The sequence below is a fragment of the Pseudomonas sp. B35(2017) genome (genome assembly GCF_002113645.1).
GTDB lineage: Bacteria > Pseudomonadota > Gammaproteobacteria > Pseudomonadales > Pseudomonadaceae > Aquipseudomonas > Aquipseudomonas ekonensis.
The window spans coordinates 1-56768 of the sequence record NZ_NEIZ01000013.1 but is presented as its reverse complement, the minus strand read 5'-3'; the positions used below and the strand labels follow the sequence as shown (position 1 = coordinate 56768).

At 67.2% G+C, this 56768-nt stretch carries 49 protein-coding genes (1 of these 49 running past the window's edge); 24 read left to right on the top strand and 25 right to left on the bottom strand.

Going from position 1 to position 56768, the window contains the following annotated elements; translation table 11 throughout:
• The 6 genes from CAG41_RS19935 to CAG41_RS19910 all read right to left on the bottom strand — a co-directional run.
• Window positions 1–718, bottom strand: partial view of an AraC family transcriptional regulator gene (locus CAG41_RS19935; RefSeq protein WP_371917483.1) — the 5' portion only. Its footprint begins 212 nt before the window's first position; 718 of the gene's 930 nt are visible here — the first part of the coding sequence; the start codon lies at window positions 716–718; its stop codon lies off the left edge, out of view.
• A 184-nt stretch (window positions 719–902) separates the two neighbouring features.
• Window positions 903–2366, bottom strand: a complete 1464-nt coding sequence (locus CAG41_RS19930; RefSeq protein WP_085707372.1) for a GDL motif peptide-associated radical SAM/SPASM maturase — start codon at window positions 2364–2366, stop codon at window positions 903–905.
• A 90-nt stretch (window positions 2367–2456) separates the two neighbouring features.
• The gene (locus CAG41_RS19925; protein WP_085585690.1) at window positions 2457–3038 is read right to left on the bottom strand and encodes a DUF1842 domain-containing protein; all 582 of its coding nucleotides are present in this window, start codon (window positions 3036–3038) and stop codon (window positions 2457–2459) included.
• Between the two features lie 40 nt (window positions 3039–3078).
• Complete coding sequence (locus CAG41_RS19920) at window positions 3079–3711, bottom strand: DUF1842 domain-containing protein (RefSeq protein WP_085585692.1); 633 nt, start codon at window positions 3709–3711, stop codon at window positions 3079–3081.
• A gap of 34 nt (window positions 3712–3745) precedes the next feature.
• The gene (locus CAG41_RS19915; RefSeq protein WP_085707371.1) at window positions 3746–3934 is read right to left on the bottom strand and encodes a DUF1843 domain-containing protein; all 189 of its coding nucleotides are present in this window, start codon (window positions 3932–3934) and stop codon (window positions 3746–3748) included.
• Window positions 3935–4598: 664 nt separating this feature from the next.
• Entirely contained in the window at window positions 4599–5543 is a 945-nt protein-coding gene (locus CAG41_RS19910; RefSeq protein ID WP_085585696.1) for a LysR substrate-binding domain-containing protein, read from the bottom strand.
• Between the two features lie 127 nt (window positions 5544–5670).
• On the opposite strand from CAG41_RS19910, the gene CAG41_RS19905 reads away from it, so the two are divergent.
• The 5 genes from CAG41_RS19905 (at window position 5671) to CAG41_RS19885 (ending at window position 11124) form a co-directional block, all read left to right on the top strand.
• On the top strand, window positions 5671–6600 hold the full coding sequence (locus tag CAG41_RS19905) for a LysR family transcriptional regulator (protein WP_085632962.1): 930 nt from the start codon (window positions 5671–5673) through the stop codon (window positions 6598–6600).
• A gap of 116 nt (window positions 6601–6716) precedes the next feature.
• Window positions 6717–8345, top strand: coding sequence for a GMC family oxidoreductase (locus CAG41_RS19900; RefSeq protein ID WP_085632964.1), 1629 nt, complete (start codon window positions 6717–6719; stop codon window positions 8343–8345).
• A 57-nt stretch (window positions 8346–8402) separates the two neighbouring features.
• Window positions 8403–9860 (top strand): aldehyde dehydrogenase family protein, encoded by a 1458-nt coding sequence (locus tag CAG41_RS19895; RefSeq protein WP_085632966.1) that lies wholly within the window; start codon window positions 8403–8405, stop codon window positions 9858–9860.
• 110 nt (window positions 9861–9970) lie between these two features.
• Window positions 9971–10900: a catalase family peroxidase gene (locus tag CAG41_RS19890; RefSeq protein WP_256575736.1), complete on the top strand. Its 930-nt coding sequence runs from the start codon at window positions 9971–9973 to the stop codon at window positions 10898–10900.
• Window positions 10897–11124 (top strand): hypothetical protein, encoded by a 228-nt coding sequence (locus CAG41_RS19885; protein WP_085632970.1) that lies wholly within the window; start codon window positions 10897–10899, stop codon window positions 11122–11124. Before CAG41_RS19890 ends, CAG41_RS19885 begins: the two co-directional genes overlap by 4 nt.
• Window positions 11125–11169: 45 nt before the next feature.
• Here CAG41_RS19885 and CAG41_RS19880 read toward each other — a convergent pair whose 3' ends face one another.
• The 6 genes from CAG41_RS19880 to CAG41_RS19855 all read right to left on the bottom strand — a co-directional run bounded on the left by CAG41_RS19880 (window position 11170) and on the right by CAG41_RS19855 (window position 17426).
• Window positions 11170–12837 carry an MFS transporter gene (locus CAG41_RS19880; RefSeq protein ID WP_085632972.1) on the bottom strand — a complete coding sequence of 556 codons (1668 nt, stop codon included), beginning with the start codon at window positions 12835–12837 and terminating at the stop codon, window positions 11170–11172.
• 203 nt (window positions 12838–13040) lie between these two features.
• Window positions 13041–13808: a phosphonate ABC transporter, permease protein PhnE gene (gene phnE, locus CAG41_RS19875; RefSeq protein WP_085632974.1), complete on the bottom strand. Its 768-nt coding sequence runs from the start codon at window positions 13806–13808 to the stop codon at window positions 13041–13043.
• Window positions 13805–14632: an ABC transporter permease gene (locus CAG41_RS19870; RefSeq protein ID WP_085632976.1), complete on the bottom strand. Its 828-nt coding sequence runs from the start codon at window positions 14630–14632 to the stop codon at window positions 13805–13807. Before CAG41_RS19870 ends, phnE begins: the two co-directional genes overlap by 4 nt.
• Window positions 14626–15423: a phosphonate ABC transporter ATP-binding protein gene (locus CAG41_RS19865; RefSeq protein WP_085585714.1), complete on the bottom strand. Its 798-nt coding sequence runs from the start codon at window positions 15421–15423 to the stop codon at window positions 14626–14628. Before CAG41_RS19865 ends, CAG41_RS19870 begins: the two co-directional genes overlap by 7 nt.
• Entirely contained in the window at window positions 15420–16280 is an 861-nt protein-coding gene (locus CAG41_RS19860) for a putative selenate ABC transporter substrate-binding protein (RefSeq protein ID WP_085695117.1), read from the bottom strand. The genes CAG41_RS19865 and CAG41_RS19860 overlap by 4 nt, the downstream gene beginning before the upstream one ends.
• 198 nt (window positions 16281–16478) lie before the next feature.
• Complete coding sequence (locus CAG41_RS19855) at window positions 16479–17426, bottom strand: transporter (protein WP_085585718.1); 948 nt, start codon at window positions 17424–17426, stop codon at window positions 16479–16481.
• A 210-nt stretch (window positions 17427–17636) separates the two neighbouring features.
• On the opposite strand from CAG41_RS19855, the gene CAG41_RS19850 reads away from it, so the two are divergent.
• The 8 genes from CAG41_RS19850 (at window position 17637) to CAG41_RS19815 (ending at window position 25095) form a co-directional block, all read left to right on the top strand.
• Complete coding sequence (locus CAG41_RS19850; protein ID WP_085585720.1) at window positions 17637–18677, top strand: AraC family transcriptional regulator; 1041 nt, start codon at window positions 17637–17639, stop codon at window positions 18675–18677.
• A gap of 69 nt (window positions 18678–18746) precedes the next feature.
• Complete coding sequence (locus CAG41_RS19845; protein ID WP_085585722.1) at window positions 18747–19634, top strand: Dyp-type peroxidase; 888 nt, start codon at window positions 18747–18749, stop codon at window positions 19632–19634.
• Window positions 19635–19643: 9 nt separating this feature from the next.
• Complete coding sequence (locus tag CAG41_RS19840) at window positions 19644–20612, top strand: Gfo/Idh/MocA family protein (RefSeq protein WP_085707370.1); 969 nt, start codon at window positions 19644–19646, stop codon at window positions 20610–20612.
• Between the two features lie 257 nt (window positions 20613–20869).
• Window positions 20870–21622: a GntR family transcriptional regulator gene (locus tag CAG41_RS19835; RefSeq protein WP_085707369.1), complete on the top strand. Its 753-nt coding sequence runs from the start codon at window positions 20870–20872 to the stop codon at window positions 21620–21622.
• A complete protein-coding gene (locus tag CAG41_RS19830) occupies window positions 21619–23358 on the top strand; it encodes a fumarate reductase/succinate dehydrogenase flavoprotein subunit (RefSeq protein WP_085585728.1) in 1740 nt (579 codons plus the stop codon). The genes CAG41_RS19835 and CAG41_RS19830 overlap by 4 nt, the downstream gene beginning before the upstream one ends.
• A gap of 25 nt (window positions 23359–23383) precedes the next feature.
• Window positions 23384–23629, top strand: a complete 246-nt coding sequence (locus CAG41_RS19825; protein WP_085585730.1) for a ferredoxin family protein — start codon at window positions 23384–23386, stop codon at window positions 23627–23629.
• Between the two features lie 228 nt (window positions 23630–23857).
• Window positions 23858–24820, top strand: coding sequence for a HEAT repeat domain-containing protein (locus tag CAG41_RS19820; RefSeq protein WP_085632987.1), 963 nt, complete (start codon window positions 23858–23860; stop codon window positions 24818–24820).
• The gene (locus CAG41_RS19815) at window positions 24817–25095 is read left to right on the top strand and encodes a DUF971 domain-containing protein (RefSeq protein WP_085632989.1); all 279 of its coding nucleotides are present in this window, start codon (window positions 24817–24819) and stop codon (window positions 25093–25095) included. The genes CAG41_RS19820 and CAG41_RS19815 overlap by 4 nt, the downstream gene beginning before the upstream one ends.
• A 154-nt stretch (window positions 25096–25249) precedes the next feature.
• On the opposite strand, the gene CAG41_RS19810 is transcribed toward CAG41_RS19815, so the two are convergent.
• A complete protein-coding gene (locus CAG41_RS19810; RefSeq protein WP_085707368.1) occupies window positions 25250–26908 on the bottom strand; it encodes a phosphoethanolamine transferase in 1659 nt (552 codons plus the stop codon).
• Window positions 26909–27677: 769 nt separating this feature from the next.
• Between CAG41_RS19810 and lexA the strand changes: the two genes are divergently transcribed.
• The 4 genes from lexA to CAG41_RS19790 are packed head-to-tail and all read left to right on the top strand — an operon-like array spanning window position 27678 to window position 33409.
• Entirely contained in the window at window positions 27678–28295 is a 618-nt protein-coding gene (gene lexA / locus CAG41_RS19805) for a transcriptional repressor LexA (RefSeq protein ID WP_085632993.1), read from the top strand.
• A complete protein-coding gene (gene imuA / locus CAG41_RS19800) occupies window positions 28295–28912 on the top strand; it encodes a translesion DNA synthesis-associated protein ImuA (protein ID WP_085585740.1) in 618 nt (205 codons plus the stop codon). The genes lexA and imuA overlap by 1 nt, the downstream gene beginning before the upstream one ends.
• A 7-nt stretch (window positions 28913–28919) precedes the next feature.
• Window positions 28920–30335 (top strand): DNA polymerase Y family protein, encoded by a 1416-nt coding sequence (locus CAG41_RS19795; protein WP_085632995.1) that lies wholly within the window; start codon window positions 28920–28922, stop codon window positions 30333–30335.
• Window positions 30332–33409, top strand: a complete 3078-nt coding sequence (locus tag CAG41_RS19790) for an error-prone DNA polymerase (RefSeq protein ID WP_085707367.1) — start codon at window positions 30332–30334, stop codon at window positions 33407–33409. Before CAG41_RS19795 ends, CAG41_RS19790 begins: the two co-directional genes overlap by 4 nt.
• A 752-nt stretch (window positions 33410–34161) precedes the next feature.
• On the opposite strand, the gene CAG41_RS19785 is transcribed toward CAG41_RS19790, so the two are convergent.
• The 7 genes from CAG41_RS19785 to CAG41_RS19755 form a co-directional block, all read right to left on the bottom strand.
• The gene (locus CAG41_RS19785) at window positions 34162–34824 is read right to left on the bottom strand and encodes a flavin reductase family protein (RefSeq protein ID WP_085632997.1); all 663 of its coding nucleotides are present in this window, start codon (window positions 34822–34824) and stop codon (window positions 34162–34164) included.
• Window positions 34825–34835: 11 nt separating this feature from the next.
• A complete protein-coding gene (locus CAG41_RS19780; protein ID WP_085707366.1) occupies window positions 34836–36323 on the bottom strand; it encodes an amidohydrolase family protein in 1488 nt (495 codons plus the stop codon).
• A complete protein-coding gene (locus tag CAG41_RS19775; RefSeq protein WP_085633001.1) occupies window positions 36320–37516 on the bottom strand; it encodes an amidohydrolase family protein in 1197 nt (398 codons plus the stop codon). Before CAG41_RS19775 ends, CAG41_RS19780 begins: the two co-directional genes overlap by 4 nt.
• Window positions 37517–37704: 188 nt before the next feature.
• Window positions 37705–38757: an extracellular solute-binding protein gene (locus tag CAG41_RS19770; protein ID WP_085585752.1), complete on the bottom strand. Its 1053-nt coding sequence runs from the start codon at window positions 38755–38757 to the stop codon at window positions 37705–37707.
• Between the two features lie 20 nt (window positions 38758–38777).
• The gene (locus CAG41_RS19765; protein ID WP_085585754.1) at window positions 38778–39566 is read right to left on the bottom strand and encodes an ABC transporter permease; all 789 of its coding nucleotides are present in this window, start codon (window positions 39564–39566) and stop codon (window positions 38778–38780) included.
• A complete protein-coding gene (locus CAG41_RS19760; RefSeq protein WP_085585756.1) occupies window positions 39563–40480 on the bottom strand; it encodes an ABC transporter permease in 918 nt (305 codons plus the stop codon). Before CAG41_RS19760 ends, CAG41_RS19765 begins: the two co-directional genes overlap by 4 nt.
• Before the next feature lies 1 nt (window position 40481).
• Window positions 40482–41567, bottom strand: a complete 1086-nt coding sequence (locus CAG41_RS19755; protein ID WP_085707365.1) for an ABC transporter ATP-binding protein — start codon at window positions 41565–41567, stop codon at window positions 40482–40484.
• Window positions 41568–41718: 151 nt separating this feature from the next.
• Here CAG41_RS19755 and CAG41_RS19750 point away from each other — a divergent pair, with 151 nt between their 5' ends.
• The gene (locus tag CAG41_RS19750) at window positions 41719–42408 is read left to right on the top strand and encodes a GntR family transcriptional regulator (protein ID WP_085585760.1); all 690 of its coding nucleotides are present in this window, start codon (window positions 41719–41721) and stop codon (window positions 42406–42408) included.
• A 131-nt stretch (window positions 42409–42539) separates the two neighbouring features.
• Window positions 42540–44651, top strand: coding sequence for a PAS domain-containing sensor histidine kinase (locus tag CAG41_RS19745; protein WP_085707364.1), 2112 nt, complete (start codon window positions 42540–42542; stop codon window positions 44649–44651).
• A 15-nt stretch (window positions 44652–44666) separates the two neighbouring features.
• On the opposite strand, the gene CAG41_RS19740 is transcribed toward CAG41_RS19745, so the two are convergent.
• Window positions 44667–45188: a DUF4142 domain-containing protein gene (locus CAG41_RS19740; protein WP_085585764.1), complete on the bottom strand. Its 522-nt coding sequence runs from the start codon at window positions 45186–45188 to the stop codon at window positions 44667–44669.
• A 201-nt stretch (window positions 45189–45389) separates the two neighbouring features.
• Here CAG41_RS19740 and CAG41_RS19735 point away from each other — a divergent pair, with 201 nt between their 5' ends.
• A complete protein-coding gene (locus CAG41_RS19735; RefSeq protein WP_085585766.1) occupies window positions 45390–45632 on the top strand; it encodes a DUF465 domain-containing protein in 243 nt (80 codons plus the stop codon).
• Window positions 45633–45740: 108 nt separating this feature from the next.
• On the top strand, window positions 45741–45914 hold the full coding sequence (locus CAG41_RS28655; RefSeq protein WP_170930010.1) for a hypothetical protein: 174 nt from the start codon (window positions 45741–45743) through the stop codon (window positions 45912–45914).
• A 219-nt stretch (window positions 45915–46133) separates the two neighbouring features.
• Here CAG41_RS28655 and CAG41_RS19725 read toward each other — a convergent pair whose 3' ends face one another.
• The 4 genes from CAG41_RS19725 to CAG41_RS19710 form a co-directional block, all read right to left on the bottom strand.
• On the bottom strand, window positions 46134–47210 hold the full coding sequence (locus CAG41_RS19725; RefSeq protein WP_085633009.1) for an SMP-30/gluconolactonase/LRE family protein: 1077 nt from the start codon (window positions 47208–47210) through the stop codon (window positions 46134–46136).
• Window positions 47207–48352, bottom strand: coding sequence for an SRPBCC family protein (locus CAG41_RS19720; RefSeq protein WP_085639132.1), 1146 nt, complete (start codon window positions 48350–48352; stop codon window positions 47207–47209). Before CAG41_RS19720 ends, CAG41_RS19725 begins: the two co-directional genes overlap by 4 nt.
• A gap of 115 nt (window positions 48353–48467) precedes the next feature.
• Window positions 48468–49331 (bottom strand): LysR family transcriptional regulator, encoded by an 864-nt coding sequence (locus tag CAG41_RS19715; RefSeq protein ID WP_085585775.1) that lies wholly within the window; start codon window positions 49329–49331, stop codon window positions 48468–48470.
• A gap of 747 nt (window positions 49332–50078) precedes the next feature.
• A complete protein-coding gene (locus CAG41_RS19710) occupies window positions 50079–51797 on the bottom strand; it encodes a hydrogenase maturation protein (RefSeq protein WP_085707363.1) in 1719 nt (572 codons plus the stop codon).
• Between the two features lie 298 nt (window positions 51798–52095).
• Here CAG41_RS19710 and CAG41_RS19705 point away from each other — a divergent pair, with 298 nt between their 5' ends.
• The 3 genes from CAG41_RS19705 to CAG41_RS19695 all read left to right on the top strand — a co-directional run bounded on the left by CAG41_RS19705 (window position 52096) and on the right by CAG41_RS19695 (window position 56558).
• Complete coding sequence (locus CAG41_RS19705) at window positions 52096–52605, top strand: sigma-70 family RNA polymerase sigma factor (protein WP_085639126.1); 510 nt, start codon at window positions 52096–52098, stop codon at window positions 52603–52605.
• Entirely contained in the window at window positions 52602–53549 is a 948-nt protein-coding gene (locus tag CAG41_RS19700; RefSeq protein ID WP_085656418.1) for a FecR domain-containing protein, read from the top strand. Before CAG41_RS19705 ends, CAG41_RS19700 begins: the two co-directional genes overlap by 4 nt.
• Before the next feature lie 90 nt (window positions 53550–53639).
• The gene (locus tag CAG41_RS19695) at window positions 53640–56558 is read left to right on the top strand and encodes a TonB-dependent receptor (RefSeq protein WP_085707362.1); all 2919 of its coding nucleotides are present in this window, start codon (window positions 53640–53642) and stop codon (window positions 56556–56558) included.
• The last annotated feature ends 210 nt before the right edge of the window (window positions 56559–56768 follow it).

Genomic DNA, 56768 nt, shown 5'->3' with positions numbered 1-56768 from the left:
CGTCCTGCAGGGCGCGCAGGCTGACGTTGCTCAAGCGCGCCAGGTCCGCGCTGCTGACCGGATCGGCGGGATGGGCCTGAAGGTAGTCGATGGCCAGCTTCACAGGCCGAGGCGCAATCGACGATTCGGGCCGGCGCAGGGCCTGGGTGAAGTTGTGGGGCCAGGCGTCCAGCACCGCGTCCACCAGCATGTCCCGCAGGCGCGACGGCATCAGCGTGCCGGCGTTGAGCAACAGATCGAACTCGGCACCCGTGGCCAGGTCGATCAGCGCCCGGATGCCCTGGAAGGCCGGGCTGTCCAGCGCCACCACCGGCTCGAAGCGCAGCCTTTGCGTCACTGGGCGGCCCAGCAGAGTCGCCAGCCGTTCGGTCAGCGCCGCCCGGCTGACCGACAGGCCATGCTGGGCATGGTTGTCGATGAACCGCATCGAGCGCAGCTCCGCCTTGTCGATGGCCAGCCCGGTGCGGGCGACCCCCACCGATTCGGTGCGGTGGCTGAAGAGGATCTTGCCCGCCGTGGGCAGGACGAACGTGATCTCATCGAACGGCTCGGGAAACGCCACAGAAAAATCGCCCCGGTAATGCATGCGCCGGAAGCTCACGCCGTCATGACGGCCGTAGACGCCGCCGATGATGATGTCCTTGGGCGGCGGCGGGGTGTCGGCATAGCGGTTGCCGAACATTCGGGAGAAGACCGCGCCGAACTCGTCGCAGGTCATGTCGCTGGATCGTAGGATGATGTGCTGTCGCGTCGTGCTTGAGAACACCTGGGGTCGCCTTGGCCGGGGAAGGATGCGTGGATCGCAGAAGCGCACACACGCTAGCAGCCCGGCATGACAGCCCCGTGAACGGCGGCGCCGTCGCGACGGGCCCAATGCCTGCCGCGACGGCGTCGGGCGATCGTCAGCTCAACGTCCCCGGCGCGATCCCCAGCAATCCGGACAAGGTGTTGACGATGGCCTGCTGGCGGGCCCGGTCGGCCTGGTGCTGCGCTTCGGCGGCGGCCACGTCGGCGTCGCAGTGCGGGCACAGGGTCTCGTGGGCGTGGATGTATTGCAGGCAGTGCCTGCACAGCGCCAGTTGCTCGGGGATGCGGCCTTCCTCCGGGGATTTCTGCCCTTGGTTGAGCCAGGCCAGTTTGACCACTTGGCCACTGTCGCTGACGCTGCTGACCCGCTCGCCGGTGTCGATGCGCTCGGTGATCAGGTCGAAGCGCCCGACGGCGAAGGACTGCGGCGCGGCGTCCTGCAGTTTGACGATGCGCTCGCGCAGCCCGCGCTTTTGCAGCTCCAGGGTGCGGTAATGGCAGTAGGGGTTGTTGCCGGGCTTGCCCAGCAGCGAGTGCGACGTCCAGGTGCAGCCGCCCCGGCAGACGTCGTTGTAGTAGCAGGTGCGGCAATGGCCCCACAGGTCGTCGACCGAGCGCAGGCGGCCGAAGTGGATGCCTTCGCTGTAGTGCCAGATGTCGTGCAGGCTCATGTCGCGCACGTTGCCCCCGGAGAAGCCCACCGTCGCCAGGGACGGGCAGCCCTTGACCGTGCCGTCGGCCTCCAGCGCGAGCACGGTCTGGCCGGCGGCGCAGCCGCTCCAGTGCACGCGCTCGTCGCCGAAGCCGCGCCACAGGTGTTCGTAAGGGCCGTAGTAGCCGATGTTGTTGCCGACGTTCATCAAAAGGCCGCGGTCCAGGCCTTCGCGGTAGAGCCGGGCGAGCAGCGGCATCACCTCCAGCAGTTGGTAGGGCTGCAGCAGCAGCTCCGGATGATCGACCGCGTTGCCCATGGCCACGGTCAGCTGGATCTGCCAGTGGGTGGCGCCCAGGCCGATGATGGTGTCCATCAGCTCGGGCAGGTCGGGCAGGGTGGCGGCGCCGATCTGGGTGTTGACGCTCACCGCCAGCCCCGACGCTTTCGCCCGGCGCAGGGTGTCCACGGCCTTGTCGAACGAGCCGGGCACGTTGCGCACCGCGTCGTGCAGCGGCGCGAGGCCGTCGAGGGACACGCCGACGCCGTTGAGGCCGGCGTCCACCGCCGCCTGCATCTTGGCCGGCGTCAGGTTGCGGCCGCCGGTCTGGATGGCGCAGTACATGCCGTGGTCGCGGATGGCCTGGATCAGTTGCGTCCAGTCCTTGCGCAGGTAGGCTTCGCCGCCGATCAGGGTGACCTCGCGGGTGCCGAGGGCGGCCAGGGCGTCGATCACGTCCAGGCATTCGCGGGTGCTCAGCTCGCCGGTGCGCCGGTGGCCGGCGCGGGAGCCGCAATGCAGGCACTTGAGGTCGCAGGCCAGGGTGATTTCCCAGACCACGTGGACCGGCACGTAGCGTTTGAGGTCGGACTCGCTCAGGTAGCGGGCAGGGAGGGTGTCTGTCATGGCAGGTCCTTGCGCACGGTCGCGTGCGCGACACGGAGGGAGGGCGACAGAACCCGGCGGGGCCGTCGTGGCCCCGCCGGGGAGCGACGGTCAGCGCGCTTCCAGTCGGGCGATCTCCGCGTTCAGTTGCTCCAGGGCACTGCGCAGCGAGGCCTCGTGGGCCACTTGCTGTTCACCCTGCTGCACCACGGTCTTGAGTTGCGCCACGTCGCCGCCGGCCTGGGCATGCTGCACGGCCACGGCATACAGCGGGATGTGCGGATGCGGCACCGGCTTGACCTCGACGCTGGGCGCCTGATGCACCGCAACGTGCCTCACCACATTCCACTGGCCCTCGTACTCGTAGCGGTAATCGGCAAAGCCGCTGGCCCAGTCGTCGCCCAACAGGCCCTTGAGGTGGAACGTCTGGGCGATCTGGCTGAGCGGGCCGCTGGGGCTGCCGGCGAGGTCGAGGATGATGTGGTGCTCGGCCGAAGGCGCCAGCTTGAGCTGACTGTAGTTGCCCCAGACCCGGGCGTGGAAGTTGACCGGCGGCCAGGTGCTCTGAAAGACGCTGGCCACGCCGCTGACTTTCTTGGAGACGGTGTTGACGACAAGATCCAGGGTCAGGACCGGTGCGCCCAGCAAATCGTTTCTGACGATGAGGCGGGTATGGAAAAGTCCGATCGACATGATGCTGCTCCCTAAAGTGAATGACGGTTCCGGTGGCCGATCAGCGGCTCAGCAGTTGGCTGAGTTCTTTCTTGGCGGATTCCAGCGCGATGCGCAGTTGCGGCAACTGCTCCAGTTGCTGCTTGCCGAGCTTGGCGAGGTTTTTCATCTGCGCCAGGTCGCCGGCGGCGATGGCGCTTTGGATCGGCGCGGCGTACAGCGGCATGATCGGGCGGTACGGCTCGATCACAGGACCCGGCTCGAACGGCGGCAGCACATGGGACGGCACCGGTTGCAGGTGCGCCGGCACGTTGTTGACCTCAACCCACTGGGTGCCGTTGAGGTATTGGTAGTTGGCGACGCCTTCCTTCCAGTCGGTGCCGACCACCAGGTGCACCCTGAAATTGACGATGCTGTTTGAGCCCGGCCCGCCGTGGTTGCCCTGGGCGGTGATGAGGATTTTGCTGACCCCAGGCTTCATGACGGTCAGGTAGGTGTACTCGCCCCAGACATCGGAGTGCACGTCGAGCGGCGGGTTGGTCGCCTGGGTGACGGCGGCGGTGCCGGTGACTTCCTGCTGCGGCGTGGAGATCAGCAGGTTGAGCGCCAGGCTTTGCGCGCCGGGCTGGCCCGTGCCGATCCGGTAGCACACCGGGAACAGGCCGACGTTGTGTTGCGAAACAGAACCAGACATGGTGATTGCCTCCATTGCAATGCGGGTGATGGCCTTAGGGTCTTTCCAGACGGGACACTTCCTGGGCCAGTTTTTCGTACGCGGTTGTAAGCTCCTTGGCTTCAGGCTTCGTTGAATCGCGCTGCTTCAACAAACTCTTCATTTTCTGCAGGTTGCCGTCCGTGATCGCGCTCTGGATGGCGACCCCGTAAGGGGGAATGATGTGAGGCTTCGAGTCGCTCATGCCGAAGGTTTCCTTATGGGTGTGCACACTGTCCCCTGTCGTGCAGGGGGCCTTTCCTGGCGGTCAGGCCGAACGCCTGCGCAAGAAAGGCTTCAGTGAGCTTTCCTGGCGGCGCGGGCCGGTCCGTCCGGATCCGATCAAAGGGCAGGGCGCGGGCGTGCGGGGCACGGCCGTCGCCTCAGGGGCAGGCGGCGTCAGCCGAAGCCGTCGGGGCTGGCCTGCGGGGCGGTCGCGAGGGGGTGTCGCAGCGACAAGGGGGTGGAACGCGCCTGTGCGTCGGTCATCTTTCTGTCCTTGATAGAAAGCCACGAACCACAGGGATCGCTCGAACGGTCCGCGAGCCTGCGCGTGCTTGCGCAGGCAAAAGAGACATCCCTGTTTTCCTTTCCAGTGCTGCTCCTGGCGTGCGTCCGGAGGACGGTGGCCGACGTGCTGGCATATCGCTGGCAACGCAACCCTAGATCCGATTCGGCGGGCCTGCCAGAAAAAGCGCCGAACGGTAGTGACCGGCGGGTCACGCTGTCTGGCCGACGGAGCCATCAGCGCCTGGGAAGGTGACTCAACCGGTTGATTCCCAAGAAAAAAGCCTCGCTGGCGCTGGCGGCCCGACCCCGTGGAACCAATCGAAATAACGCCGCCCCGATTCAGGCGTTTTGCGTTGCGCTCACACCGGCGGCAGGGCGCGCATCCCCCGCATCGGGTCGTCCAGCAGGCTGAACTGCTCGACCAGGAAATCGATCAGCTTGCGCAGCGACGGCAGCATGCCCTGACGGGTCGCGAACACCGCGTAGATCATTTCGGTGCGCGGCGTCCAGTCTGGCAGCACCACGGCCAGTTGCCCGCGTTCGATGAAGTCGTGCACCAGCGACATCGGCATCTGCGCCACGCCGATGCTGTCGATGGCCGCGCAGCGCAGCATCGGCAGGCCTTTGGTGATCAGTTGCGGGCGGTGCGCAAGGGTGAACTCCGCGCCGTCCTGGTGGAACAGCGTCCAGCTGTAGTCGCGCTGCGGGCTGCCGTGGTGGACGCTGGGGAAACGCGCCAGGTCCTGCGGCGCCTGAGGCTCGCCCAGGCGCGAGAGCAGCGCCGGGCTGGCCACCAGGCACTGCGGGCGCTGCGACAGCACCCGGCTGACCAGGTCCGAATCCTGAAGGGGCGGCGGGCGCACCCGCAGGGCCAGGTCGACGCCCTCGGCGACCACGTCCACCTGACGGTCGCAGGCGTCCAGGTGCACCTCCACCCGCGGGTGCTCGGCCATGAAACGGGTGATGAGGGCGCCGACGCATTCTTCCAGCAGCGTGGTCGGGCAGGTGACGCGCAGCACACCGCCGGGTTCGGCGTGGGTCAGGGCCACGGCGGCCTCGGCGGCTTCGGCTTCCTTGAGCATGGCGCGGCAACGGGCGTAGTAGGTCTGGCCCAGTTCCGTCACGGTGAAGTGGCGGCTGTTGCGGGTGATCAGGCGCACGCCCAGGCGTTCTTCCAGCAGCGCGATGCGCCGGCTCAGGTTGGACTTGGGAATGCCCAGGGCCCGCGCCGTCGGGGCGAAGCCGCCGTGGTCCACCACCATTACGAAATACTGCAGGTCATTGAGGTCCAGCACGGGGGGCATTCGCTTGGCCGAGGGACGCCCACTATACAAGCGCAAAGGTTCGCCGTGTGGGACGCAGCGGACCGTTTTTCGCCTCTGGCGGGCGTGCCGGCCGAACCGCAGGATGGGCGGCTTTTGGAGGCCGGCCTTGAACAAACTCAACGAGATGCAAGCGTTCGTCACCGTGGTGGACACCGGCAGCATGTCCGAAGCCGCCCGGCAACTGGGGGCCGCCAAGTCCATGGTCAGCCAACGCATGGCGCAGTTGGAGAAGCGCCTGGGCAGCACGCTGCTTGAACGCGGGCGCCAGGCCCGGCTGACCGAGTCCGGCGAGGTGTTCTACCGCTATTGCCAACGGATCCTGGCCGAAGTCGATGAGGCCGAAGAGGCGGTGCAGGCGTTCGGCGCCAGCGTCAGCGGCACCTTGCGGCTGGCGGCGCCGATGGCCTTCAGCGTGCGCTACCTGGCCCCGGTGCTGGCGGACTTCGCGGCGCGCTATCCGCAGTTGCGGCTGGACGTCGAGGTCGACGACCGTCGGGTCAACCTGCACGAAGAACGCTACGACGCGGCGATCCGCATCGGCGAACTGCCGGACTCCTCGCTGGTGGCCAAGACCATCACCGCCAACCGCCACATCATCTGCGCCAGCCCCGCGTACCTGGCCGCCCATGGCACACCGCAGACCCCGCAGGAATTGCCCCGGCATTTCGCGATCCACTACGTGAACCGCGAGCCCCACGGCATGTGGACGCTGCCGGTGAACGCTGGGCTGGAGTCGTTCCGGGTGCGCGGCCGGATGCGCACCAACAGCGGCCATCAACTGATGGCGGCGGCCAGGGCGGGGCTGGGCCTGACCATCCTGCCGACCTTTCTCGCCGCGCCCGACATCGTCTCCGGCGAACTGGTGGAAGTGCTGGCGCCCCACGCGCCGCGCGGGGGCAGCATCTCGATGGTGTACCGAAGGTCTCAACGGGCGTCGCCCAAGCTGCAAGCCCTGGCCGACTTCCTCGGCGAGCGGCTCGGCAACCCGCCGCCGTGGGAACGGATGCTGGCGGACCACGCCGCCGCCCGCCGCTGAACCGTTCGGAAAAAGCGAAACCGCGATTCGTTTTTCTGCGGCTTATGGGCCTGTCGGGCCTTCCCTAAGCTGGCGGGCGACAGGCGCGCTTCGACGCCTGACAGGGAAGAAACGCAATGAACGATACCCTTGATAATCCTGCCCGCCGCACCGTGCTGGCCGGTGGCGTCGTGGCGGCGGCCACGCTGGCGGCGGGCGGTCTGGCCCAGGCGCTGGAGTCCGCCGACAACCCCAAGGCCGGTGCGCGGGCGCCGGTCGATGTGATCATCGTCGGCGCCGGTTCGGCCGGCGCGGTGCTGGCCCGGCGCCTGAGCGAAAACGGCCAGCGGCGGGTGCTGTTGCTGGAGGCGGGGCACAGCTATGCGCCGGACCGTTATCCCGCGACCGTGGCCAGCAGCGACATCGTCGGCGCCAACGGCAACCGTGAGTTCGAGTGGGGCTATACGGCCCGGCCGGGTTATGTCGGGCACCCCATCGGCGCCCTGCGCGGCAAGGTGCTGGGCGGCAGCTCGGCGATCAACGGCGCGGTGGCGATCCGCGCCCGCCGCGAGGATTTCCGGCGCTGGAACCTGCCGGGCTGGAGCTTTGAAGAGCTGCTGCCGGCGTTCAAGAAACTGGAACGCCACAGCGGCGGCGCCAGCGCGATCCACGGCCATGACGGGCCGTTGCCGGTGCGCCAACTGTCCACCGCAGACGTCACGCCGATGCAGAAGGCGTTCATCTACGCAACGGTCGCCAACGGCTACCGGATGGTCGACGACTTCGACGGCGCCCAGGCCAACGGCGTCGGCCCGTACCCGATGAACATTGTCGACGGCGTTCGGGTCAACACCGGCATGGCTTACCTCACCGACGAGGTGCGGGCCCGCAAGAACCTGCAGATCCGCGCCGACAGCCTGGTGGACAAAGTGCTGTTCGAGGGGACGCGGGCGACCGGCGTGCAACTGGCCAACGGTGAGCGCCTGCCGGCGGGTGAAGTGATCCTGTCGGCGGGCACCTACGGCAGCGCGGCGATCCTGCTGCGTTCCGGCATCGGCCCCGGCGACGACCTGCGCGCCCTTCAGATCCCCCAGGTGGCCGAGCTGCCGGTGGGGCAGCGGCTGGTGGACCATCCGTTCTACTACAACGCCTACGCCGCCAAACCGGACCTGATCGGCCGCCAGTCGCCGGCCATCGGCGCCAAGCTGTGGACCCACAGCCGCAGCGCCGCACCCGGCGAGCTGGATCTGCACATCACCGCCACCCACCTGTTTCCCCATGAGCAGAGCCCGACCCAGGTCGGCTTCGTGCTCGCGGTGGCCCTGACCCGGCCGCTGTCGCGGGGCCGGCTGAAGCTGGCCAGCCGCGATCCGTTCGCCGCGCCGGACATCGATCTGAACTTCCTCGCCGAGCCCGCCGACCGCCGGCGCCTGCTGGACGGCATCCGCCTGGCGCGGCGGATCGGCGCCACCGCGCCGCTGGCCGTGATGATCCATGCCGAGCTGAACCCGGGACCGGGCAACGATTCCGACGAGGCCCTGCTGACCAGCGCCCGCGCCACCCTCGACACCTATCACCACCCGACCTCCACCGCGCCCATGGGACGGCCGGGGGACGCCCATGCCGTGGTCGACCTGCAAGCGCGGGTGATCGGCACGCAAGGGCTGCGGGTGGTCGATGCGTCGATCTTCCCTGACGTGCCTTCGGTCGCCACCAACGTGACCGTGATCGCCACCGCCGAACACATCGCGGGCCTCTACGCCTGACCCCAAGAAGCTATCCCAAGAAGCTATCCCAAGAAGCTATCCCAAGGAACTTTACCCATGAACAACACCCCGGTCTTGAACTGGATCGACGGCCTTTGGCTGGACTCCGGCGTTCACCACGACTCCTTCGACCCGGCCACCGGCGAACGTATCGGCCGCTATGCCGAAGGCGGCCTGGCCGAAGCGCAATTGGGCATCGCGGCGGCTCGCCGGACGTTCCGTGACACCCCGTGGAAGGACGACCGCGCCTGGCGCGCCCGTGCCTTGCTGGAACTGGCGGACGCCTTCGAGCGCCACGCCGAAGCGCTCATCGACACGTTGGCGCTGGAGAACGGCAAGATCCGTCCCGAGGCCGGCTTCGAGGTCGCCATGGTGCCGTCCAAGCTGCGCTACTACGCGGGCCTGGCCCGCACCGAATACGGCCGCGCCGCCGAGCCGAAGCCAGGGCGGATCTCGCTGGTGCTGCGCCAGGCGGTGGGCGTGGCGGGGATCATCGTGCCGTGGAACTCGCCGGTGGTGCTGATGATCCGCTCGCTTGCCCCGGCGCTGGCCGCCGGCTGCACCGCCGTGGTCAAGATGCCGGGGCAGACCGCGCAGACCAACGCGCTGGTGGCGAAGATCCTCAGCGAAGCGCCGTCGTTGCCCCGTGGCGCGGTGAACCTGTTCAGCGAGCAGGGCGCGGCCGGTTCGATCCACCTGGTGGAGTCGCCCGACGTGCCGGTGATCAGCTTCACCGGCAGCACCGGTACCGGCCGGGCCATCTCCGCCGCCGGGGCGCAGCACCTCAAGCGCTTCGGCCTGGAACTGGGCGGCAAGACGCCGATGCTGGTGTTCGACGATGCCGACCTTGAGACCGTCGTGCCAGTGCTGGTCAAGGCCCTGACCGTGTTCGCCGGGCAGTTCTGCATGACCGGCTCGCGCCTGCTGGTGCAGCGGGACATCGCCACGGCGCTGACCGAGCGCCTGGCCGAACGCCTGAGCGCGGTGCGGGTCGGACCGTCGGCGGATCCGGCCAGCGACATGGGGCCGTTGATCGACAAGGCCAACGTGCAGCGGGTCGACCGGGCGGTGGAGGAAGCCATCGCCGCCGGGGCGCAGGTGATCGTGCGCGGTGGCCCGGTCACCGACGGACCGCTGGCCCGGGGCGCGTTCTATCGCCCGACGCTGCTGCGGGTCAGCGACCCGGATCTGGCCATCGTCCGGCAGGAGACCTTCGGCCCGGTGCTGACCTTGCAGGTGTTCGACAGCGAGGCCGAGGCCGTCGAACTGGCCAACCGCAGCGAGTTCGGCCTGGCGGCCAGTGTCTGGACGCGGGATGGCGACCGTTCCCTGCGGGTGGCCCGTGAACTGGAGGCCGGCACCGTGTGGGTCAACGACTGGGCGGTGGTCTACGACGAGTTCGAGGAGGGCGGCTTCAAGCAGTCGGGGCAGGGGCGGCTGAACGGTGTGGCGGCGCTGGACGATTTCGTCGAGTACAAGCACATCGCCCTCAACCCTGGCCAGCGTGAGGCGTGAGCCCGATGCGAGCGACCCGACCCGTTGTTGTCGCGCTGCTGGCGGGGGCGCTGGCCGCGTCCCCGGCCTTCGCCGCCGACCTGTCCCCGTCCACCACAAGGAGCGCTTCCGTGCCTGAGGACACACTCTATGACGCCTTGCTCGATGCGCTGCAGGCGACCTTCGGCCACCATCCCGGCTTTCGCGCGACCCACGCCAAAGGTGTGCTGGTGACCGGCACTTTCGTCGCCTCGGCGGCTGCGGCGGGCCTGAGCCGCGCTGAACATTGGCAGGGCCAGGCAGTGCCGGTGGTGCTGCGGTTCTCCAACTTCAGCGGCGTGCCGGCGACGGCGGACGGCGATCCGCTGGCCAGCCCGCGCGGGTTGGCGGTGCGCTTCAGCCTTTCAGACGGGACGTTCACGGACATCGTGACCCACTCGTTCGACGGCTTCCCGGTGGCCACGCCCGAAGACTTCCTGGGGTTCTTGCAGGGCATCGCCGCCAACGTCGCCGCCCCGGCGGATCCGGCACCGCTGCAAGCCTTTCTGGCGGGCCGCCCGAGGGCCCGGCAGTTTCTGGAGGCGCCTAAGCCTGCACCGTCCAGTTTCGTCGGCATCGACTACTTCGGCGTCAACGCGCTGGTGTTCAGCGACCGTCAGGGCAAGGAGCAGGCCGTTCGTTACCGCATCGAACCGCTGGCGCCGGAACCGACCTTGAGCGAGGCCGAAGCCGCCGCAAGACCGGCGGACTACTTGCAGGAGGAACTGGCGGCGCGGCTGGCCAAGGGGCCGGTGACGCTGCGCCTGATCGCGCAATTGGCGGCGCCGGGGGATGCCGTGGCCGACGGTTCGCTGCCCTGGCCCAGGAACCGCCGTGAGGTCGAGCTGGGCCGTTTCACCCTCGATGCGCTGCTGCCCGCCGGCGAGCAGCAAGCGGCCCAGCAGCGTCTGGACTTCAGCCCCGGGCGCTTGACGGACGGCATTGCGGCCAGCGCCGATCCGATGATCGTGGCGCGCGACCGGATCTACCGGCGCGCCGTGCTGCGCCGGCAGCAGCCATGAGCGTGGAGGCGGCGCGCTGGAAGCAATGGCTGCTGTCGTGGCTGATCGTGTGGCCGCTGTCGGTGTCCATGCCCTGGGCGCTGGCGGCGGTCTTGGAGATGGGGGATCTGCGGGTGCCGGAGTGGCTGTTCAAGGCCCTCGTCGCCGGGCTGATTTCCTTCAACATGGTCTATTGGCTGGTGCCCCGCAGCCACCGGTTGATGGCCCGCTGGCTACTGCGCTAGGCGCGGCGCCTGCCCGTTCCCGGCGGGAGCGGGCAGTCGTCGGGCTCAGCTGTGATGGATCTCGCGGTCCTTGGTTTCCGGCATGAAGAAGATGCCGAGGACGGCGGTCATCACCGCGATCACGATCGGGTACCACAGGCCGTAGTAGATGTCGCCCGTGGCCGCGACCATGGCGAACGCCACCGTCGGCAGGAAACCGCCGAACCAGCCGTTGCCGATGTGGTAGGGCAGCGACATCGAGGTGTAGCGGATCCGCGCCGGGAACAGCTCCACCAGCCACGCGGCGATGGGGCCGTAGACCATGGTCACGTAGATCACCAGGACCGTCAGCAGGAGCAGCACCATCGGGTAGTTGGTCTTGGCCGGGTCGGCTTTCTCCGGGTAGCCGGCGTCCTTGAGCGCGGCGCCGAGGCTGGCGGTGAAGGCGTCGTTCTGGGTCTTGAAGTCGGCGGCGGGCAGGTTGCCGCCTTCGAAGCTCTGGATGACCTTGTCGCCGATCTTCACCTGGGCCACGGTGCCCGGTTCGGCCTTCTCGTTGTTGTACGGAATCGCCCGTTTGGCCAGCACGGTCTTGGCCAGGTCGCAGGAGCTGGTGAAGCGCGCCTTGCCCACCGGGTCGAACTGGAACGAGCACTGGCCGGGGGCGGCGACCACCGTCACCGGGTTCTTCGCCTGGGCTGCGAAGACGTCCGGGTTACCGTACTGGGTCAGCGCGTGGAAGATCGGGAAATAGGTCAGCGCCGCCAGGATGCAGCCGGCCATGATGATGCCCTTGCGGCCGATGCGGTCGGACAGGCTGCCGAAGATCACGAAGAACGGCGTGCCGATCAGCAGCGAACCGGCGATCAGCAGGTTGGCGGTCTGCGGGTCGATCTTGAGCGTCTGCAACAGGAAGAACAGCGCGTAGAACTGCCCGGTGTACCAGACCACCGCTTGCCCGGCGGTGCCGCCGAGCAGGGACATGATCACCACCTTGAGGTTTTCCCAGCGGGCGAAGGATTCGGTCAGCGGCGCCTTCGACGCCTTGCCTTCGGCCTTCATCTTCTGGAACACCGGCGACTCGCTCAGTTGCAGGCGGATGTACACCGAGATGATCAGCAGCAGGATCGACAGCAGGAACGGGATCCGCCAGCCCCACGCCTCGAAGGCTTCGGTGCCCAAGGCGGTGCGGCAGGCGAGGATCACCAGCAGCGAGAGGAACAGGCCCAGGGTCGCGGTGGTCTGGATCCACGAGGTGAAGAAGCCGCGCTTGCCTTTCGGCGCATGTTCGGCCACGTAGGTGGCCGCGCCGCCGTACTCGCCGCCCAGCGCCAGGCCTTGCAGCAGGCGTAGGCTGATCAGGATGATCGGTGCCGCGACCCCGATGGAGGCGTAGCCCGGCAGCAGGCCCACCACCGCCGTGGAGACGCCCATGATCACGATGGTGATCAGGAACGTGTGCTTGCGGCCGATCATGTCGCCCAGCCGGCCGAACACGATGGCGCCGAAGGGACGCACGGCGAAGCCGGCGGCGAACGCGAGGAGGGCAAAGATGAACGCGGTGGTCTCGTTGACGCCGGCGAAGAAGTGCTTGGCGATGATCGCGGCCAATGAGCCGTAGAGGTAAAAGTCGTACCACTCGAACACCGTGCCCAGGGACGAGGCGAAGATGACCTTGCGCTCCTCCTTGGTGATGCCCTGCCGCGTTGTGCTGCTGTCGTCGATTGCCGCCATGGGTCTTCTCCGTCGTGCTTTTTGTTGTCAGGCCGGAGCACCTCTTCAACGTTTTCGTACCCGGGCCCTGGGGCTTGAATCGGATAAGCGCTTGCATGCTGCGTGGACAGGTGGAAAGCCTCGCGTCGCGGCGAGGTTTCCTTGAGCATAATCAGCTTCGCGCAGATATCCACTCGCCATCACGGGAAGGCGCGGCCCGGGCGCTACGCCTTGACCCAGCGCTGGCGGCTCCAGGCGCTCAGCGAGTCCACGGCGAACACCAGCGCCAGCATCGCCAGGATCACCGTGCTGGCCTGGGCTTCCTGGAACAGGCTGAGGCTCACGTACAGCATCTGCCCCAGGCCGCCGGCGCCGACGAAGCCCAGCACGCTGGCCATGCGGATGTTGTTTTCCCAGCGGTACAGGCAGTAGGCGATCAGCTGCGGCGCCAGGTTCGGCAAGGTGCCGTAGCAGAAGGCGAGCACCGGGTTGGCGCCTTGCCGGCGCAGGGCTTCGGCCGGTTCCGGCGGGGTGTTCTCCAGCGCTTCGGCGAACAGCCGGCCGAGCACGCCGGTGGTGTGCAGGGCGAGGGCGAGGGTGCCGGCGTTGGGGCCGAGGCCGGCGGCCAGCACCATCAGCGCCGCCCAGACCAGCTCGGGAATCGCCCGCAGGGCATTGAGCAGCAGGCGCGCGGCGCTTTGCCCCGGCCAGCCGAAACGTCCGGCGGCGGGCAGCGCCAGCACCAGCCCCAGGCCGGTGGCGAGCAGGGTGCCCAGGGCCGACATGGCCAGGGTCTCCAGCGCGCCGTGGAGGATCGCGGACAGGTAACCGGCGCTCAGGTCGGGGCTGAGGAAACGCTGCACATAGGCGCCCATCTGCTTCAGGCTGGCGGCGCTGCCCAGTTCCGCCAGGTCCAGTTCCAGATAGGCGAACGAGGCGACCACCGCCCAGCCGATGGCAAGGATCAGCAATGCGTTGACCAGGCGCCTCATGCCAGCCTCCCGCGCAGCAGGCGGCTCAGATGGTCGGCGCCCAGCACCAGCAGCAGGAAGGTCAGCAGCATGCTGGCGACTTCGCCGCCGGCGAACATGCGGATCGACAGGTCGATCTGCTGGCCGAGCCCGCCGGCGCCGACGAAGCCCATCACCACCGAGGCGCGGATCGCGCATTCCCAGCGGTAGACCGTGTACGACAGCAGCTCCGACGCCACGTTGGGCAGGATGCCGTAGGCGAACGCGCCCAGGCGACCGCTGCCGGCCTGCATGAGGGCGTGGGCCGGGCGCTGGTCGGTGGACTCGAAGATTTCCGCGTAGACCTTGCCGAGCATCCCGGCGTAGGTGATCGCGATGGCCAGTACGCCCGCCGCCGGCCCGAGCCCGACGGCCCGCACGAACAGCAAGGCCCAGACGATCTCCGGCACGCTGCGCAGGAAGATCAGCAGGCCGCGCACCGGCCAGCGCAACAGGCGCCCGCAACGCCCGGGACGCCCGCCGCGCGAAGCGGCGGACAGCGACAGGGCACGGCTGGCCAGCAGGCTGGCGGGCGCCGCCAACAGCAGCGCGAGCGTCATGCCGGCGGTGGCGATGGCCAGGGTCTGCAGGGTGGCCTTGAGCAGCAGTTGCATGAACGCGTCGTCGTGGGCCGGCGGCCAGAAGCCGGCCACGAAACGGCCCATCTCGCTTTGGCTGTCGGCGCGCAGCAGCACACCGGGATCCAGTTCGCTGAGCTGCACGCCCGGCCACAGCAGGGCGACGGCCAGCAGCGTCAGCAGCAGGCGCGGCCAGGCGGCGGGGTCGCGGGAATCGGCGCTCAGCATCGGGGGATCTGCACGGTCAGGGGCGGCACGACCGTCGGCGGGGATTGCAGCTGTTCATTGGCGTAGAGCGCGTCGAGCCGCTCGCGGTCCACCTCGGCGGCGGGGCAGTCGAACAGGATCCGGCCTTCGCGCAGGCCAATGATCCGCGGGAAGTGCGCCAGCGCCAGCTCCACCGCGTGCAGGCTCGCCACCAGCGTGACCCGGTGCTCGCGGGCATGGCGCGAGAGCACCGACAGGGTATGCCCGGCCAGCACCGGATCCATCGCCGACACCGGCTCGTCGGCCAGCAGCACTTCCGGCGCCTGGTACAGCACCCGGGCGATGCCGACCCGTTGCAGTTGGCCGCCGGACAGTTGCTGGCACTGGCTGAACAGTTTGTCGCTCAGATCCAGTTTCGCCAGCGCCGCCCGGGCGCCGGCCACGTCCAGCGGATGCAGCAGGCTGACCAGGCTGCGTAACAGGCTCCACTGGCCGAGCTTGCCGGCCAGCACCGCCGTCACCACCCGTTGCCGGGGCGGCAGGGGCGGCGCCTGGTGCACCAGGCCGATGCGGGCGCGCAGGCGCTGGCGCTGACCGGCGGACAGCTGCCAGGCGCGCTGGCCGAGCACGTCGAGTTCGCCGCCGCTGGGCTGCACGGCGGTGGCCAGCACGTTGAGCAGGCTCGACTTGCCGGCCCCGGACGGGCCGATGATCGCCACCTGCTCGCCGGCGCCGATGTGCAGGTCCACGCCTTGCAGGGCGTGGACGCCGTTGTCGTGGTGCAGGCGTCCCTGGGTCAGGCGCAGGGTCATTTCAGCAGTTCGGCGGCGCGGGCGGCTTCTTCGATGCCTTTGTAGTTGTCCGGGCTGGTCTCGATGAAACGGCTGGCGGCCTGCAGGTCGAGGATCTTCTTCTGCTCGGGGTTGGCCGGGTCGAGGGCGAGGAAGGCCTTCTTGATCTTCGCCGCCAGGGCCGGGTCGAGGGTGCCGCGCACGGTCCAGTTGTAGTCGTAGTAGGCCGGGGTGGTGGCGAAGACCTTCACCTTGGCGGTGTCGACCTTGCCGGCGTCCACCAGCTTCTGCCAGACGCTGGCGTTCAGCACGCCGGCATCGACCTTGCCGGCCTGCACCCAGGCGACGGTGGCGTCATGGGCGCCGGAGTAGCCGACGCGGCTGAAGTAGGTTTCAGGCTTGATGCCGTCCTTGAGCATGAAATAGCGCGGCATCAGGCTGCCGGAGGTGGACGACACCGAACCGAAGGCGAAAGTCTTGCCCTTGAGGTCAGTCAGGCTCTTGACGTTGGGGTCGGCGGTGATGAACTTGCTGGTGAACTGCGCATCCTGCTCGCGCTGCACCAGCGGGATCACCGGGGTGGTGGCGTCGGTCTTCAGGCGGGCCTGGACGAAGGTGAAACCGCCGAGCCAGGCCATGTCGAGGCGGTCGGTGGCCAGCGCTTCGACCACCGCCGGGTAGTCCGCCACGGGGACGAATTTCACTTCCATGCCCAGTTGCTGTTCCAGGTACTTGCCCAGCGGCTCGAACTTGCGCAGCAGTTCGGTGGGGGCTTCATCGGGGATCGCGCTGACCCGCAGCACCTCGGCGGCGTTCGCCAGCAGCGAGGAAAAGGTCAGGGCCAGGCCAGCGGTCAGTGCCAGGGTACGTTTGAGCATGGAATTCTCCGTTTCATGAGCGTCGCAATCGAAGCGCCCGCGAAGAAGCCAGGCGCAACGTCAGGTTAGACGAAACGGGCGGTGTTATACGCACTCATGCCGGCGTTGGCGAGTCTGCCGAAGGTGTCGGTGGCCGGCATGTGTGGCGATTTGTTGCGCCTGCTGCCGACACCTTGTCCGCAAGCCGGGCCGCGTGCCTCAGAACGCGTAGGGAATGCTGATCTTGGCCCAGAGCATTTCGCCCTCGGGGCGGTTTTCCACGTCGAACTCCTTGGCCCATCGGATCTCCGCGCTGGCGTACTTGAGAAAGGTGAAATACAGGGCAGGACCTATGGCGAACACCTTGCCGCGCACGCCGTCGTTCACGTCTTCGCCGGCGAACTGCACGGTGTGGCCGAACTGCTTGTCGTCGGTGGTCTGCTTGAGGAAGTAGCCGTTGACGCCCAGGCGCAGGTTGTCGGTGACGCGGTAGCTGGCCGAATAATCGAAATGGAAGATCTGCCCGGACTTGTAGTCGGTGTCCTTGTTCTTTTCGTTGAAGCTGTAGGTGGTCTTCATCGACAGCTCGGTGCGCTCGGTCGGCAGCCAGGTGAACGAGAACAGTGGCTTGTACGTCCAGAAGTTGTTGCTGGTGTTGGCCAGGCGTTCGGCGTCGTACTCGCCGGTGGGCGCGGTGATCTCCACGGCGGCGCCGAGGGTGAGGTTCTTGCCCATGTCCCACAGGATGATCGGGGCGAACGTGGTGTCGCCCATGCTCTCGCGGGTGTCGCTGAGGCCGAACGCCGCCACTTCCTGCTTCATCCACGGCTGGGCGACGTAACCGGCGAGCCGCCCGCCGAGCACCCGCACCGGGCTCAGGTAATCGAGGCGCGGCACCACGGCGGTGGACTCGATCTCGACGTTCGGCACCTTGCCGCCCAGGGAACTGATGTTGAGCTTGGTCGCCTTGTAGTGGTTGTAGTAGAGGTTGAACGCGACCATGTTTTCCGGAAGGTTGTCGACGTCCAGCGGCAGGACGAAGAAACCGTCGGTGCCGGGGCCGATGTTGTCGACGCCGGATTCGGTGGCCAAGGCGGGCAAGGGGAGTGCGCCGACCGTCAGCATCAGGGCCAACGGGAAGGGACGTGTCGCGCGGTTCGGGCTCATGGTTGTCCTCGTTATTATTGTGATGGGGACGCGGCGCGGCCGCACGGGGCGCCGGCAGCCTAGGATCAAGCCTTTGGCGCACGCCGGGGCAGGGTATTGGCGGACACGCAGGGGGGCATCTGCGGACAGGCCGCCGGCCCTGTGCTAACTTCTTGTGACATAACCGGTTACAAAAATAACAACTCAGCACGATCCGGAATGTCCAGCCCCATGAACGTCAAAGTCCAAGACCCCACCTACGAACTGGCGCTGGTGTCGCCGTTCCTGCTGCAGACCCTGGCCGAAGTCGCGCAACTCAAGGGCATCCAGCCGCAAACCCTGTGCCGTGGCCTGGGTTTCACCCTCGACGACCTGCAGGACCCGGCGCAGCGCATCTCCTACCGCCAGGCCGTGGCCATGATCCAGCGCGCGCTCAAGGCCTTGCCCAACCAGGGGCTGGGCCTGTGGGTCGGGGCGCAGAACGTGCTGGGCACGCTGGGCCTGCTGGGCCACGTGCTGTCGCTGTGCAAGACCCTGCGCGACGCCTTCGCCCTGGGCATCCGCCATCAGCACACCTCCGGCGGGATCGTGGTGTCCAGCGTGGACGTGGTGGGGGAGCAGGTGTTCGTCAACGCCGAATGCCGCCTACCGTTCGCCGAAGTGCAGATGTTCGCGGTGGAGGAGTTCTTCGCCAGCCTGCTGGTCTACGGGCGGGCTTTGGTGGGGGAGGACTTCAAGGCCATCGCGGTGGAGTTCGTCCACGCCGCGCCGGACTACCTCGACGAATACCGGCGCCTGCTGGGGCCGGACGTGCGCTTCGGCTGCCTGCACAACCGCATGCTGCTCGACGTGCGCTGGCTGGACGTGAACCTGCCCAACCACCATTCGCTGGCCTTGCGTCAGGCGGTCAAGCTGCTGGAACTGGAGGCGGCGCAGGTGCACCAGAAACTGGACCTGATCCAGGCCGTGGAGCGGGCGATCGCGCGGGACCTGAGCCGGGGCAGCCACATCGAGAAGATCGCCGGCGACCTGAACATGAGCAGCCGCACCCTGCGCCGACGCCTGACCGAGCACGCGCTGACCTTCGAAGCATTGCTGGAGCAAGTGCGCCAGGCCCGCACCATGAGCCTGTTGGCCAACCCGCAGATGCCCATCGAACGCATCACCGAGGAAGTCGGCTACAGCGACGTGCGCAGCTTCCGCCGGGCGTTCAAGCGCTGGACGGGGATGAGCCCCAGCGCGTGGCGCCATGACGGCGGCGCTCACGAATAACCTCTGTTCTGAACCCACACAAACCCTCCGGCTACAGTTAAACTCCGCGCTCTTTCCCAAGGAGTTCACATGAGTCACTACCAGCCGGGCATCCTCGCCACCCCCGTTCCGCCGCAGGCACGTCACCTGTTTTTCGCCCTTGAATCGCTTGAGGCGCTGCCGCAGGCGATCGACAACCTGCTGAACCTGGTGGACGGCAAATCGGCGGTGGTCGGTTTCGGCGAGTCCCTGGCCAAGGCGCTCAAGGTGGACATCGACGGCCTGCGCAGCTTCCCGGCGCTGACCGGCGTGGGCGTGGAGAACCCGTCGACCCAGCATGCGCTGTGGGTCTGGCTGCACGGCACCGACCGTGGCGAACTGCTCAACCGCAGCCACGCGTTCGAGGCGGCGCTGGCCCCGGCCCTGCGCCTGGTGCAGAAGCAGGAAGCCTTCCGCCACATGGGCGGCCACGACCTCACCGGTTACGAGGACGGCACCGAAAACCCCCACGACGAAGCCGCCGTGGCCGCCGCGCTGGTGAGCGAGGGCGCGCAGGGCCTGGTCGGCGGCAGCTTCGCCGCGATCCAGCAATGGCAGCATGACCTCAAGGGGTTCCACGCGCTGTCCGCCGAAGACAAGGACAACATCATGGGCCGTCGCCTGAGCGACAACGAAGAGATCGACGACGCGCCGGTCTCCGCCCACGTCAAACGCACCGCCCAGGAAAGCTTCGCGCCCGAAGCGTTCGTGGTGCGCCGTTCGATGCCGTGGATCGAAGGCGACCGCGCCGGCCTGATGTTCCTCGCGTTCGGCTTCTCCCTCGACGCCTTCGAAGCGCAGCTGCGGCGCATGAGCGGCCTGGAGGACGGCATCACCGACGGCCTGTACCGCATCAGCCGGCCGATCACCGGCGGCTATTACTGGTGCCCGCCGCTCCAGGACGGTCGCCTCGACCTGCGCGCCTTGCGCATCGGCTGAGGGCTCGGCATGGACGTGGTGCGGTGGGGCATGATCGGCTGCGGCAGCGTCACTGAACGCAAGAGCGGCCCGGCGCTGCGCAAGGCGCCAGGTTCGGCGTTGGTGGCGGTGATGGGGCGACGGCTCGACGCCGTCAGCGACTACGCCGCCCGCCACGGCGTCGGGCGGTTCTACACCGACGCCGACGCCCTGATCAACGACCCCGACGTGGACGCGGTGTACATCGCCACGCCTCCCGACAGCCATCACGCCTACAGCCTCAAGGTCGCCGCCGCCGGCAAGCATTGCTGCGTGGAAAAGCCCATGGCGCTCAACGCCGGGCAAAGCCGCGAGATGCACCAGGCGTTCGCCGATGCCGGCCTGCACCTGTTCGTGTCCTATTACCGCCGTTCCCTGCCGCGCTTCCGGCAGGTGCGGCAATGGCTGGACGAAGGGCGGATCGGCGAGGTCCGGCTGCTGAGCTGGACGCTGACCAAGGCGCCGTCGACGACCGACCTTGAGGGCGGCGACAACTGGCGCACCGACCCGGCGGTGGCCGGCGGCGGCTATTTCGCCGACCTGGCCAGCCATGGCCTGGACCTGTTCCAGTACCTGCTCGGCGATATCGTCGACGTGGCCGGCTTCACCGCACGCCAGGCCGGGCTGTACGCGGCCGAAGATGCCGTCGGCGCCAGTTGGCGGTTCGCCGGCGGCGCCCTGGGCATGGGTTGCTGGAGTTTTGCCGCGGATCGGCGCGAGGACCGGGTCGAGATCGTCGGCAGCCGCGGGCGGATCGGTTTTTCCGTGTTCGACGAACAACCCGTCGAACTGCACGCCGATGAACACGTCAGCCTGCACATCCCCCATCACGAACACATCCAGTGGCATCACGTCCTGGGCATGAACGCCCACATCCGCGGCCAGGCGCAGCACCCGGCGGTGGCCGCCGAGGCCCTGAAGACCGATTGGGTGATGGACCGGATCCTCAAGCGCGGGTGACGCCCTGCGGCTTCCGGACTGACGCCATCGCCAGCAGGCTGGCTCCCACAAGGGATCTCGGTCGGCTGCAAGGTTGGCGATCACTGCAGAACAATGTGGGAGCCAGCCTGCTGGCGATGACGCCAGTGAGCGCACCGCAGGGCAAGACAGCCGCTCCCGCAGCCACCGCATCTAAGGTTATGCCCAAACAATATTTCTCAAGCCTGACACCGCTTCCCTAAGATCACGTCATAACTCGTTATGACAAGTGATCGCCGATGACCGACAACCTCCTTTCCCTGGGCAGCGTCCCGTTGCACACCCAACTGCGCGATGTGCTGCGCACGCGCATCCTCGACGGCCAATACCCGCAAGACAGCCAGATGCCCTCCGAAAGCGAGTTGGGCGCGATGTTCAAGGTCAGCCGCATCACCGTGCGCCAGGCGCTGGGCGATCTGCAGAAGGAAGGGCTGATCTTCAAGATCCACGGCAAGGGCACGTTCGTCGCCAAGCCCAAGACTTTCCAGAACGTCAGCACCCTGCAAGGCCTGGCCGAATCCCTGGCCGGCCGCGGCTACGAGGTGATCAACCGCCTGCGCAGCTTCAGGTTCATCGCCGCCGACGCGCGCATCGCCGAACGCCTGCAAGTGGCCGAAGGCGACACCGTGGCGCAGATCAAACGCGTGCGGCTGATCAACCGCGAGCCGGTCTCGCTGGAGATCACCTACCTGCCCAAGCACCTGGGCGAGCGCCTGGAGAAGGCCGACCTGGTGACCCGCGACATCTTCCTGATCCTGGAGAACGACTGCGGCCTGGCGCTGGGGCATGCGGACTTGGCCATCGACGCGGTGCTGGCCGACGACGACCTGACCCAGGCGCTGGGCGTCGAGGCCGGTTCGCCGATCATGCACATCGAGCGCCTGACCCACGATGCCGACGGCCAGCCCCTGGATTTCGAACACCTTTACTACCGCGGCGATGCGTTCCAGTACCGCCTGCGGATCGACCGGCAAAAAGGGGAGCGCACATGACGCAGGATTCGACGGCAGGCACCACCATCGAACAGGAATACGACATCGTCGTGATCGGCGGCGGCACCGCCGGCCCCATGGCGGCGATCAAGGCCAAGGAGCACAACCGCGACCTGCGCGTGCTGCTGGTGGACAAGGCCAACGTCAAGCGCAGCGGCGCGATCAGCATGGGCATGGACGGCCTGAACAACGCGGTCATTCCCGGCCATTCGACGCCTGAGCAGTACACCAAGGAAATCACCGTCGCCAACGACGGCATCGTCAACCAGGCGGCGGTGTACGCCTACGCCACCCACAGCTTCCAGACCATCGAGCAACTCGACCGCTGGGGCGTGAAGTTCGAGAAGGACGAAACCGGCGACTACGCCGTGAAGAAAGTCCACCACATGGGCGCCTACGTGCTGCCGATGCCGGAAGGGCACGACATCAAGAAAGTCCTCTACCGCCAATTGAAGCGGGCGCGGGTGAGCATCACCAACCGTCTGGTCTGCACCCGCCTGCTGACGGACGAAGAGGGCACGGTCAACGGCGTCATGGGTTTCGACTGCCGCACCGCCGACTTCCATGTGATCAAGGCCAAGGCGGTGATCCTGGCCTGCGGCGCCGCCGGGCGCCTGGGCCTGCCGTCCTCCGGCTACCTGATGGGCACCTACGAGAACCCGACCAACGCCGGCGACGGCTATGCCATGGCCTACCACGCCGGGGCCGAACTGGCGAACCTGGAATGCTTCCAGATCAACCCGCTGATCAAGGACTACAACGGCCCGGCCTGCGCCTACGTCACCGGCCCCCTGGGCGGCTACACCGCCAACAACAAGGGCGAGCGCTTCATCGAATGCGACTACTGGAGCGGGCAGATGATGCGCGAGTTCCACCAGGAACTGGAAAGCGGCAACGGGCCGGTGTTCCTCAAGCTCGATCACCTGGCCGAAGAAACCATCCAGGACATCGAACAGATCCTGCACAGCAACGAACGCCCGAGCCGCGGCCAGTTCCACGCCAACCGCGGCACCGACTACCGCACGCAGATGGTCGAGATGCACATCTCGGAGATCGGCTTCTGCAGCGGCCATTCGGCGTCCGGGGTGTGGGTCAACGAGCGGGCCGAGACCTCGGTCAAGGGCCTGTATTCGGCCGGTGACATGGCGGCGGTGCCGCACAACTACATGCTCGGCGCGTTCACCTATGGCGGGTTCGCCGGGCAGAACGCGGCGCAGTTCGTGGAAGGGCGCGGGTTCACCGCACTGGATGCCGAACAGATCGAGCGGGAGCGGGCGCGGGTGTTCGCGCCGCTTGCGCGCGAGCACGGCCTGCCGCCGGCCCAGGTCGAGTACAAGCTGCGGCGCTTCGTCAACGACTACCTGCAACCGCCGAAGGTGACCAAGAAGATGGAGATCGGCCTGCAACGCTTCAGCGACATCGAACGCGACCTCGAACAGCTCAAGGCCCACAACGCCCATGAACTGATGCGCGCCATGGAAGTCAGCGTGATCCGCGACTGCGCCGAAATGGCCGCCCGCGCCTCGCTGTTCCGCACCGAAAGCCGCTGGGGCCTGTACCACTACCGGGTCGACCACCCCGAGCGCAACGACCGCGAATGGTTCTGCCATTGCCACCTGAAGAAAGGCGAGGACGGGCGCATGACCAGCTTCAAGAAGCCCGTCGAGCCTTACATCATTCCCCTGGACGCCGTTGAAATGCAGGCCTACGACCGCCTGCGGGTCGGCGCCGCCTGAACCGCACCCAGAGAGAGCCCCGACCATGGCCCATCAAGCCCAGGATATCTTTTTCCGCTCCAACGCCCCCGTCACCGTGGACGAGGACAAATGCATCGCCGACAAGGGCTGCACCGTATGCGTCGACGTCTGCCCGATGGATCTGCTGGCGATCAACCCGGCCACGCAGAAGGCCTACATGGCCTTCGACGAGTGCTGGTACTGCATGCCCTGCGAAAAGGACTGCCCGACCGGGGCGGTGAAAGTGGAGATCCCGTACCTGCTGCGCTGATCCGTGGCGCGCTCACTGACGCCATCGCCAGCAGGGCTGGCTCCCACCGTTTTCTATCTGCCCCACAAGCCAACGTGCGGGAGCCAGCCTGCTGGCGATGAGGCCGCCACCGACAACGCAAGACGCCATCCGGCCACCCCGGACGCCAAGACAAGAACATCCCGCGTTTCCCACCGCCCACCGACAGCGGCGCAAACGCACCGTCCGAACCTAAGCCGTGGTGAGCCCATGACCTCTTTTTTTGCTGTGACCGACAACGCCGACATCCTCGCCCTGCAACCGCGCCTGACCGCCGAGGATCCGGGCGTGCGCCGCATCGCCCTGATCGACCTGGCCGACCTCGAAGAGCCCGACGGCCTGCTGTGGCTGGTGGACCGGCTGACGGACGATCCCGCCGAAGACGTGCGCGCCGAAGCGGCGCGCCTGCTGGAGGCCTGGGAAGACGCGCCGGTGGTCGAGGCCTTGTGCCGGGCCCTGATCGATCCGTCGCCGGCGGTGCAGGTCGCTGCGGCGCAAAGCCTGAGCCTGCTCAAGAGCGAAGCCGCAGGCCGGGTGATCCTGCCGTGGACGGCGCACGCCGCAACCTGTGTGCGCACGGCGGCCTGGCGGGCCCTGCGAGAACTGCGCCTGGCCGAAGCGGCACCGGCAGCGGTGGCGGCGCTCGACGACGCCGAGGCGGGCGTGCGCCGCGAAGCGGTGGGGGTGCTCGGCTGGCTCAAACGGCTCGATGCGCTACCGGCGCTGGCACGGCTGGCCAGCACCGACCCGGACAGCGAAGTGCGCCGCGCCGCCACCGGCGCCCTTGGGCTGGCGTCCGGCGCCGATGTGCTGCCCGCCCTGCAACGGGCGTTGCAGGACGCGGCCTGGCCCGTGCGCGAAGAAGCCGCCACGACCCTGGGCAAGGTCGGCCACCCCGACGCCGGCCCGGCCCTGATCCAGGCCCTGAGCGACGACTACTGGCAAGTGCGCCTGCGCGCCGCCCGCAGCCTCGGTCGCCTGCGCCATGTCGCCGCGTTGGATGCGTTGATCGAGACCCTGGGCCACCGCATCAGCAACCTGCGCAAGGAGGCGGCGTTGGCCCTGGGCGAACTCAACGACCGCGGCGCGGTGGCCGCGTTGCAGGCCGCCCAGGACGACGGCGACCCGGAAGTGCGCAAGGCCGTGCGCATTGCTTTGAGTCAGTTGCAATGAGCCCGTTGGCCATCGGCAATGCCTCGGCCGGGCAGACATTGCGCTTGAACTGGCCGGACGGGCGCGAACAGCGCCTGGGGTACGCGGAGTTGCGCCGCCGCTGCCCGTGCTCGCAGTGCCGGGCCTTGCGCCTGCGAGGCATGACACCGCAGGTCGATGAGCGAGTCCGGATCATCGAACTCAACCCCCAGGGCTATGGCCTGCAACTGGTGTTCAGCGACGGCCATCAGCGCGGGATCTACCCGTGGCAGTACCTGGCGCAACTCACCTGCTGACCTGCCGCAATTCCAACTGTGGGAGCCAGCCTGCTGGCGATGGCGGTGGATCAGCCTCGACAGGTGCAGGATGTGCCGGCGTCATCGCTTGCAGGCAAGCGCCTACAGGTTTTGCGGGGGCAGCAAATCCTGCATTCATCCGCCCCCGCATGGCTCACTGCGCAGCCGTCATCGCCGGCCGGCAGCCCCGGAAGATGTCCAGCCCCGGCTGGTACAGCGAGGTCTTGACTTCGAACAGCCCCAGCACCGAGTGGAACAGGTTGTCGTGGCTCAGGTCCGGCTGGCCGCTTTTGCCTTGCAGGCAGCCACGGTCGATGCCCATTTGCGCCAAGGTATTGTTGCCGAACCACATCACCATCGGCACATGGGTCTGCGCCTCGGGAGCCAAGGCGTAAGGCGCGGCGTGCAGGTACAGGCCGTTCTCGCCCAGGGATTCGCCGTGGTCGGAAACGTACAGCATCGACGTGTCGAGGGTGTCCTGGTTGCGCTTGAGCAGCTCGATCACCTTGGCCAGGAAGTGGTCGGTGTACAGGATCGTGTTGTCGTACACGTTCACCAGTTCCTCGCGGCTGCAACTGCCCAACTGGTTGGTGTGGCAGATCGGCTTGAAGCGTTCCTGCTCCTTCGGGTAGCGCTCGTAGTATTCCGGGCCGTGGCTGCCGTCGGCGTGCAGGACGATGATCGCGTGGCCCTTGAGGCTGTCGATGTAGCCCTGCAGGTCCGCCAGCAGCGCCTCGTCCAGGCAGTTGTTGCCGTCGCAGAACGGCCCCGGCTGGTTCTTGGCGATATCGCGGTGCGGCACCCGCAGGCAGGTGCCCTTGCAGTCGCTGTTGTTGTCCAGCCACAGCACCTGCACGCCGGCGCGCTGGAGGATGTCGAGCAGGCCTTCGTAGGTCTTGCCTTTCTTGTCGCTGTAGTCCTCGCGGGGGAACATCGAGAACATGCACGGCACCGACACCGCCGTGGACGTGCCGCAGGAGTGCACCTGGGTGAAGTTGAGGATGTCCAGCTTGCTCAGCTCGGGGTTGGTCTCGCGCTCATAGCCGTTGAGCGAGAAGTGGTCGGCCCGGGCGGTTTCGCCGACCACGAACACCATCAGCGACTTCTTCCCGCGGGCGGCGGCCTTGGCGCTCATCACCGCGTCTTCGCCGACGGCCTGCACCACGAAGTGCTTTTTGATCCCCAGCCGCTGCTTGGCGTACTTGCTGATCGCGTAGATGTAGTTGGTCGGGTTGATGAAGTGGGTGAGCTTGTCTTCCTCGCGGAAGATCGGCGCGTAGGTCGAGTAGAACGCACCCACCGACGCGCCGATCACCAGCACGCAGGCCACCATCACCAGCACCTTGTTCAGCAGCCCGCGAAAGAACGGCCGGTACGCCACCGGCCAGCGCCAGATCAGCGCCGCCGGCACCACGCCGAGCACCAGCACATAGGCCAGCAGCTTGCCGCTGAACAGCGCGGAGGCTTCTTCCGGGTTGGTTTCGAACACGTTCTGGATCATCACCGTGTCGATGGTGATGCCGTACTCGTTCATGAAATAGGCGGCGCAGGCCGAGAGCAGGGCGACCAGGGTCAGCGCCGGCTTCAGCGTCCAGCGGAACGACACCAGGGTCAGCAGCAGGGTGATGGCGGCCCACAGGAACAGGCCGAATGAGGCGAAGAACGCCAGCTTGTGTGCGCCCTGCAAGGTGATCAGCGTGCCCAGCGCCTTCCATGTCGCCAGGTTGTACAGCGCCACCAGCGCCAGGGAAAACAGCAGTACCAGACGGGTGGGGGTGATGGACGGTAAACGCAGTCCTTTGCCTGCAGCCATTGGGTTTTTTCCTCTACTCGAATAGAAAACACACGCGGTTCGCGTGCAACTGTAGAAGATCGTTGGTCAAAATTTCGTAAACATCCTGTAACAAACCTTCGGTGATGGTCAGGGTTCATGCGCCAGGACGATGGGTGACCAAGTTCCCTGCGGGCACAGAACTGCGGCCGCTGCTGAATTCTGTGGGAGCCAGCCTGCTGGCGATGGCGGTGTGCATGGATCCTGCGGACACCGGTGATACCTGTGGGAGCCGGCTTGCCGGCGATGGCGGGGGGCCAGTCACCGCAGATGTCGGCAGTGCCGGCCTCATCGCTGGCAAGCCAGCTCCCACAGGTTTTTGCGGTGGGCACAGAACTGCGGCCGCTGCTGAATTCTGTGGGAGCCAGCCTGCTGGCGATGGCGGTGTGCATGGATCCTGCGGACACCGGTGATACCTGTGGGAGCCGGCTTGCCGGCGATGGCGGGGGGCCAGTCACCGCAGATGTCGGCAGTGCCGGCCTCATCGCTGGCAAGCCAGCTCCCACAGGTTTTTGCGGTGGGCACAGAACTGCGGCCGCTGCTGAATTCTGTGGGAGCCAGCCTGCTGGCGATGGCGGTGTGCATGGATCCTGCGGACACCGGTGATACCTGTGGGAGCCGGCTTGCCGGCGATGGCGGTGGGCCAGGCAACAGAGATGTCGGCTGTGCCGGCCTCATCGCTTGCAGGCAAGCTCCTACAGGTTTTGGCCTGACTGACGGTCGTTGCCAGAAAAACCCCGGTGGAGTACAAATGTACTCCATGACGACCCTGACTCCCCGCCGTACCGCCATCCTGACCTTCATCCGCGAACGCATCGCCGAACACGGTCAGCCCCCGAGCCTCGCTGAAATCAGCGAGGCTTTTGGTTTCGCCTCCCGCAGCGTGGCGCGCAAGCATGTGCTGGCGCTCACCGAAGCCGGGTTCATCGAGGTCAATCCGCATCAGGCCCGGGGCATCCGCCTGCTCAACCAGCCGCCGCGTCCGGAGCTGCTGGACGTGCCGGTGCTGGGCCGGGTGGCGGCGGGTGCGCCTATCGGCGCCGACGCCGAGGTCCACAACCGCCTGATGCTCGACCCGGCGCTGTTCGCCCGCGCACCGGACTACCTGCTGCGGGTGCAGGGCGACTCGATGATCGAGGACGGCATCCTCGACGGCGACCTGGTGGGCGTGCGGCGCAACCCCGAGGCGCTCAACGGCCAGATCGTGGTGGCGCGCCTCGACGGCGAGGTCACCATCAAGCGTTTCGAGCGGGTCGGCGATGAGATCCGCCTGCTGCCGCGCAACCCCGCGTACCGGCCCATCGTGGTGCGGGCCGACCAGGACCTGGCCATCGAAGGGGTGTTCTGCGGCCTGGTGAGGCAAGGCTGATGGGCGCCGTCGTTGCGTTGGACACGCTGTTCAATGGCGGCCAGGTCTGGAAGGGCCGGCCTGCAGTCCCGGCCGCCAGCCCGCAGCCCACCGGCCACCCTGCGCTGGACGCGGCGTTGCCCGGCGGCGGCTGGCCGGAGTCGGCGTTGAGCGAAATCCTGTTCGCAGGCCCCGGCGTCGGCGAGCTGCACCTGGTGTGGCCGACCCTGGCGCGGCTGTCGACGGCGGGCGAGCGCATCGTGCTGGTGGCGCCGCCGTTCGTGCCGTACCCCCAGGCCTGGGCCAATGCCGGCGTCGATCTGCGCCAGTTGTCGGTGATCCGGGCCGGCGAGCGCGAGGCCCTGTGGGCGGCGGAGCAATGCCTGCGCTCGGGCAGTTGCGGCGCGGTGCTGTGCTGGCCGCACAAGGCCGATGACCGGGCGCTGCGGCGCTTGCAGGTGGCGGCGGAAACCGGCCAGACCCTGGCGTTCGCCTGGCGCCCGTTGAGCGAAGCGGCCAACCCGTCGCCGGCGGCGCTGCGGATCGCCGTCGACGCCCGGCCGGCGCAGCTGCGGGTGCTCAAGTGCCGTGGCGGGCTGGCCCGCACGGCGCCGATCGCCTTTGCCGTGGGGCATTGAGGCCGCCATGCGCTGGGTCTGCATCCTGTTTCCGCAATTGGCGCTCGATGCGGTGCTGCGTCAACGCCCCGATCCCGACCAACCGTTGGCGCTGCTCAGCGGCCCGGCCCAGCGCCGGGTGCTGCAGGCCGTGAACGACGCGGCCAGGGCCCAGGGCCTGCGCCCCGGCCAGTCGATGACCGCCGCCCAGGCCCTGACCCGGGATTTCGCCAGCGCCGAGTACGACATGGCCGAGGTCGAACACTGGCAATGCTTTCTCGCCGCCTGGGCCTACCGCTTCAGCGCGCAGGTCAGCGTGCATTACCCGCGCACCGTGGTGTTCGAGATCGAGTCCAGCCTCGGCCTGTTCGGTTCCTGGGCACAGTTCGAGGCGCTGCTGCGCTCGGAGCTGACGGCGCTGGGCTTTCGCCACCGCATCGTCGCCGCGCCCAACCCGGCGGCGGCGCGGGTGCTGGCCAACGTCGGCGACGGTCTGGTGGTGCCCGACGGCGAAGCCTTGCGCCATCATCTGGGACGGCTGCCCGTCGACCGGGTCGGGCTGGCGCCGAACGTGGCCACGGCGCTGGAGCGCATGGGCCTGCGCCACCTCGGCCAGGTGCAGGCCTTGCCGCGTCAGGCCCTGGCAAGGCGTTTCGAGGCGCAGATGCTCAAGCACCTGGACACCCTGTTCGGCGCACGGCCGCTGGCGCTGGCGTTCTACCAGCCGCCGGACCGCTTCGACGTGCGCATCGAGCTCAATTTCGACGTGCAGTCCCATCAGGCGCTGCTGTTCCCGTTGCGCCGCCTGACCGCCGACCTGGCGGCGTTCCTCTGCGGCCGCGACAGCGGTGTGCAGCGGTTCGACCTGCACCTTGAGCATGCCGGCCTGCCGGACACGTTGATCAAGGTCGGCCTGCTCAGCGCCGAGCGCGATCCGGCGATGCTGTTCGAACTGGCCCGCGGGCGCCTGGAACAGGTGCAGGTCGAGGCGCCGGTTCGCGGGTTTCGCCTGTGCGCCGAGGACCTGCCCGACTTCGTGCCCCAGCATCAGGAGCTGTTCGACGAGCGTCCCCAGCAGACCTTGCCCTGGGAACAGCTGCGCGAACGCCTGCGCGCCCGGCTGGGGGACGACGCGGTGCAGGGCCTGCGTTTCCAGGCCGATCACCGCCCCGAATGCGCATGGCAAACCGGTGTCGACAAACTGCCTTGCGCGCCGCTGCCGGGCGTGCACCGTCCGGGCTGGTTGCTGGACGAGCCGCAGGCGGTGCCCGAGGGGGCGGCGCGGATCCTCATGGGCCCGGAGCGCATCGAATCCGGCTGGTGGGACGGTGACGACGTGCGCCGCGACTACTACCTGATCCAGAACCGCGCCGGGCAGCAGGGCTGGGCCTACCGGACGGTGGGCGAGGGCGGTCCGCTGTGGCTGCAGGGCTGGTTCGCATGAGCGACGGCTACGCCGAACTGCACTGCCTGTCGAACTTCAGTTTCCAGCGCGGTGCCTCCAGTGCGCTGGAGCTGTTCCAGCGGGCGAAGCAGCAGGGCTACCAGGCCCTGGCGATCACTGACGAATGCACCTTGGCCGGGATCGTCCGGGCTTGGCAGGCGGCGAAATCCGTTGAACTGCCGCTGGTCATCGGCAGCGAGGTGCGCATCGACCAGGGCCCGAAACTGGTGCTGCTGGTGGAGACCCTCGAAGGCTATCAGGCCCTGTGCGGCCTGATCACCCGTGCCCGGCGGCGCACGCAGAAAGGCTGCTATCAGGTGCTGCGCGAGGACTTCAGCGAGCCGCTGCCGGGGTTGCAGGCGCTGTGGGTACCGGACGCCACCGATGACATCGAAGAAGGCCGCTGGCTGCGGCAGGCCTTCGGCGAGCGCCTGTGGCTGGCGGTGCAGCTGCATTGCGGGCAGGACGACCGCCAACGGCTGGCGGCGTTGCTGGAACTGGCCGACGGGCTGGGCATCCCGGCGCTGGCCAGCGGCGACGTGCACATGCACGCCCGTGGCCGCCGGGCGTTGCAGGACACCATGACCGCGATCCGCCACCACGTCCCGGTGGCCGAGGCCGGGCTGCGCTTGCACCCCAACGGCGAGCGGCACCTGCGCAGCCTCGACGCGCTGCGCGGGCTCTATCCGCCGGCCCTGCTGCAAGCCTCGGTGGATCTGGCTCGGCGCTGCACCTTCGACCTGGGGCAGTTGCAGTACCGATACCCGCAAGAGCTGGTGCCCGACGGGCACACCGGCCGTTCCTGGCTGCGGCGACTGACCAAGGACGGCATCGCCTGGCGCTGGCAAAAAGGGGCGCCCTACAAGGTGCTGAGGCAGATCAACAAGGAACTGAAACTGATCGCCGAGCTGGGTTACGAAAGCTACTTCCTCACCGTCCACGACGTCGTGAGGTTCGCCCGTGATCAGCGCATCCTCTGCCAGGGACGCGGCTCGGCGGCCAACTCGGCGGTGTGCTTTGCCCTGGGCATCACCGAGATCGACCCGAACCGCACCACGCTGCTGTTCGAGCGTTTCATGTCCAAGGAGCGCAACGAGCCGCCGGACATCGACGTGGATTTCGAACACGAACGCCGCGAAGAGGTCCTGCAGTATGTGTTCCGCCGTTACGGCCGCAGCCGTGCCGCGTTGACGGCGGTGGTCAGCACCTACCACGCCGCCGGCGCCGTACGCGACGTGGCCAAGGCCCTGGGCCTGCCGCCGGATCAGGTCAACGCGCTGGCCGACTGCTGCGGCCACTGGAGCGACGACGTGCCGCCGCTCGAGCGTTTGCGCGAAGGCGGATTCGACCCGGACAGCCCGATCCTGCGCCGGGTGCTGAGCCTGACCGGGCAACTGATCGGCTTCCCCCGGCACTTGTCGCAGCACCCCGGCGGGTTCGTGATTTCCCAAGAGCCGCTGGACACCCTGGTGCCGGTGGAGAACGCCGCCATGGCCGACCGCACGGTCATCCAGTGGGACAAGGACGACCTCGACGCGGTCGGGCTGCTCAAGGTCGACATCCTCGCCCTCGGCATGCTCAGCGCGATCCGCCGTTGCTTCGACCTGCTGCGCCGCCACCGCAACAGGGACCTGAGCCTGGCGACGATTCCGGCCGATGACCGGCCGACCTACGACATGATCAGCCGCGCCGACACCATCGGCGTGTTCCAGATCGAGTCGCGGGCGCAGATGTCGATGCTGCCCCGGTTGCGGCCGCAGAACTTCTACGACCTGGTGATCGAGGTGGCCATCGTCCGCCCGGGGCCGATCCAGGGCGGGATGGTGCATCCGTACCTGCGCCGCCGGAACAAGGAGGAAAAGGAAACCTATCCGTCACCGGAACTGGAGACGGTGCTCAAGCGCACCCTCGGCGTGCCGCTGTTCCAGGAGCAGGTGATGCAGATCGCCATCGTCGCGGCCGACTACAGCCCCGGCGAGGCCGACCAGCTGCGCCGCTCCATGGCCGCGTGGAAGCGTCATGGCGGGCTGGAGCCGCACAAGGAACGGCTGGCCGCCGGCATGAAGAAGAACGGCTACTCGCCGGAGTTCGCCGCGCAGATCTTCGAACAGATCAAGGGTTTCGGCAGCTACGGGTTTCCCGAGTCCCATGCCGCCAGCTTCGCCTTGCTCACCTATGCCAGTTGCTGGCTCAAGTGCCACGAGCCGGCGGCGTTCGCCTGTGCGCTGATCAACAGTTGGCCGATGGGGTTCTACAGCCCGGACCAGATCCTCCAGGACGCCCGACGGCATCATTTGCAGATCCGCCCGGTGGACGTGCGCGCCAGCGACTGGGATTGCGGCCTGGAACCCATGGCCGGCGGGCAGCCGGCGATCCGCATGGGGTTGCGCCTGGTCAAGGGCTTTCGCGAAGAGGACGCCCGGCGCATCGAGGCGGCGCGGGAGCGGGGCGCCTTCGCCGACCTCACCGACCTGGGCGGACGGGCAGGGCTCGACAGCCGGGCCCTGGCGTTGCTGGCGGACTGCGGGGCGTTGCGCGGGCTGGCGGGCCACCGCCACCGGGCGCGCTGGGAAGTGGCCGGGGTGCAGGCGCAGCTTGGGCTGTTCGCCGGGTTGCCGGGGCAGGATGAACCGGAAGTCGTGCTGCCCAAGCCCAGCGTCGGCGAAGACCTGCACGCCGATTACGCCACCCTCGGCACCACCTTGGGGCCGCATCCGCTGGCGTTGCTGCGCGATGAACTGAGGGCGCGGCGGTGCCGCAGTTCGCGGGAGTTGCAGGAGGTCGAGCACGGCCGGCCGGTCAGCATCGCCGGGCTGGTGACCGGACGCCAACGGCCGGGCACCGCCAGCGGCGTGACCTTCGTCACCCTCGAGGACGAGTTCGGCAACGTCAACGTGGTGGTCTGGCGCGACCTGGCCGACCGCCAGCGCCGGGTGCTGGTGGGCTCGCAACTGCTCAAGGTCGATGGCCGCTGGGAGCGCGAAGGTGAAGTGCGGCACCTGATCGCCGGACGGCTGAGCGACCTGAGCCCGCTGCTCAACGGTATCCGCGTGCAGAGCCGCGACTTCCACTGACCCCCACCCCAAAAACTGTGGGAGCTGCGGTGCCCGCAACATTCAGGTTCACCCCAAAACCTGTAGGAGCTTGCCTGCAAGCGATGGGGCCGGCCCTGCCGACATCTCTGTTGCCTGACCCACCGCCATCGCCGGCAAGCCGGCTCCCACAGGTATCACCGGTGTCCGCAGGATTCATGTTCACCCCAAAACCTGTAGGAGCTTGCCTGCAAGCGATGGGGCCGGCACTCCTAGCATCTCTGTTGCCTGACTCACCGCCATCGCCGGCAAGCCGGCTCCCACAGGTATCACCGGTGTCCGCAGGATTCATGTTCACCCCAAAACCTGTAGGAGCTTGCCTGCAAGCGATGAGGCCGGCACTGCCGACATCCCTGTTACCTGACCCACCGCCATCGCCAGCAGGCTGGCTCCCACAAGGGATCTCGGGTGTCCGCAGGATTCATGTTCACCCCAAAACCTGTAGGAGCTTGCCTGCAAGCGATGAGGCCGGCACTGCCGACATCCCTGTTGCCTGACCCACCGCCATCGCCAGCAGGCTGGCTCCCACAAGGGATCTCGGGTGTCTGCAAGATCCAGGCACACCACAAAACCTGTGGGAGCTGGCTTGCCAGCGATGAGGCCGGCACAGCCGACATCTCTGTTGCCTGACCCATCGCTATCGCCAGCAGGCTGGCTCCCACAAAGGATCAGTCCATGTACACCACCAACCTTGTGGGAGCTGACAAGCCCGTTCCCACAAGGCACGGCGGCGGTCATTCGGCCGAAGGCCAAAGCCTTTCGCCGCCGCCCGGCGCTTCGGTCCAGGCCTGCAGCGAGCGGGTCGGCAGGTCGAAGTAGTCGCGGGTGCGGGCGTAGCCATGGCCGCCCATGCGGCCGATGGCGTCCAGGCCCAGTTGGTCGATGTACAGGGTCTTGGGGTCGATCAGTTCGTCGCGCACGTGGGCCATCAACACTTCGCCCAGGATGATTTCCCGGGACTGGCCGATGGACAGCGCCATCATCCGTCGGCATTCCAGCGCCACCGGCGCCTCGCCGATGCGCGGGCATTTGACCGTGGTGCCGGCGATGGCGGTCAGGCCGGCGGCGGTCAGTTCGTCGAAGCCCGGCGCGAAGGGCACGGCGCAGACGTTCATGGCCTCCACCAGGGCATCGCTGACGATGTTCACGGTGAACTCCTGATTCAGCTGGATGTTGCGGGTGGTGTCCTTGGGGCTCTGATCCTGATAGTTCTCCACGCCCAGGGCCAGGATCGGCGGGTCCGCCGACAGCGCATTGAAGAAGCTGAACGGCGCGGCGTTGACCCGGCCTTCGCCGTCCACGGTGGTGACCAGCGCAATCGGCCGGGGCACCACGCTGCCGATGAGGATCTTGTACTTTTCCCGCGGGCTGAGTCGGCTGAAATCGAAGCTGTGCATGGCAGAAATCTCTAAGGAAGGGGATCGATGGCGCTCAAGGGCGCGTCGGCGCTGTAGTCGTCGGCGAATGGGATGGCCGGGCGGAACAGGGTTTTCCAGTCCGGTCGACCGAAGGCCCGGTCGCTGTGGCTGCGCATCAGTTTTTCGTATTGGCGTTGGGCCTGGCGCTGCAGGGACGGGTAGTCCACGCCAATGACCTGGCCGTCGCGCATCACGCAGCGGCCGTCGATGTAGCTGGCGATGCAGTCGTCGCCGCGACCGGCCAGCAGCAGGTTCTTCAGCGGGTCGAACAGCGGCCCCAGGTGCATCCCGCGCAGGCTGAACACGGTGATGTCGGCCTTGGCGCCCGGCGCGAGCCGGCCGAGGTCGTCGCGGCCCAGCGCCTGGGCGCCGCCGAGGGTGGCGGCGTTGTACAGGTCCAGGCCGCAGGTCAGCGAGGGGCCGCCCTCCATCAGCCGGGCGATGTTCAGGCCGTGGCGCATGTTCGACAGCAAGTCCGCCGGCCAGGTGTCGGTGCCGAGGGCGAAGTTGACGCCTCGGGCCCGGTGGCGCCCGAACGAGTCCAGCGCTTCGCCGTCCCGGACGAACACCAGCGGGCAATGCACCAGGCTCGCGCCGCCGTCGATCAGCCGTTGCAGGTCGTCGTCGCCACGGGTGTAGATGCCGTGGGGCAGCAGGCTGCGCGGGGTCAGCAGGCCGAGCCGTTGCAGCCAGCCCAGCGGCGAGGTGCCGTGCAAGCGCTCGACCATCGCCACTTCCCCGGGCGCCTGACAGCAGTGCAGGCGCACCGGCGCGTTCAGTTCGTGGCTCAGTGCGGCGGTGCGTTGCAGCAGCGCCGGGGTGCAGGTCTGGATGCGATCGGGCAGCAGGGCGCCGCGGATCAGCCCGTCATGGGCGCCGTCGAAATCCTTGAAGAACCGCTCGGCGTCATCGAGCCCAGCCAGGCCCCGGCCTTCGTCCCAGTGATGGGCGAGGGTGCCGTCGGCGCGCCAGTAACTCATGCCGCTCATGTAGCAGGGGCCCAGGTAGGTGCGCAGGCCCAGCTCGGCGGCGACATCGGCGACCGCCGCAAACTCGTCGTAGCGCTCCGCCCATTCGCGATAGTACATCGAGGTGATCGGCATCGCCGTGGTGATGCCGTTGCGGATCAGTTGGGTGAAGGCGTAGCGGTACTTGAAGACCTCTTCGTCGGCGCTGAACGACTCCCGCGGACCGGCCGCCAGATAGTCCGCCGACCACATGCGGCCCATGGCGCGCTCGTCGCCGTTGTCGAGAGTCAGCACCGTGGAGTCGAGGTCGCCGAGGGCGTCGAGGTCGATGAAGCCGGGACCGATCAGGGCATTGCCGTAATCGGTCCAGCTGTCCACCGGCCCCGGATAACCGCGCCCGACGAACACGATGCGAGAGCCTTCGAACACCACCTCGCCGTCGCGCCACAGCACATGCCGCGTGCCGTCGAAGCCGACCACGCAAGCGGCCTTCAGGCCCGAGCGCTTCACAAGCGGCTGCCCAGCAGGCGGCCGCCGTCGGCGATCAGTTCGCCGCCCCGATAGACTTGCCGCACCGGCCGCGCCACCACCGCCTCGCCGAGGGTCTCCACCGGCATCAGCAGAAAGTCGGCCGCCCGGCCGATGCCGAAGCCATGCCCCTCGACGCCCAAGGCGCGGGCCCCGTTGACCGTGGCTGCGTCGAACGCCGCGGCCAGTTCCTCGTCCTTGTTCAGGTCGAACCGGAACGCCAGCAGCATCGCCCGTTCCAGCATGTCGCCGTTGCCCATCGGCGACCACGCGTCGCGGATGCCGTCCGAGCCCAGGCACACGTTGACCCCGACCTCACGCAGGGCCAGGAACGGCGGCACCGGGCAATCGGCCGGCGCCGAGCTCATCAGCGAAATCCCCAGCGCCGCCAGCCGTTCGGCCATCGGCCGGACCTGGCTCCACGGCAGCATGCCCAGGCAATAGGCGTGGCTGATCATCACACCGCCCTGCAGGCCGAAGCGTTCGGTGAAGTCGGCGATCCGGGCGATCTGCCACAGGCCCAGCTCGCCCTTGTCGTGCAGGTGAATGTCGACGCCGCGCCCGAATTCGGCGGCCAACGAAAACACGAAGTCCAGTTGCGCGATGGGGTCGTTGTCGATGCCGCAGGGGTCGAGTCCGCCGACGTTCTCCACGCCCAGGGCCATGGCTTCGCGCATCAGGTCGGCGGTGCCGGGGCGGCTGATCAGGCCGGTCTGCGGGAACACCACCAGTTGCAGGTCGATCAGGTCGTTGTAGCGTTCGCGCAGTTGCAGCATGGCTTCGACATGGCGCAGGCCGAATTCCGGGTCGATGTCGACGTGGCAGCGCATCGTCAGCGAACCGCGGGCGATGCAGTTCTCCAGCAGGGCCCCGGCGCGTACGGCGATCGGCGCGCGGACCTCGCGCAGCACCCGGCGTTCGTTGGCGATGTAGTCCTTGAGGGTCGGGCCTGCGCTGTTCGGGCGCCAGGGCTGGCCGTAGAGGGTCTTGTCCAGGTGGACGTGGCTTTCCACCAGGCTGGCGGTCAGCAGGCGGTGCTTGCCGTCGATGTCGGTGGCGGCCAGGGGCGCCGGGGACGCGGCGCGGCGCTGGGTGAAGCGGCCGTCCTCGATCAGCAGGTCTTCGGCGGGGGCGCCGTAGGGGCGTACGTTTCTGAGCCAGCGGGGGTGGGACATTTCATACCTCTATTTCGATGTTGTCGGGGCGGGCCTCATCGCTCGCAAGTCGAGTCGTCGCACCGCAGCTCCAGGCCTGTGGTGCCTGGACTGGCGCCATCGCCAGCAAGCCGGCTCCCACAGGGGAATGTGCGCAAACCCAGGCTCCTGTGGGAGCGAGCCTGCCCGCGATGGCCGCGATGCGGTCTTCAGCCCTTGAGCTTGGACCAGATGCGGTCCTGCAGCTCCCGCGCCTTGTTGCTGCATTCCTTTTCCGGGCGCAGGCGCGAGGCGTATTCGTCGGGCATGTTGATGGCGTCCATGACCTTCCATTTCGCGTCGAGCAACTGATCGCTCTGGATGCCGTTGGCGTAGGCGATGGCGTTGGACACGGCGGCGGCGTTTTCCGGTTTCATCATCCAGTCGATGAAGATCTTCGCGTTGCCCGGGTGCGGCGCGCTCCTGGGGACGGCGAAGTTGTCCTGGAACATCGCCAGGCCTTCGCGGGGGTACACGTAGCGGATGGTGCTCTTCTGCAAGGTGGCGCGGGCGGTGGAGCCGTTCCAGTTCTGCATCATGATCACTTCGCCGGAGGCCATGCGGTCGACGGTGTTGTCGGAGCTGTACATCTTCAGGAACGGCTTCTGCTTCTGCAGCAGCTCCAGGATGCGTTTGGCGTCCTGCGGGTTTTCCGTGCACTCGTCGACGTTCAGGTAATGGCTGGCGGCGTTGATCACGCTGCTGGAGGTGTCGAGGGCGGCGAGCTGGCCTTGCAGTTCCTTGCGCGGTTCGAAGAACTCCTTCCACGAGTCGTCCAGCTTGCCGCCCGGCACCCGCGCGCTGTCGTAGGAGAACCCGGTGGTGCCCCACAGGTACGGCGCCGAGTATTTGCGGCCGGGGTCGAAGCTCGGGTCACGGAACGGCCCTTTGACGTACTGGAAGTTGCTCAGGCCCGGCGCGTCGATCTCCAGCAGCAGGTTCTGCTGGATCAGCGTCTGCATGATCGACTGCGACGGCACGATCACGTCGTACGCTGCGCCGCCGGCCTGCAGTTTGGCCAGCAGGGTCTCGTTGCTGTCGTAGCCGTCCATGGTGACCTTGATGCCGGTCTCTTTCTCGAACTTGGCCAGCAGATCCACCGGGTAGTAGTCGGTCCAGTTGTAGAAGAACAGCTCCTTGGGCTCGGCGGCGTGGGCGCCGAACGCGGTGAGACAACTCAGGGCCAGACCGGATACCGCCAGACGCATGCCTTTGGTTTTCATGAGAGCGCTCCAGGTTTTCTTCATTGTTGTTTGCCGCGCTGGCCCAGCCAGAAGGCCAGCACCACGAGCACGATGGAAATCACCAGCATCAGGGTCGAGATCGCGTTGATCTCCGGGGTCACGCCGGCCTTGATCGCCGAGAAGATGTACACCGGCAGCGTGGTGGAACCGGGGCCTGCGACGAAGAAGGTCATGATGAAATCGTCGAGGCTGACCACGAACGCCAGCACGGCGCCGGACAGCACCGCCGGCCACAGCAGCGGCAGGGTCACGCGGCGGAACACCTGCCACGGGTTGGCGTACAGGTCATTGGCCGCCTCCAGCAGGCTCCGGTCCAGATCGTTGAGGCGCGCGCGGATCGGCAGGTAGGCGAACGGGATGCAGAAGCCGATGTGCGCCACGATCACCGTCAGCAGGCCGAGCTTGATCCCCAGCGACATGAACAGCAGCAAGGTCGCCACGGCGGTGACGATCTCCGGCAGGATCAGCGGCAGGTTGATCCCGCCCTCGACCATCTTCTGCCCGTAGAACGGCCGGCAGGTGGCCAGCGCCGCCAGCAGCGCGATGGCCGTGGCGCATACCGTGGCGATGGCCGCGACGATCACCGAGTTCAGCGCCGCCGTCTGGATCGACGGGTTGGCCAGGATCCGCCCGTACCAGGCGAACGAGAACTCGGTCCACACGGTCGCCGAACGGTTGGCGTTGAAGCTGTAGACGATCAGCACCAGGATCGGCAGATACAGGTAGGCCAGGATCAGCAGGCTGATCTCCCGGGTGGCGGGCAGTTTCTTCAGGTGCAGGGCGATCATGGGCGGGCTCCCCGGTGGAGGTTCTTGGCCGCGTTGCGGCTGTAGAGGGCGTACAGCACCAGCGACAGCAACAGGATCCCCAGCAGCAGGAACGACAGCGAACTGCCCAGGGGCCAGTTGCGTGCGGTGCCGAACTGCTGCTGGATCAGGTTGCCGATCATCAGCGTCTTGCCGCCGCCCAGGATCGCCGGGGTGATGAACGCCCCCAGGCTCGGCACGAACACCAGCAGTGCGCCGGCGATCACGCCGGGCATCGACAGCGGCAGGATGATCCGGCGCAGCGCGTGCCAGCGGTTGGCGCCCAGGTCGTAGGCGGCCTCCACCAGGCGCCAATCGAGTTTCTCCAGGGTCGAGTAGATCGGCAGGATCATGAACGGCAGGAAGCTGTAGACCAGCCCGACGCTGACCGCGAAGTCGTTGTAGAGCAGGGTGATGCCGCCGGCCTGGGGCAACAGCGCGTTGAGGCTCTGGGCGACCCAGCCCTGCTCGCGCAGGATGATCAGCCAGGCGTAGTTGCGGATCAGCAGGTTGGTCCAGAACGGAATGGTGATGAGCAACACCATCAGGTTGCGCCGGCGCGGGGTCAGGCTCGACATCCACAGCGCCACCGGAAAGCCGAACAGGAAGCACAGCACCGTGGTGCCGCCGGCCTGGAACACTGAGCGCAGCAGGGCCTGGGCGTACACCCAGTTCAGTTCGAGACCGCCGTCGAAGCCTTCCTGGAAAAACAGCTGCACGTAGCTTTGCAGTTGCCAGTCGGCCTGCCAGTCGACGCCGCCGTAGAGGTTGCGCGGCAACAGGCTGATGTAGCCCATGATCCCCAGCGGAATGGCGATCAGGGCAAGCAGGGTCAACACCACCGGGCTGAGCAGCAGCGCGCGGTTGAGGGTCGGGGACGTGCCGGTGACGCTCATCTCAGGCCTCCATCAGCAGGCAGGCCTGGGGCGGCAGGTGCACCGCCACGCGCTCGCCGACGCCGCGGCCCTGGTGCAGGCCTTCGTTGTTCTCGCGCAGCATGACCTTGATGTCGTTGTTCAGCCGGCACTGGTACAGCGTGGCGGTGCCGACGTACAGCACCGCCTCGATCACCCCGCCCAGGTGATGGGGCTCGTGGGGTGCGACCAGCCGCGAGCGCTCCGGGCGGAACGCCAACTGCACGCTGGCGCCGTCGACGCCCTGGGGCGGGCAGGGAATCTCCACCGGCATGCCGTCGGGCACGAACAGGTTCTCGTTGCGCTCGCCACGCTTGAGCCGGCCGGGGAGGAAGTTGATGTCGCCGATGAACTGCGCGACGAAACGGTGCTGCGGACGTTCGTAGATCTCGGTGGGCGTGCCGATCTGCAGGATCTTGCCGGCGGACATCACCGCGATGCGGTCGGACAGGGTCAGGGCCTCTTCCTGGTCGTGGGTGACGAAGATGAAGGTGATGCCGGCTTCTTGCTGCACGCGCTTGAGCTCGACCTGCATTTCCTTGCGCAGCTTCAGGTCCAGCGCCGACAGCGGCTCGTCCAGCAACAGGACTTTCGGCTTGGGCGCCAGGGCCCGGGCCAGGGCCACGCGCTGCTGCTGGCCGCCGGACAACTGCGCCGGCTTGCGCCCGGCCAGGTGCTGCATCTGCACCAGCGCGAGCATCTCTTCGACGCGGCCGGGGATCAGCTTGCGCTCAAGGCCCTGCATCTCGAGGCCGAAGGCGATATTCTGCGCAACACTCATGTGCGGAAACAGCGCGTAGCTCTGGAACACCGTGTTGACCCGGCGCTTGAACGGCGGCAAGTCGTTGACCGGCTCGCCGGCCAGGCGGATCTGGCCTTCGCTGACGTGCTCGAACCCGGCGATGGTGCGCAGCAGGGTGGTCTTGCCGCAGCCGGACGGGCCCAGGAGGGTGAAGAATTCGTTGTCGGCGATGTTCACCGACACATTGTCGAGGGCCGGCGCCAGGCCGGGGTCTTCGGAGTACCGCTTGGAGACGTTGCGCACTTCAATTGCTATTGGTTGACCCATAATGGTGCAATCCTCTAATTATTGTATGCAATATCTGAATGCAATTTAGAAATACCCGGATTAATCTGGCTGTGCAACCCTCTTTTTCCGCGGCTGCGCTTTTTGGCAAGCAGCGCCGACGGACCGTTGCCGGCACTGAAGGAGCTTTGCAATGACCGAGAAAAAACCGGAAACCTTGGTCGACCGCGTCTACCAAGGGGTTTACGAGGCGATCAGCAAGCGCTCGCTGCGCCCCGGCATGAAGCTGGGCGAGGCGTCGCTGGCGGAACTGTTCAATGTCAGCCGCACGTCGGTTCGTGCGGCGCTCAAGCAACTGGAGGCCGACGGCCTGGTCACCACCGAGCCCAATAAAGGTGCGTCGGTGTCGCTGCCCAGCGACGAAGAGATCCGTTCCCTGTTCGAAACCCGGCGGCTGGTGGAGATCGGCATCGTCACCGAGCTGTGCCGGCGCAAGGACACGGCGGCGATGCAGGACCTGCGCGACCACCTGCTGCTGGAGGACGAGGCCCACCAGGCCGGCGACCACGAGCGGCTGATCCACCTGCTCGGCGAGTTCCACATCAAGTTGGCCCGCAGCCTGAACAACCCGGTGCTGCTGGACTGGTTCCAGAAACTGATCTCCCGCGCCTCGCTGTACGCGGCCGCCCTGGACGACGACAGCCACGAAGCCTGCCGCGACGACGAGCACCTGCGGTTGATCGAGTACATCGAGGCCGGCAACCAGAGCGCCGCCGTCGAACTGACCTGCATGCACCTCAACGGCATCCAGAAGGCCATCCTCGACGTGGCGGCCCGGATCAAGACCGGCTATCACCCGCTCAAGCACTTGATCGAAGTCTGAAGGCCGGGGCGGGGGAAATCGGCTATACCTCTTATGCAACCATTTGCGGCGCGGGAGGTTCGAAACACAGGGGCGTGGCGTCACCGGGCGTTGCGATTGATCGGACTCACCACAGAGTGTTGAATCGGGCGATGCAGTTTCTATCCGACAACCATGGATGCGATGGCTGGAAAGGTGAAATGGCCGGGCGCATCCGTGCCTTTGACTGGGGCCGAACCGGTCTGGGCTCCCTCGAGACCTGGCCGGCCAGCCTGTGCAGCACGGTGCGGCTGATGCTCGCCTCGCCGTTGCCGATGGTCATGCTCTGGGGCCGTGACGGCTACATGATCTACAACGATGCCTATTCGCGGTTCGCCGGCGGACGCCACCCGTATCTGCTGGGTACGCCCGTGGAACTGGGCTGGCCGGAAGTCGCCGACTTCAACCGCCACGTGGTCGACACCTGTCTGGCCGGCGGCACCCTGGAATACCGCAACAAGGATCTGGTGCTGTTGCGCGACGGCGTGCCCGAAGACGTCTGGCTCGACCTCTACTACAGCCCGGTGGCCGACGACCGGGGCGCGCCGGCGGGGGTGATGGCGATGGTGGTCGAGACCACCGAGCTGGTGCTGTCCGAGCGCCTGCGCCAGGCCGCCGAGGACGCCTACCGCGCCGACAACGAACGGGTGCGCCTGGCGCTCAACGCCGGGGCGCTGCTCGGCTCCTTCGTGTGGGACGTGAAGAACGACGTGCTGTCGGCCGACGAGCGTTTCGCCCGCACCTTCTCCTATCCGTCGGGCCAGGACCTGACCAACCTGCCGCAGCACATCGCCGAAGCCCACATCCATCCCGACGACCGCGTCTGGGTCGCCGAGTGCGTCGAGCAGGCAGTGCTCACCGGCGAACCCTACAACGCCGAGTACCGGGTGCTGCGCGCCGACGGCAGCTTCCTGTGGGTGCTGGCCAGCGGCGCCTGCGAATTCAACGAACGGGGCGAGGCGTTCCGCTTCCCCGGCGTGCTGATCGATATCCATGAGCGCAAGACCGCCGAAGAGTCCTTGCTCAAGTTCACCCGCAACCTCGAGCAGCGGGTGGCCGCCGAAGTCGAGGCGCGGCTGGCGGCCGAGGAGCAGTTGCGCCAGTCGCAGAAGCTGGAGGCCATCGGCGGGCTGACCGGCGGCGTGGCCCACGACTTCAACAACCTGCTGCAAGTGATCGCCGGCAACCTCAACCTGCTGGCCCGGCACGAGCGCGACAACCCCAACGTACAGCGTCGGGTCAACGCCTCGCTGGCGGCGGTGGAGCGCGGCGCCAAGCTGTCGTCGCAATTGCTGGCCTTCGCCCGGCGCCAGCCGCTGACGCCGGCGGTGTGCAACCTGGCGGACATCTTCGACGGCCTCGGCGAACTGCTGCAGCGGGCATTGGGCGAGACCATCCGGATCGACGTGCGCTTGCCGCACAAGCCCTGGCGGATCAACGTCGACCGCAACCAACTGGAAAACGCTGTGCTCAACCTGGCGATCAACGCCCGGGACGCCATGAAGGGCGAGGGCACGATCACCCTCAGTGCGGACAACCTCACCCTGGATCAGTCGTTCTGCGCCGGCAAGGGCATCCTGCCGGGGGATTTCGTGCGGATGTCGGTGGGCGACAGCGGCGTCGGGATCGCTGCGAACCTGCTGGAGCAGGTGTTCGAGCCTTTCTTCACCACCAAGGCCGACGGCCAGGGCACCGGGCTCGGGCTGAGCATGGTGTTCGGGTTCGTCAAGCAGAGCGGCGGCCATGTGGAGATCGACAGCCGAGTGGGCGAGGGCACGCGGGTGCAATTGTTTTTCCCGCGCAGCCTGCAGCCGCTGCGGGACGAATCGCCGGGCGCCGGCCGCCAGCAGCAGGGCGGCCACGAGACCCTGTTGGTGGTCGAGGACAATGACGCGGTGCGCGGCTCCACCGTGGAGCTGCTGCGCGAGGAAGGCTACCGGGTGCTGACCGCCGGCAACGGCGACGCGGCGATGCAGTTGCTGCTCGACGGCGCCTCGGTGCAGCTGATCTTCACCGACGTGGTCATGCCGGGCCTGATCAAGAGCGCCGAGCTGGCCGCCTGGGCCAAGGTGCAGTCGCCGCCGGTGGCGGTGCTGTTCACCTCCGGCTACACCCGCGACATCATCTCGCGCAACCACCAGCTCAGCCCCGACACCCACCTGCTCGGCAAGCCCTACAGCCCCCAGGCACTGCTGCGGATGATCCGCACGGTGCTCAGCGCCTGAGGCCCGGGGCGTACGTCACTTGCTCGGGTGTTTGGCCTGCAGCTCCTTGGCGTGTTTCAAGTGCTGCTCCAACGCTGGCAACATTTTCTGGGCAAAGGCCTTGAGCTCGGGGCCGCCCTTGACCTTGTCGTCGGTCACGGTATTGGCTTCTTTCTTGAACAGCTCGATGGCTTCTTCGTGGGCCTTCACCTGATTGTTGGCGTAGGCCGCATCGAAGGATTCGTCGCGCAGTTCGAGGATCTTTTCCTTGGCCTGCTTGACCAGGGTGGTGTCGTCGGGCACTTCGATGCCGTTGGCCTTGGCGATGGTGGCCAGTTCGTCGTTGGCGTTGCCGTGGTCGGTGATCATCATCGTCGCGAAGGCCTTGATGTCGGCCGAGGCGCTTTTCTCCAGGGCCAGGCGGCTCGCTTCGATCTCAGCGATGCCGCCGGCGGCGGCGTTGTCGACGAAGGTGTTGGAGGTGGCGGCGAAGGCGCTGCCCATGCCGGTGCACAGGGCGACGGCCAGGGTCAGGTGACGCAGGTTGAATCCGTCCATTGGTCATTCTCCACGCATTGGTTGTGAGCGTTATCCAGTGGAGGGAGATGGGCCGGCAAAGGTTTGGTCCGGTTGGCGCCAGGGCGACGAACGGTCGTTTGCCGCCTGGCCGGCAGTCGACAGAACCCGCAACCGAGGCCATCCTGATAGCTGGCGAACGCATAGGGCGCGTTGGCCGCGATCAATTGACGGAGGTGTTCCATGCCGGTTAAGCATGACCTGCTTGAGGATTTGAAGATTACGAAGGATGCGTTCCAGAAATTGCGCACCCAAAGGCCGCATCTGGATTCATTGGCCAACCAGTATCAGGACATGGACGACGTCGTGGTCAAGGCTGAGAACGCCACCTCGGATGCCCCCAGCGATGACGCCTTGAAGAAGCTCAAGGAAAAGCGCTTGCAGATCAAGGACAAGATTGTCCAGGAACTGCAGCGACAGGCCTGAGCCGGGCCGATCCGCCGACCATCGGCGGCGGATCGGCCGGAACGTTGAACCCGCCCGGCACCTCGAATGTTCAGAGCCCGCATGCAGCGGCTCCCGGCGAGGTGCCCCATGAACCGTCCCACCCCCTCCCAAGACAAGTTCCCCAGCGAAGAGCAGGGAACCTACGACCCCGTGCCGACCCACCCTGAACCCAACAGCCCGGCGCACACCTACCGGCATCCGAAACGGGAGCCGGCGGCGGATGAGACCGAGCCGGACAAGCCTCAGACGCCCGGCGCCTGACCGGCCGCCATCGCCAGCAGGCTGGCTCCCACAGGGGATTTCGGGTGTTTGCAGGATCCAGGTACACCACAAAACCTGTGGTAGCAGACCCAACGCCATCGCTGGCAAGCCAGCTCCCACAGTTTTTGTGGTGTGCTTAGATTCTGCAAACACCCGGGATCCCTGTGGGAGCTGGCTTGCCAGCGATGAGGCCGGTGAACCCGGCACGCCTCTGGAGGCTTACTTGAGGGCCGCCCCCAACGGCATCCGCGTCATGTGCGAGGCCTTCAGCGAACCGAAATACAGCCAATCCCCGTACTCCCGCGCCGTGGTGATCGGCGAGTAGTTGCCGGCGCTGGCGTCCTGCAGATTGGCGATGACCTTGCCGTCCAGGTCCAGCCCCAGCACGAACGCGCGTTTTTCCAGGGGCTTGGGCAGCACGGTGAGCGCCCGGACAATCACCTTGCGCACGAACGGATGTTCGGCGGTGCGGTCCAGCAGCGGATTGCGCGGCGCGTACAGCGCCACCCAGAAGCGGTCGCGGCCGTTGAAGGCGAGGTTGTCCGGCAACCCCGGCAGGTTGTCGATGAACAGGTCGTGGGTGCCGGCGTTGGGGCCGGTCAGCCAATAGCGGCTGATGCGGTAGGCGCCGGTTTCGTTGACCAGCACATAGGCGTCGTCCGGCCCCAGGGTGACGCCGTTGGCGAATTCCAGCCGATCCAGCAGGACGCTAGTCTTGCCGGTCTGGAAGTCGTAGCGCAGCAGACGCCCGTCGCCGCCGTGCTCGATGATCGCCTCGCCGTCGTGGCCGTAGCCCCAGCGGCTGGAGGCATCGCTGAAGTAGGCGTAGTGCCCGGATTTGTCGATGGCCACGTCGTCGGTGAAGCCGAAGGGCAAGCCGTTGGCTTCGGTGGTCAACGCCACCAGCCGGCCCTGGGCGTCGAGGGACAGCAGGCCCTTGTCCGCATCGGCAATCACCAGCAGGCCGTTGGGATGCCGCGCCAGCCCCAAGGGACGGCCGCCGGTGTCGGTGAGCACCTTGCGCTGGTGGCCGTCGAGGCTGGTGCGGATCACGCGGCCGTCGTGCAGGCCGGTGATCAGCTTGTCGTCCTCAAGCAGCAGCGCCTCCGGCCCTTCGATGCCGCTCGGGCCGACCTGGCGCAAGCCGCGCAGGCGCTGGTTGTCGGCGTAGGGCCCTTCGGTCATGGACGGTGCCGGCGGCGGTGTCCAGGCCACCGGTTCGACGCGGGTCGGCATCAGCAGCAGAAACGCCAGCACGATGACGATCAGCAGCAGGATCAGGTGGCGCAGTTTCACGCGTCGGCTCCTGCGCGGGACACGTGCTGAGCGGCCCGGTCGCGCAGGGCCAGCATCGAGGCGGCGGACTCGCGCTCGATGCGCCGCTTGAGCAGCAGAAGGTTGGCCAGGCGCATGCCCAGTCCGTCGAAGCGATAGTCCAGGGTACGCACGAACCGCGTGCGCCCTCCGACCTCCGCACACTCATAAACCAGCGACAACGACAGGCCGTGGTCGCCCCGCGCCCGTGCGCACCAGCGCCGCCCCGGCAGGTACTCGTCCACTTCCCAGATCAGGTGACCGTCGCGCCCGCCGGCGCGGATGTCCTCCTCGAACCGTGCGCCGGCATGCAAGGGGCCGGCGGGGCCGTGAATCTTCAGCGACGAGGGGTGCCACTGCGGCCAAAGGCTGACGTCTGCGGCGTAGGCGAGCACGGCGTAGGGCTCGCCGTCGATGTCGATCCCGTGCTGCTGGCGGGTCATGGGCGTCCTCGGTTCGTTCGTGTGGGCGGGTTCCGGCTCCCAGTACAGGGTGCCGAACAGGTAATCCATCAGCGGCAGGACGATGTTGAAGTTGCGCTCCTGCATGCGTTCGCGGCGGTGATGCAGTTCATGCAGGCGGTGCATCTGGCGGATCCACGGCAGGCGGGCCAACGGGTGGCGCGGCGGCAGGTGCTCGCAGGCGTGGAACACCTCGTAGGTCAGGTAGCCCAGCACCATGCAGCCGCCGAACAGCCCGGCCACGTTGGCGTTGAGCTGCGCGAACAGCCACCACAGCGGCAGGGCCACGAGCAGCGTGTGCACCACGATCAGCCAGGCCGGAAACAGGATCACCCGCCAGTCGCGGGCGCTGTCCCAGGTCATGTGGCCGGGGGTGAAGAAACTGTGGTGGTCGCCGGCGTGGCGGGCGTAGAACATTTTCGCGAAGCTTTTCTTGTGGTGCCCCAGGTGCCGGTGCACCACGTACACGCCGAAGTTGAAGAACAGCAGGGTCAGCGGCACCGTCAGCCACTCCAGGGGCTGCACCTGCCGCACGCCGCTCCAGAACGCGCCGATGGCCAGCACGCCGAACAGCAGCACGAAGGCGCCGTGCAGCCACGGGTTATACAGCGGATGGATCGCCGCCCGGTAGCGGCTGCGGAATGCTTCGGTGGTTTGCCTCACTGCGGTCACCTGCGGATATTGTTGTTGTATCCGGCAGATTAGCTGATCCCTCGGCCTGCGCAGGCTCGGGGGCGAGGTCACAAGTGACAGGTTCCGGTACGCAGCGCCGTGGGCTTCAGCTCAACGGGTTCCAGCGCTGCGACCAGTCGTCGTCGGCCTTGATCACGGCGCGCAGCAGGTCGAAGGCGTGCTGCAAGGTGGCCGAGTCGCGGTCGCGGGAGTAGACGAGGTAGGTCGGATAGCCGAATTCCGGGGCCTTGGTCACAGCCTCCAGGGCGCCGCTTTCCAGGTAGGTGCGCACCACCCGCGTGCGGAAATAGCCGCTGCCGCCGTTCTCCAGGATGTACTGCAAGGCCAGCGGGCCGAGGTTGAAGCTCAGGGCGGCCTTGGCCTTTTCCGGCAGGGCGGCGTCGTGCTGGCGGCGGAAGTCCGGGCCCCAGTCGATGTAGACGTAAGGGGCGGGGCGGTCGGGGGTGTGCACCAGGATGAGTTTTTCCTCCAGCACCTGCTCGACCTGCAGGCCCGGCCAGTATTCCGGCTGGTAGACGAGCGCGGCGTCGAGCACGCCGAGTTCGAGCTGGCGCAGCAGGTTTTCGCCGTCGCGGATCTCCATGCGCAGGGCATGGCTGGGGATGTGCTCGCGCAGTTCGGCGGCCCAGCTGAGCATCAGCGGGTTGCACAGGCTGACCTCGCCGCCGATGTGCAGCACGTTGTCGTAGCCTTCGGGCAGCGGCAGGTCGCGGCGGGCGGCTTCCCAGGTCTGCACCAGCTGGTTGGCGTACACCACGAACGCCTCGCCGTTGGGCGTCAGGCGCGCCCCGGCCCGGTTGCGCACGAACAGGGTGCTGCCCAACTGGCTTTCGAGCTTCTGCACGCGGGCGGTGATGGCCGTCTGCGTGACGAACAGTTTCTCCGCCGCCGCGGCGAGACTGCCGTGGCGGACGATTTCCAGGAAGGTACGGGCGAGGTCGATGTCCATGGGCGGGCCGGCGTCTGAGGTGCCGGCATGATAAGCCGCGGTGCCTGAGGGAGCCAGCTTGCTGGCGATGGCGGTGGGTCAGGCAACAGGGATGTTGTCTGTGCTGGCCTCATCGCTTGCAGGCAAGCTCCCACAGGGTTCTTGGGTGTTCGCCGGTCCGGCGGGCAGCCGCAGTACCTGTGGGAGCCAGCTTGCTGGCGATGGCGGTGGGTCAATCACCACAGATGCCGGCTGTGCTGGCCTCATCGCTAGCAAGCTAGCTCCCACAGGTTTTGTGGTGTGCAGGGATCCTGCGTCCAGCCGGGATCCCCTGTGGGAGCCAGCCTGCTGGCGATGGCGGTGGGTCAGTCACCGCAGATGCCGGCTGTGCTGGCCTCATCGCTAGCAAGCTAGCTCCCACAGGTTTTGTGGTGTGCAGGGATCCTGCGTCCAGCCGGGATCCCCTGTGGGAGCCAGCCTGCTGGCGATGGCGGTGGGTCAGTCACCGCAGATGCCGGCTGTGCTGGCCTCATCGCTAGCAAGCTAGCTCCCACAGGTTTTGTGGTGTGCAGGGATCCTGCGTCCAGCCGGGATCCCCTGTGGGAGCCAGCCTGCTGGCGATGGCGGTGGGTCAGTCACCACAGATGCCGGCTGTGCTGGCCTCATCGCTGGCAGGCCAGCTCTCACAGGGTTTTTGGATGTTCGCCGGTCCGGCGGGCAGCCGCAGTACCTGTGGGAGCCAGCCTGCTGGCGATGGGGCCCGATGGGTCAGCCGGCCAGTTCGGCCTCGCGCACCCGTGCCCAGTCCTCCACCAGCCGGGCCGGGGTGCAGCAGGTCTTGCGCTTGAGCACGAAGTTGCGGCATTTCTCGGCGAACTGGTTGCGGTTGTACAGCATGTCTTCCTGCATCTCTTGCAGCTCGGCCTCGCGGCAGCGGCGGATCAGTTCATGGTCGGTGCGCAGCTTGCGCTCGCGCACGGCGGCGTAGGTCGGGTCGGTCAGGGCGCCGTGGGCCCGTTGCAGCAGCCACAGGCCGAACTCGTCCGGGCAGCGCGGGCCGATCTCCTGCACCATGCCCAGTTGCTGGGCCTGGACGGCGCTGACCGGCAGGCAGGCCTGGGTCAGTCGCTCGGCCATGGCCGGGCCGACGGCGCGGGGCAGGCTGTAGGTCCAGTATTCCGAGCCGTACAGGCCCATGCTCTTGTAGTGCGGGTTGAGCACGATGTCGGCGCGGGCGAACACGATGTCGGCGGCCAGCGCCAGCATCACGCCGCCGGCGCCGGCGTTGCCGGTCACACCGCTGACCACCAGTTGCCGCGCATCGAGCAGTTCGGCGCAGACGTCGTCGATGGCCTGGATGTTCGCCCAGGCTTCGGCCCCCGGATCCTGCGCGGCCTGGATCACGTTCAGGTGCACGCCGTTGGAGAAACTGCCGCGACCGCCCTTGATCAGCAGCACCTGGGTGTCCCGGGACTTGGCCCAGCGCAGCGCCCGAACCATGCGCCCGCACTGTTCGGTGCTCATGGCGCCGTTGTAGAACTCGAACGTCAGTTCGCCGACCTTGCCGGACTCGCGGTAGCGGATCGGCTGGTACGCCTCGTCGCTGAACGGCGCGTCGGCGATCGACCAGTCGAGCACCGGCACCTTCGCCAGTTGCCCGGCCAGCACATGCCGCGCCGGCCGCTTGAAGGTCTCCTCGCCCGGTTGCGGCTTGAGCCGCAGCGAGCCGATCCACAGGCTCTGGTCGCCGGTGGCCACCAGTACGGCGTCGTCATGCACCGCCAGAATCTCGCCGGGGCGGCCGGTGCGGCTGTCCAGGTGGGCGTCGTACACGTAGTACTGACCGCCGGCCAGGCTGGCCAGCACGCCGGGCTGGCCGTCGGCGGCATCGATGCAGCGTTTGATGAACCGTGCGCAGTCGTGCCAGCTGAACGTGCGGTCGGCCTGTTTCATGTTCGGTTGCAGGCTGCCGCGCACTTTGGGGTCGTTGTAGTCCAGCGGCACCGGCTCGAACCCGGCGATGAATTTCTCCACCACCTCGCGGATGCAGCGGATCGCCGCATCGCTGACCCGGCCGTTGTACAGCTCGGACTTGCGCAGACCCGCCGGCAGGTTGAATTCGCAGGTGGCCCAGACGGGACCGGCGTCCATTTCCTCCACCGCTTGCAGGGCGGTGACGCCCCAGGTCTGCAGCTCATTGGTGATGGCCCAATCCAGGGCACTGGCGCCGCGGTCGCCGACGATGCCGGGGTGAATGATCACCACGGGGCGTTGCGCATCGCTCCACAGCGACTGCGGCACGCGGTCTTTCAGGAACGGGCAGATCACCAGGTCCGCGCCGCTGTTTTCGATCTGTTCGCACACGGAGGCTTCGTCGGTGAACAGCACCACGCTCGGCGAATGGCCGGCCTGGCGCAGTTCCAGCCAGGCCCGTTGGGTCAGGCCGTTGAACGCCGACGACAGCAGAATGATGTTGAGTGATCGCATGGTTGCTCTTCCTTGAATGGGTCGGCCGCGGGCTCCCGATGAGCCGTCCGTGGCTGTCGATGGAGGCGCAAGGTTAGAGACTGGCGTGGCGGGCGCCAGTGACCGAAGTCAACGTTCTGTGAGGGGAGGTTTCCGTGGCGACGAACTGCCTTATTCTCAATAGTTTTAGGATCCTGATTTTTTATTACTTCAAATGTCTCCAGCGCTATTGCACAGTCGCTCCCCTGATCACCGCCGGACGATGCCGGCAGAACCAAGGATTTTCGCAGCGGGTGGAGCCCGTTTCAGGGAGCAAGGCATGGGTGGCAGTCTCAACCCGCATCACCAGGCCGTGGGCCGGATGTTCCAACAGGATTACCGCTGGCTGTGCACGGCGGTGGGCCGCACCCTCGGTTGCCCGCACAGTGCGCAGGACATCGCTTCGGAAACCTTCCTGCGGGTGCTGGCGCTGCCCGACCCGCTGGCCATCCGCGAGCCCCGCGCGCTGCTGACCACCATCGCCAGGCGGCTGGTGTATGACGGCTGGCGTCGACAGGATCTGGAGCGCGCCTACCTGCAAAGCCTGGCGCTGGCGCCGGAGCCGGTGCACCCGTCGCCGGAGGAGCGGGCACTGGTCATTGAGGCGCTGCTGGCGGTGGACCGCTTGCTCAACGGCCTGTCCGCCAAGGCCAAGGCGGCGTTTCTCTACCATCAGCTCGACGGCCTGACGTACGGCCAGATCGGCGAACGGCTGGGCGTGTCCACCAGCCGTGTGCAGCAATACATGGTCGAGGCGTTCAAGCGCTGCTATCAGGCGATGCAGGCATGAGGCCCGACGAGACCCTGATCGACGAGGCGGCGCAGTGGATGGCGCTGCTGCAGTCGGGCGACGTGAGCCTGCAGGAGCGTGCCGCCTTCGAGGCTTGGCATGCGGCCGACCCCCGGCACGGTCAGATCATCGAACAGATGGGCGGCGGCCTGAACCTGCTGCGCAACCCCAACCTGCGCGGCATGCCCCGCGACAGCCTGCTGCACAGCCTCAATGCGCCGTTCAGCCGCCGACGGTTCGTCAGCGGCAGCCTGAGCGTGTTGGGCGTTGCGCTGCTGGCCGGGCTGTTGGGCCGGCGCTACGGCTGGCTGCCCGAAGCCGGGGAACTGGCGACCGGCACCGGTGAGCGGCGCGGGTTCACCCTCGCCGACGGCAGTGCACTGACCCTCAATGCCCGCAGCCGCGCGGTGCCGCGGTTCGACGCGGCCGAGCGCCGGCTGGCCCTGCGCAGCGGTGAGTTGCTGGTGGAGGTGGCCGCCCGCCAACCCCGGCCCTTTGTGGTCGAGACCGAGCACGGCCGCATGCGCGCCCTAGGCACGTCGTTCATGGTGCAGCGCACCGAGGAGGCGACGCGGCTGGTGATGCTGCATTCCCAGGTCGAAGTGGTCACCGCCGGCGGCGTCCGGCAGGGGGTGGAGGCGGGCGAGAGCCTGCTGTTCAACGACCGGGAAATCCTCGCCCTGGAACACAGCAAAGGCTATGAAACCGCCTGGGTGCAAGGCCGGCTGGAAGTGCGCGACCGTCCCTTGAGCGAGGTCATCGACAGCCTGCGCGGCTACCGGCGCGGCGTCCTGAGCCTGAGTCCGGAGGTGGCCGGGCTGCGCCTCAGCGGCCTGTACCCGCTGGACGACAGCGACCGCACCCTGCAGTTGCTCGAACGTTCCCTGCCGATCCGCGTGACCTGGCACAACCCGTACTGGGTCAGCATCGGCGCGCGGTTATAGCGCCATAACTTCCCGGTCTACCCAGCCCCTATAAAAACCGCCGGCCCGCTGCTCATTCCCTGCAGATGCCTTCAACAGGGAAGCCCTTCGATGTACTCATTCACACAACAATTGCCTCGACTGACGCTGGCCGCCGCCTTGGCGATGGGGATCGCGCCGTTGCCGGCCGTGTCCGCGGAAGCGGCCGCCCAGGTGTTCACCTTCGACATCGCCGCCGGCCCGCTCGATGAGGTGCTGCTGGACATCTCGCGCCAGTCCGGCGTGCCGATTTCCTTCAGCCAGAACCTGGTGCAGGGCAAGCGCAGCGGCGTCGTGCGCGGTGCGTTGGGCGGCCGTCAGGCCGTCGAGAAAGCGCTGCTGGGCAGCGGCCTGCAAGTGGAGCAGAGCGCGCAGGGACTGACGGTGCGAGAAGCCGACGGGCCGGTCGCCGCACCGGTCAAGGCAGTTTCTGCGGCGCCTGCCGCCAGCGCCGACTACCGCCTGGAGAAGGTCACGGTCACCGGCTCGCGGATCGCCCGGGCGCAGTCCGACGGCGCCACGCCGGTCAACGTCATCACCCACCAAGAGATGGAAGCGCGGGGCTACAAGAATGTCTACGACGCCCTGGCCACCCAGACGCAGAACACCGGCATGACCCAGGGCGAGGATTACGGCAACACCTGGCAACCGGCGGCAAGCGCCCTCAACCTGCGGGGCCTTGGGCCCAACCACACGCTGGTGCTGATCAACGGCCGGCGGGTGGCCGACTACCCGACGCCGTACGACGGCAAGGTCAACTTCACCAACCTTGCGAACATTCCGTCGGCGGTGATCGAACGCATCGAGATCCTCAGCAGCGGCGCGTCGGCGATCTACGGTTCCGATGCGATCGCCGGAGTGGTGAACATCATCCTCAAGGACAAGATCGACGGCGTCGACGTCAACCTCAAGGGCGGCACCAGCGAGCGCGGCGGCGACAACCAACGCCTGCAGATCAGCGGCGGCGGCAGCTGGGGCGACTTCGACGGGCTGTTCGGCCTCGAACTGACGAACCGCGACCCGATCTGGGCCGACGACCGCGGCTTCATGCAGAGCGGGCCGCTGACGGATGTCGGCTATCGGCGCGACCTGGGCAGCGGCCGTTACCTGGGGCCGGGTTGCGGTGCCTATCAGGGCGTGTTCGACAACAAGCTGCTCAACAACGCCGGCCGTTGCCGCACCGACCAGATGTACAACGACTACTGGACGATCCAGACACAAAAGGAAAACTACGACGGCTACACCCGTGGCACCTGGCATTTCAGCGACAGCGGCCAGGTGTACGCCGACCTGATGTACGGGCTCGACCACATCCAGAACAACACCCGGGGCCCGACCTTCACCTCGCCGGACTTCATCAACCAGAACACCGGCAACCTGGAGCGCTGGTTCCGGCGCTTCGGCGAGGAGGAGATCGGCGGGCGCACCAGCAACAACAGCAAATGGCGCGACACGTCCTGGACCGGCACCCTGGGCCTGTCGGACAAGATCGCCGACACCGGCTGGAACTATGAGCTGGCGGCCAACCGTTCCGAATACAAGAGCGTGCGCACCACCCGCTACACGCCGCGCGCGTCGATCCAGGACTTCTACCTGGGCCCGCAATTGGGCACCCAGGGTGGCTACCCGGTGTTCGCGCCGGACGCCTCGCGGCTCGACCGGCCGCTGACGCCCCAGGAATGGGAGCAGTTTCGCGGCAACCTGACCCAGAGCAGCAAGTCGGTGTCGACCAGCTACAACGCGTCGGTCAACGGCGAGCTGTTCGACCTGCCCGCCGGCCCCGTGGGGTTCGCCGGCGTGCTGGAGGCGGGCAAGCAGGAATACCGCATCGACCCGGACGACAGCCTCAACGACGGCAGCTTCTACAACACCACCCCGAGCCAGCGTTCCGGCGGCTCGCGCAAGCGCTATGCGGCGGGCGGCGAGTTCAGCATCCCGGTCACCGATACGGTGCTGGCGACGGCGGCGGGGCGCTGGGACCAATACAAGTTCAGCGGCCGCACCGAGCAGCAGAAGACCTACAACCTGGGGCTTGAGTGGCGCCCGGTCACCAGCCTGTTGCTGCGCGGCAGCTACGGCACCAGTTTCCGCGCGCCGGACCTGAACTACATCTACCAGTCCGACAGCAACGGCTACTACCCGGCGCAGATCGACTACTACGGGTGCAGCCAGGGCGTGGAGGGCGCCTGCGACCGCGGACGGGTCGACTACACCCAGAGCGGCACGGCGGACCTGGCGTCCGAGCGCGGCAAGTCGTGGACCTACGGGTTCGTCTGGTCGCCGTCGCGCAACTTCGATTTCTCCACGGACTTCTGGCGGGTGGAGATCGACGACCTGCTGACCACGGTGGACGAGAACCGTCTGCTGCAGGAAGAGAACGAATGCCGCAACGGCACCCAGGACATCAACTCGGCCAACTGCCAATCGACGCTGGCGCGGATCGACCGCAATCCGGGCAATGCGGCCGTCGACCCCAACCAGTTGAAGCGGGTGAGGGTGAACGCGATCAACGCCGCCAGTGAGCGGGTCAGCGGCCTGGACTTCAAGAGCAACATCCGCTGGGGCGCGGGGCAGTACGGCGCTTTCAGCTCGGCGCTGGGCTACACCCTGGTGCTGTCGCACTACTACAAGGAATCGGACGAGGCCCCGACCCAGGACTGGCGCACCTCGCGCACCAACTACGACTGGCGCAGCAAGGTCAACGCCAGCCTGACCTGGGACTACCAAAAGGCCACGGCGACGCTGATGGGCATCCGCTACGGCTCGGTCACCAACGGCGCGGGCGACGGCCGACTCTCACCCTGGACCGTGTTCAACGCCAGCGCCCGCTACCGGCTCAACGACCGGGCGAGCGTGGGGCTGACCGTGAACAACCTGCTCAACCAGGTCAAGCACGACGACTCGGCGGGCTGGCCGTACTACCCGACCGGCAACTATGACCCGTATGGGCGGCAGTGGTGGCTGGATGTGAGTTATCACTTCGGTAGTTGACGGTGCTGAGGCAGGTGCTGGTGATGTCGGCAGTGCCGGCCTCATCGCTTACAGGCAAGCTCCTACAGGTTTTTGTGGTGTACCTGGATTTTGCGGGCACCGGGGATCCCCTGTGGGAGATTCTATGGTTGAGGCAAAGCCCTCAGCCTGCTTTTGGTTCATATTCGCTTTGCCCTTTGAGCAGGGCGAATACGATCCGGGCCAGTTTGC

Excerpts from the sequence above, each read along its gene's own strand:
- CAG41_RS19795 (WP_085632995.1), top strand. The coding sequence starts at position 28,920 with ATGCGCTGGGTCTGCATCCTGTTTCCGCAATTGGCGCTCGATGCGGTG.
- CAG41_RS19770 (WP_085585752.1), bottom strand. The coding sequence starts at position 38,757 with ATGAAAACCAAAGGCATGCGTCTGGCGGTATCCGGTCTGGCCCTGAGT.
- CAG41_RS19900 (WP_085632964.1), top strand. The coding sequence starts at position 6,717 with ATGAACGATACCCTTGATAATCCTGCCCGCCGCACCGTGCTGGCCGGT.
- CAG41_RS19860 (WP_085695117.1), bottom strand. The coding sequence starts at position 16,280 with ATGCTCAAACGTACCCTGGCACTGACCGCTGGCCTGGCCCTGACCTTT.
- CAG41_RS28655 (WP_170930010.1), top strand. The coding sequence starts at position 45,741 with ATGAACCGTCCCACCCCCTCCCAAGACAAGTTCCCCAGCGAAGAGCAG.
- CAG41_RS19715 (WP_085585775.1), bottom strand. The coding sequence starts at position 49,331 with ATGGACATCGACCTCGCCCGTACCTTCCTGGAAATCGTCCGCCACGGC.
- CAG41_RS19850 (WP_085585720.1), top strand. The coding sequence starts at position 17,637 with ATGAACGTCAAAGTCCAAGACCCCACCTACGAACTGGCGCTGGTGTCG.
- CAG41_RS19790 (WP_085707367.1), top strand. The coding sequence starts at position 30,332 with ATGAGCGACGGCTACGCCGAACTGCACTGCCTGTCGAACTTCAGTTTC.
- CAG41_RS19915 (WP_085707371.1), bottom strand. The coding sequence starts at position 3,934 with ATGAGCGACTCGAAGCCTCACATCATTCCCCCTTACGGGGTCGCCATC.
- CAG41_RS19830 (WP_085585728.1), top strand. The coding sequence starts at position 21,619 with ATGACGCAGGATTCGACGGCAGGCACCACCATCGAACAGGAATACGAC.
- CAG41_RS19755 (WP_085707365.1), bottom strand. The coding sequence starts at position 41,567 with ATGGGTCAACCAATAGCAATTGAAGTGCGCAACGTCTCCAAGCGGTAC.
- CAG41_RS19910 (WP_085585696.1), bottom strand. The coding sequence starts at position 5,543 with ATGCCCCCCGTGCTGGACCTCAATGACCTGCAGTATTTCGTAATGGTG.
- lexA (WP_085632993.1), top strand. The coding sequence starts at position 27,678 with ATGTACTCCATGACGACCCTGACTCCCCGCCGTACCGCCATCCTGACC.
- CAG41_RS19710 (WP_085707363.1), bottom strand. The coding sequence starts at position 51,797 with ATGCGATCACTCAACATCATTCTGCTGTCGTCGGCGTTCAACGGCCTG.
- CAG41_RS19705 (WP_085639126.1), top strand. The coding sequence starts at position 52,096 with ATGGGTGGCAGTCTCAACCCGCATCACCAGGCCGTGGGCCGGATGTTC.
- CAG41_RS19775 (WP_085633001.1), bottom strand. The coding sequence starts at position 37,516 with ATGTCCCACCCCCGCTGGCTCAGAAACGTACGCCCCTACGGCGCCCCC.
- CAG41_RS19930 (WP_085707372.1), bottom strand. The coding sequence starts at position 2,366 with ATGACAGACACCCTCCCTGCCCGCTACCTGAGCGAGTCCGACCTCAAA.
- CAG41_RS19855 (WP_085585718.1), bottom strand. The coding sequence starts at position 17,426 with ATGAGCCCGAACCGCGCGACACGTCCCTTCCCGTTGGCCCTGATGCTG.
- CAG41_RS19820 (WP_085632987.1), top strand. The coding sequence starts at position 23,858 with ATGACCTCTTTTTTTGCTGTGACCGACAACGCCGACATCCTCGCCCTG.
- CAG41_RS19835 (WP_085707369.1), top strand. The coding sequence starts at position 20,870 with ATGACCGACAACCTCCTTTCCCTGGGCAGCGTCCCGTTGCACACCCAA.
- CAG41_RS19750 (WP_085585760.1), top strand. The coding sequence starts at position 41,719 with ATGACCGAGAAAAAACCGGAAACCTTGGTCGACCGCGTCTACCAAGGG.
- CAG41_RS19870 (WP_085632976.1), bottom strand. The coding sequence starts at position 14,632 with ATGCTGAGCGCCGATTCCCGCGACCCCGCCGCCTGGCCGCGCCTGCTG.
- CAG41_RS19815 (WP_085632989.1), top strand. The coding sequence starts at position 24,817 with ATGAGCCCGTTGGCCATCGGCAATGCCTCGGCCGGGCAGACATTGCGC.
- CAG41_RS19920 (WP_085585692.1), bottom strand. The coding sequence starts at position 3,711 with ATGTCTGGTTCTGTTTCGCAACACAACGTCGGCCTGTTCCCGGTGTGC.
- CAG41_RS19700 (WP_085656418.1), top strand. The coding sequence starts at position 52,602 with ATGAGGCCCGACGAGACCCTGATCGACGAGGCGGCGCAGTGGATGGCG.
- CAG41_RS19895 (WP_085632966.1), top strand. The coding sequence starts at position 8,403 with ATGAACAACACCCCGGTCTTGAACTGGATCGACGGCCTTTGGCTGGAC.
- imuA (WP_085585740.1), top strand. The coding sequence starts at position 28,295 with ATGGGCGCCGTCGTTGCGTTGGACACGCTGTTCAATGGCGGCCAGGTC.
- CAG41_RS19735 (WP_085585766.1), top strand. The coding sequence starts at position 45,390 with ATGCCGGTTAAGCATGACCTGCTTGAGGATTTGAAGATTACGAAGGAT.
- CAG41_RS19785 (WP_085632997.1), bottom strand. The coding sequence starts at position 34,824 with ATGCACAGCTTCGATTTCAGCCGACTCAGCCCGCGGGAAAAGTACAAG.
- CAG41_RS19825 (WP_085585730.1), top strand. The coding sequence starts at position 23,384 with ATGGCCCATCAAGCCCAGGATATCTTTTTCCGCTCCAACGCCCCCGTC.
- CAG41_RS19745 (WP_085707364.1), top strand. The coding sequence starts at position 42,540 with ATGCAGTTTCTATCCGACAACCATGGATGCGATGGCTGGAAAGGTGAA.
- CAG41_RS19845 (WP_085585722.1), top strand. The coding sequence starts at position 18,747 with ATGAGTCACTACCAGCCGGGCATCCTCGCCACCCCCGTTCCGCCGCAG.
- CAG41_RS19865 (WP_085585714.1), bottom strand. The coding sequence starts at position 15,423 with ATGACCCTGCGCCTGACCCAGGGACGCCTGCACCACGACAACGGCGTC.
- CAG41_RS19760 (WP_085585756.1), bottom strand. The coding sequence starts at position 40,480 with ATGAGCGTCACCGGCACGTCCCCGACCCTCAACCGCGCGCTGCTGCTC.
- CAG41_RS19810 (WP_085707368.1), bottom strand. The coding sequence starts at position 26,908 with ATGGCTGCAGGCAAAGGACTGCGTTTACCGTCCATCACCCCCACCCGT.
- phnE (WP_085632974.1), bottom strand. The coding sequence starts at position 13,808 with ATGAGGCGCCTGGTCAACGCATTGCTGATCCTTGCCATCGGCTGGGCG.
- CAG41_RS19925 (WP_085585690.1), bottom strand. The coding sequence starts at position 3,038 with ATGTCGATCGGACTTTTCCATACCCGCCTCATCGTCAGAAACGATTTG.
- CAG41_RS19880 (WP_085632972.1), bottom strand. The coding sequence starts at position 12,837 with ATGGCGGCAATCGACGACAGCAGCACAACGCGGCAGGGCATCACCAAG.
- CAG41_RS19840 (WP_085707370.1), top strand. The coding sequence starts at position 19,644 with ATGGACGTGGTGCGGTGGGGCATGATCGGCTGCGGCAGCGTCACTGAA.
- CAG41_RS19740 (WP_085585764.1), bottom strand. The coding sequence starts at position 45,188 with ATGGACGGATTCAACCTGCGTCACCTGACCCTGGCCGTCGCCCTGTGC.
- CAG41_RS19765 (WP_085585754.1), bottom strand. The coding sequence starts at position 39,566 with ATGATCGCCCTGCACCTGAAGAAACTGCCCGCCACCCGGGAGATCAGC.
- CAG41_RS19695 (WP_085707362.1), top strand. The coding sequence starts at position 53,640 with ATGTACTCATTCACACAACAATTGCCTCGACTGACGCTGGCCGCCGCC.
- CAG41_RS19885 (WP_085632970.1), top strand. The coding sequence starts at position 10,897 with ATGAGCGTGGAGGCGGCGCGCTGGAAGCAATGGCTGCTGTCGTGGCTG.